The sequence below is a fragment of the Flavobacterium sp. 103 genome (assembly GCF_003096795.1).
Classification (GTDB): Bacteria; Bacteroidota; Bacteroidia; order Flavobacteriales; family Flavobacteriaceae; genus Flavobacterium.
Map to the genome: position 1 here is coordinate 3,782,571 of NZ_QENX01000001.1, position 57,671 is coordinate 3,840,241.

General features: G+C 34.4%; 36 protein-coding genes (1 of these 36 only partly in view). 26 read left to right on the forward strand and 10 right to left on the reverse strand.

Annotated elements, in window-relative coordinates; genetic code table 11:
• Together C8C85_RS16060 and C8C85_RS16065 are read right to left on the reverse strand one after the other, a co-directional pair.
• Positions 1-401, reverse strand: partial view of a tRNA dihydrouridine synthase gene (locus C8C85_RS16060; RefSeq protein WP_116797979.1) — the beginning only. 544 nt of this gene lie to the left of the window's left edge; the window shows 401 of its 945 coding nt (coding positions 1-401); its start codon is at positions 399-401; its stop codon lies off the left edge, out of view.
• A 147-nt stretch (positions 402-548) separates the two neighbouring features.
• Positions 549-1,046, reverse strand: a complete 498-nt coding sequence (locus C8C85_RS16065; RefSeq protein WP_116797980.1) for a GNAT family N-acetyltransferase — start codon at positions 1,044-1,046, stop codon at positions 549-551.
• Positions 1,047-1,276: 230 nt separating this feature from the next.
• Here C8C85_RS16065 and menD point away from each other — a divergent pair, with 230 nt between their 5' ends.
• From menD to C8C85_RS16080, 3 genes are all read left to right on the forward strand, one after another.
• A complete protein-coding gene (menD, locus tag C8C85_RS16070; RefSeq protein ID WP_116797981.1) occupies positions 1,277-2,938 on the forward strand; it encodes a 2-succinyl-5-enolpyruvyl-6-hydroxy-3-cyclohexene-1-carboxylic-acid synthase in 1,662 nt (553 codons plus the stop codon).
• A gap of 176 nt (positions 2,939-3,114) precedes the next feature.
• A complete protein-coding gene (locus C8C85_RS16075) occupies positions 3,115-3,456 on the forward strand; it encodes a DUF2853 family protein (RefSeq protein WP_116797982.1) in 342 nt (113 codons plus the stop codon).
• 133 nt (positions 3,457-3,589) lie between these two features.
• Positions 3,590-4,444, forward strand: coding sequence for a S1 RNA-binding domain-containing protein (locus tag C8C85_RS16080; protein ID WP_077377067.1), 855 nt, complete (start codon positions 3,590-3,592; stop codon positions 4,442-4,444).
• 694 nt (positions 4,445-5,138) lie between these two features.
• On the opposite strand, the gene C8C85_RS16085 is transcribed toward C8C85_RS16080, so the two are convergent.
• A complete protein-coding gene (locus tag C8C85_RS16085) occupies positions 5,139-6,002 on the reverse strand; it encodes a DUF3943 domain-containing protein (protein ID WP_116797983.1) in 864 nt (287 codons plus the stop codon).
• Positions 6,003-6,592: 590 nt separating this feature from the next.
• Here C8C85_RS16085 and C8C85_RS16090 point away from each other — a divergent pair.
• The 9 genes from C8C85_RS16090 (at position 6,593) to C8C85_RS16130 (ending at position 24,653) form a co-directional block, all read left to right on the forward strand.
• Positions 6,593-10,777, forward strand: a complete 4,185-nt coding sequence (locus C8C85_RS16090) for a two-component regulator propeller domain-containing protein (RefSeq protein ID WP_116797984.1) — start codon at positions 6,593-6,595, stop codon at positions 10,775-10,777.
• A 208-nt stretch (positions 10,778-10,985) separates the two neighbouring features.
• Positions 10,986-14,072, forward strand: a complete 3,087-nt coding sequence (locus C8C85_RS16095) for a SusC/RagA family TonB-linked outer membrane protein (RefSeq protein WP_116797985.1) — start codon at positions 10,986-10,988, stop codon at positions 14,070-14,072.
• Positions 14,073-14,082: 10 nt separating this feature from the next.
• A complete protein-coding gene (locus tag C8C85_RS16100; protein ID WP_207786940.1) occupies positions 14,083-15,567 on the forward strand; it encodes a RagB/SusD family nutrient uptake outer membrane protein in 1,485 nt (494 codons plus the stop codon).
• Positions 15,568-15,756: 189 nt separating this feature from the next.
• Entirely contained in the window at positions 15,757-18,219 is a 2,463-nt protein-coding gene (locus C8C85_RS16105) for a hypothetical protein (protein WP_207786941.1), read from the forward strand.
• 22 nt (positions 18,220-18,241) lie between these two features.
• The gene (locus C8C85_RS16110; protein ID WP_116797986.1) at positions 18,242-19,303 is read left to right on the forward strand and encodes a glycoside hydrolase family 130 protein; all 1,062 of its coding nucleotides are present in this window, start codon (positions 18,242-18,244) and stop codon (positions 19,301-19,303) included.
• Positions 19,296-20,588, forward strand: coding sequence for an MFS transporter (locus C8C85_RS16115; RefSeq protein ID WP_116797987.1), 1,293 nt, complete (start codon positions 19,296-19,298; stop codon positions 20,586-20,588). The genes C8C85_RS16110 and C8C85_RS16115 overlap by 8 nt, the downstream gene beginning before the upstream one ends.
• A gap of 137 nt (positions 20,589-20,725) precedes the next feature.
• The gene (locus tag C8C85_RS16120; protein WP_243412120.1) at positions 20,726-22,447 is read left to right on the forward strand and encodes a hypothetical protein; all 1,722 of its coding nucleotides are present in this window, start codon (positions 20,726-20,728) and stop codon (positions 22,445-22,447) included.
• A gap of 11 nt (positions 22,448-22,458) precedes the next feature.
• On the forward strand, positions 22,459-24,081 hold the full coding sequence (locus C8C85_RS16125; protein ID WP_243412121.1) for an alpha-amylase family glycosyl hydrolase: 1,623 nt from the start codon (positions 22,459-22,461) through the stop codon (positions 24,079-24,081).
• A 56-nt stretch (positions 24,082-24,137) separates the two neighbouring features.
• The gene (locus C8C85_RS16130) at positions 24,138-24,653 is read left to right on the forward strand and encodes a phosphoheptose isomerase (RefSeq protein ID WP_116797989.1); all 516 of its coding nucleotides are present in this window, start codon (positions 24,138-24,140) and stop codon (positions 24,651-24,653) included.
• A gap of 80 nt (positions 24,654-24,733) precedes the next feature.
• Here C8C85_RS16130 and nagB read toward each other — a convergent pair whose 3' ends face one another.
• The 5 genes from nagB to C8C85_RS16155 form a co-directional block, all read right to left on the reverse strand.
• Positions 24,734-26,662: a glucosamine-6-phosphate deaminase gene (gene nagB / locus C8C85_RS16135; protein WP_116797990.1), complete on the reverse strand. Its 1,929-nt coding sequence runs from the start codon at positions 26,660-26,662 to the stop codon at positions 24,734-24,736.
• Between the two features lie 42 nt (positions 26,663-26,704).
• A complete protein-coding gene (locus C8C85_RS16140) occupies positions 26,705-28,078 on the reverse strand; it encodes a sugar MFS transporter (RefSeq protein ID WP_243412122.1) in 1,374 nt (457 codons plus the stop codon).
• A gap of 85 nt (positions 28,079-28,163) precedes the next feature.
• Positions 28,164-29,093 carry an SDR family NAD(P)-dependent oxidoreductase gene (locus tag C8C85_RS16145; RefSeq protein WP_116797991.1) on the reverse strand — a complete coding sequence of 310 codons (930 nt, stop codon included), beginning with the start codon at positions 29,091-29,093 and terminating at the stop codon, positions 28,164-28,166.
• A gap of 22 nt (positions 29,094-29,115) precedes the next feature.
• On the reverse strand, positions 29,116-29,994 hold the full coding sequence (locus tag C8C85_RS16150; RefSeq protein ID WP_116797992.1) for a sugar phosphate nucleotidyltransferase: 879 nt from the start codon (positions 29,992-29,994) through the stop codon (positions 29,116-29,118).
• A 20-nt stretch (positions 29,995-30,014) separates the two neighbouring features.
• A complete protein-coding gene (locus C8C85_RS16155) occupies positions 30,015-31,091 on the reverse strand; it encodes a mevalonate kinase (RefSeq protein ID WP_116797993.1) in 1,077 nt (358 codons plus the stop codon).
• Between the two features lie 464 nt (positions 31,092-31,555).
• Here C8C85_RS16155 and C8C85_RS16160 point away from each other — a divergent pair, with 464 nt between their 5' ends.
• The 3 genes from C8C85_RS16160 (at position 31,556) to kbl (ending at position 35,339) form a co-directional block, all read left to right on the forward strand.
• On the forward strand, positions 31,556-32,596 hold the full coding sequence (locus C8C85_RS16160) for a substrate-binding domain-containing protein (protein ID WP_116797994.1): 1,041 nt from the start codon (positions 31,556-31,558) through the stop codon (positions 32,594-32,596).
• Between the two features lie 565 nt (positions 32,597-33,161).
• Entirely contained in the window at positions 33,162-34,118 is a 957-nt protein-coding gene (locus tag C8C85_RS16165; RefSeq protein ID WP_207786942.1) for an NAD-dependent epimerase/dehydratase family protein, read from the forward strand.
• 3 nt (positions 34,119-34,121) lie between these two features.
• The gene (gene kbl, locus C8C85_RS16170; RefSeq protein ID WP_116797996.1) at positions 34,122-35,339 is read left to right on the forward strand and encodes a glycine C-acetyltransferase; all 1,218 of its coding nucleotides are present in this window, start codon (positions 34,122-34,124) and stop codon (positions 35,337-35,339) included.
• 99 nt (positions 35,340-35,438) lie between these two features.
• On the opposite strand, the gene C8C85_RS16175 is transcribed toward kbl, so the two are convergent.
• Positions 35,439-36,089: a sugar-binding protein gene (locus tag C8C85_RS16175; RefSeq protein ID WP_116797997.1), complete on the reverse strand. Its 651-nt coding sequence runs from the start codon at positions 36,087-36,089 to the stop codon at positions 35,439-35,441.
• A 711-nt stretch (positions 36,090-36,800) separates the two neighbouring features.
• Here C8C85_RS16175 and C8C85_RS16180 point away from each other — a divergent pair.
• The 11 genes from C8C85_RS16180 to C8C85_RS16230 all read left to right on the forward strand — a co-directional run bounded on the left by C8C85_RS16180 (position 36,801) and on the right by C8C85_RS16230 (position 57,067).
• A complete protein-coding gene (locus tag C8C85_RS16180) occupies positions 36,801-39,890 on the forward strand; it encodes a SusC/RagA family TonB-linked outer membrane protein (RefSeq protein WP_116797998.1) in 3,090 nt (1,029 codons plus the stop codon).
• Between the two features lie 37 nt (positions 39,891-39,927).
• Complete coding sequence (locus tag C8C85_RS16185; RefSeq protein WP_116797999.1) at positions 39,928-41,439, forward strand: RagB/SusD family nutrient uptake outer membrane protein; 1,512 nt, start codon at positions 39,928-39,930, stop codon at positions 41,437-41,439.
• A 121-nt stretch (positions 41,440-41,560) separates the two neighbouring features.
• A complete protein-coding gene (locus C8C85_RS16190; RefSeq protein ID WP_116798000.1) occupies positions 41,561-42,970 on the forward strand; it encodes an aryl-sulfate sulfotransferase in 1,410 nt (469 codons plus the stop codon).
• 161 nt (positions 42,971-43,131) lie between these two features.
• Positions 43,132-44,121: a c-type cytochrome gene (locus tag C8C85_RS16195; RefSeq protein WP_116798001.1), complete on the forward strand. Its 990-nt coding sequence runs from the start codon at positions 43,132-43,134 to the stop codon at positions 44,119-44,121.
• Between the two features lie 56 nt (positions 44,122-44,177).
• Positions 44,178-47,195: a glycoside hydrolase domain-containing protein gene (locus tag C8C85_RS16200; protein ID WP_243412123.1), complete on the forward strand. Its 3,018-nt coding sequence runs from the start codon at positions 44,178-44,180 to the stop codon at positions 47,193-47,195.
• 107 nt (positions 47,196-47,302) lie between these two features.
• Complete coding sequence (locus C8C85_RS16205; RefSeq protein WP_116798002.1) at positions 47,303-50,401, forward strand: DUF5107 domain-containing protein; 3,099 nt, start codon at positions 47,303-47,305, stop codon at positions 50,399-50,401.
• Between the two features lie 119 nt (positions 50,402-50,520).
• A complete protein-coding gene (locus C8C85_RS16210) occupies positions 50,521-52,689 on the forward strand; it encodes a M1 family metallopeptidase (protein WP_116798003.1) in 2,169 nt (722 codons plus the stop codon).
• Between the two features lie 32 nt (positions 52,690-52,721).
• Positions 52,722-54,020: a DUF3472 domain-containing protein gene (locus C8C85_RS16215; protein ID WP_116798004.1), complete on the forward strand. Its 1,299-nt coding sequence runs from the start codon at positions 52,722-52,724 to the stop codon at positions 54,018-54,020.
• A gap of 78 nt (positions 54,021-54,098) precedes the next feature.
• Complete coding sequence (locus C8C85_RS16220) at positions 54,099-55,478, forward strand: Gfo/Idh/MocA family protein (protein WP_116798005.1); 1,380 nt, start codon at positions 54,099-54,101, stop codon at positions 55,476-55,478.
• 671 nt (positions 55,479-56,149) lie between these two features.
• Positions 56,150-56,521, forward strand: a complete 372-nt coding sequence (locus tag C8C85_RS16225) for an NUDIX domain-containing protein (protein ID WP_116798006.1) — start codon at positions 56,150-56,152, stop codon at positions 56,519-56,521.
• A 159-nt stretch (positions 56,522-56,680) separates the two neighbouring features.
• On the forward strand, positions 56,681-57,067 hold the full coding sequence (locus C8C85_RS16230) for a response regulator (protein ID WP_116798007.1): 387 nt from the start codon (positions 56,681-56,683) through the stop codon (positions 57,065-57,067).
• Between the two features lie 189 nt (positions 57,068-57,256).
• Here C8C85_RS16230 and C8C85_RS16235 read toward each other — a convergent pair whose 3' ends face one another.
• Positions 57,257-57,541 (reverse strand): DNA-binding protein, encoded by a 285-nt coding sequence (locus tag C8C85_RS16235; RefSeq protein WP_207786943.1) that lies wholly within the window; start codon positions 57,539-57,541, stop codon positions 57,257-57,259.
• Between the last annotated feature and the right edge of the window lie 130 nt (positions 57,542-57,671).

Sequence of the window (57,671 nt, forward strand, 5' to 3'; positions counted from 1 at the left end):
ATGGACACAATAATGTCGGTTTCGTTATGGGCTCTCTCCAGAATGTGATTGATTTTTTCTGTATTGCTGATAAGCCCGGAACCCATACCGGATTTAGTAACCATTGGATACGGACAGCCCAAATTCCAGTTCAATTCTTTATAACCCAATTGCTGAACATATTTGGAAACAAATAAAAACTCATCCGCATCATTGGTAATAACCTGCGGAATAACCTCCAGACCAACATTGTTTTCAGGAAGAAGGTCTCGTTCGTAAGACGATTTTATGACTAATTTTCCGTTCAAACGGATGTATGGAGAATAATAAGTGTCAATTCCTCCAAAATATTTGTTGATGGCATTTCGAAAACGAAAATCAGTAAATCCTTGTAAAGGTGAAGAAAGCAGGGTAAAGCTCATAGTATTTGTAAAAGTGCAAAGATACTATAAAGTTACAAGTCATAAAGTTTATAAAGTCATAAAGTCAAAAGTTTCCTTATTGCTAACATATCTAATAAAGCAATTTAAAGGCAATGAATTTAATACTTTAAAACATTCGACTTCATATCACTCCAATATTAATTGCATAAAAACCGAATGCAACCAACGATCAAATTTATAGCCTGATTCTTTGATAATTCCAACGGTTTTAAATCCAAATTTCTCATGAAACTCAATACTGCTTTGATTTTCTGCATCGATTACGGCAATCATAGTATGAAGCTTTTGTCCTTTTGCTAATTGAATTAATTCATGTAATAGCAATTTTCCAATCCCTTTGCCTTGATGGTCTTTATCCACATAAACGGAATGTTCTACGGTATATTTATAAGCTTCTCGAAATCGAAATTCACTATACATACCAAAACCAACCACTTTATGATCTTCTATAGCAACAATAACAGGGAAATGCTTGTTTATTTTTTCTTCCAATATTGCTTTTTGCTGTTCGTAACTTCTAATGTTATAATCGTACAAGGCTGTTGAGTTTAGAATATTATAATTTATAATATCCAGTATGGCTTGTGTATCTTCGGTTTTATAAGATCTTAATTTGATTTTCATCTGAAGTTATTTATTGTTTTTTATTGTTCATATGTAATTCGTATACCTTCATTGGAATATGCAACAGATTCAAAGTAATGCTCATTTCATAAAGTCAATATTTGTTGTTCAAAATTAAGAAAAATAGACTCAATTGAAAGGAAAAGCCTTGGTAACTTTGTAACTTTGCAAAACAATTTTTAGAAGTTTTATTTTTAAACTTTTAAACATTAAACTTTTAAACATTTAAAATGACTTACCCCAAAATACCTTTAGCACAAAGCATCCTTCAAATTTTTTTAGCCAAAGAAATCACTAATATTATCATATCTCCCGGTTCAAGAAATGCACCACTTACGATTGGTTTTGCCAGTAATCCTGCATTTCAATGTTACAGCATCGCCGATGAGCGCGCTGCCGCTTTTTTTGCTTTGGGAATAGCCCAGCAAACCGGTAAACCCACTGTGGTAGTTTGTACTTCGGGATCGGCATTGTTGAACTATTATCCGGCTTTTGCGGAAGCGTTCTATAGCCAGATTCCATTGATTGTGGTTTCGGCAGACAGACCACATAGTAAAATTGATATTGGTGACGGACAAACCATTCGTCAGGGAAATGTATTTGCCAATCATTCTTTATACAATGCCAATTTATTGGAAGAAGTCTCAGAAGAAAATGATCGGAAAATAAATGAAGCCATCAATACGGCCATTGCCAAAAAAGGTCCTGTGCACATCAATGCTCCATTTGAAGAGCCTTTGTATGAAACGGTTTCGGAGCTAAGTGTCAATAGTTCCATTTTTGCTTCCGCAAAAGTAAATCGTACGGTAGACATCAAAGATTTACAGGATTCTGCTTCTCTTTGGAATAAAGCTTCCCGAAAATTGATATTGATAGGGGTAAATGAACCCAACTCAATTGCTGAAGAAACAATTGATGCTTTTGCCAATGATGAATCGGTTGCGGTGATGACGGAGAACACTTCGAATGTGTCCCACGAAAGTTTCATAAGTAACATTGATACCATTATAACTCCATTTACAGCTGAAGATTTTGAGGCTTTTCGTCCAGAAATTCTTGTGACTTTTGGCGGAATGGTAGTTTCCAAACGTATTAAAGCTTTCTTAAGAAAATACAAACCCAAGCAACATTGGCATATTGACACGTTAAGAGCCTACGATACTTTTGGTTGTCTAACAAAACATTTTGAGGTTGAACCCAATACTTTTTTCAATGCTTTTTTGCCATTAACCTCAAAAATTGAAAGTGATTATTTTTCTCGATTGAATGCGGTTAAAACCTTACGCAAAGAAAAACACGATATTTATTTATCTAAAATTCCTTTTACGGATTTCAAAGTTTTTGAGAAAGTGATTCAGAGCTTGCCCCAAAACAGTCAATTGCAAATCAGTAATAGCTCTGCTATTCGATATGCGCAATTAATACCGATAGACCCGTCAATCGAAGTATATTGCAATAGAGGAACCAGCGGAATCGATGGAAGTACTTCAACTGCTATCGGTGCGGCTGTCGCCAATGCCAAACCGACGGTTTTTATAACAGGCGATATTGGATTTTTGTACGACAGTAATGCGCTTTGGAATAATTATATACCGAAAAATTTTAAAATCATTTTGATTAATAATGGAGGTGGAGGTATTTTTAGAATTTTGCCGGGACATTCGGAAACACCTGTTTTTAATACTTTTTTTGAAACTTCCCATAACTTGACGGCAGAACATTTGGCAAAAATGTATGGCTTTGATTATACGATTGCAAATGACGAGATGAGTTTGTCCAAAGGTTTAGATTTGCTATATGCTCAAAATGATAAACCAGGTATCTTGGAAGTTTTTACACCAACTTTGGATAACAATACCATCTTATTGCAGTATTTTAAGGAGTTGGTCTAATTGTACTATTTTGTCATAAACAGGCTGAAGAAATAAAAACTGTTATAAAATCAAATTTTAATTTGGTTACCAAAATTTAATGAATAAATATTGAATAAAAATCGCACACTTTAATAATAAATTACTAAATTTGAGGATGTTATAAAATCAAAAGTAAAAACCTTAAATATATTTTTATGAGTGCAAAAGACGTATTAATTGTAAAATATGCAGCCGATTTGAAAGAAAAATGCGGGATTACTCCAGATATGGACTTATTGACCAAAGTGACTACTGGTTGTGGACCGTCCATATATAATCCAGATTCTTCCATTATTGCGGGAACACTACAATCCGAAATTGCGACGGTAAAAAATAATTTTTTAATCAAGAAATTAGGTTTGACTGATGGTCCTGAACTTCAAAAAGGAATCGATGCTGTTTTGGAAAAATATGGAAGGTCTAATAAAAATAAATATAGAGCGGTGGTTTATTATTTATTGGCTCTACATTTTGGACGGGAAAGTGCTTACAATTAAAAACATTATCAATAAAAAAAGCGTCTTTAATGGACGCTTTTTTTATTGATAATGTTTTTATAAATCCCATTTTCAAAGTTCGTACCTTTGCACATTAAACTTAGTTGAAAATACAACTTAGAATCTCAATAAAATGATTGAAATAGGAAAATACAATACGCTTACAATATTGCGTGATACCAAAGTGGGTTTGTTTTTGGGCAACCCAGAAAAAGACCCAGAAGGAATACACGATATACTTTTACCTAATAAATATGTGCCAAATGAATTTGAAATAGGCGAGGAGCTTATTGTTTTTGTGTATTTGGATCACGAGGAACGCCCAGTTGCCACAACATTGGAACCTTATATATTGTTGAATGAGTTCGCTCTTTTACGTGTGAATTATATCAATCAAATAGGTGCTTTTATGGATTGGGGAATGGAGAAGGACATTTTGGTTCCCTTCAAGGAACAGGCACGTCCTATGGAAAAAGGAAAACGCTATTTGGTTTATCTTTATATGGATGAAAAAACCAATCGTTTGGTGGCATCAAGCAAATTGAACCAATTTTTGAAAAATGACCACCTTACCGTTGAAAAAGGGGAAGAAGTGGAGCTTATCGTTTCTCATATTACCGAATTGGGAATCAATGTAATCATCAATGAACAACACAAAGGATTGTTATATAAAGATGAAGTTTATGATGACGCTATACGTACGGGAGATCGTATGCGAGGATATATCAAGAATATTAGACCGGATAACAAGATAGATGTTTCTTTGCAAATTCAAGGCTATCAAAGTATAGAACCAAATGCCGAAAAAATTCTTGACGAACTAAGAGCCAGTAGAGGCTTTTTACGTTTAACGGATAATTCTCATCCCGAAGACATTAAAACGGTTTTAAAGATGAGCAAGAAAACCTTTAAAAAAGCCATTGGAGCTTTGTATAAGGAAAAGTTAATCGAGATTAAAGAAGATGGAATCTATTTGGTTAAGGAATAAAAAAAGGAAGGCTAATCATTTTGATTAGCCTTTCCCTTTTACTTTTGTTTGTACCCTATAGATATAAACAAAAATAAAACATTTTCGAACATTTTAAAAAGTATATTCAAGCACTTTATATACTTAACGTATATGTAATACAAGTAATTACAAAGCGTAAATTACTTCATTAAATGGTTTGTCTATAAATCAAAACATTTACTTAGGTAGTAAAGTATAAATTTCACATTAAAACCATTGGTTGATTATACATTTAAAGATTACCATCTGTTATTGTACTTGTATAAAGTATTTGGATTGTAAATCTTTTACTTAACCCTTAGGTGTTACTTTCTATGAATTACTATTTGGGCAAACGCCTCATTTATTTGCTTGTACTTTAAAATAGTTTTTGTGAAAATTATATAATTTAAAACCATAAAAACACAAGCGACAATAATTTCAAATTCACTCAAAAAAATCATTTTTAAGGTTAATAAATCAGTGAAAAACTCCGTGCTAATCTGAATTAATAACTAACGTTGGTTTTACTATAGAATAATGATTAGCATGAGTTAAAATTAATAATTATTTTTTCTCATCGATGTTAAAATCCAATTTATTTTTAAATTTTAACGCTTCTGTTTGATTTAAATTCTTATTGAAAGAAATGATTTAATAAAATGATTTTCAATGTATTAAAAAATCTTATGTATTAAAATTGCATACTGAAATTTAATCCCCAGATGGCTTTATTGGCTCCTTTATCAAATCCCACAGGAGCGACACTTAATTGTGTTGCTCTTTGATCTTTATATCCAAAACTATCTAGTAATGTATTGAAAGGGTCAATTATAAACAAGGAGGTGTATCCTAAGACTTTTGAGTTTAAGACTTTTTTGTCATGCCTTAAAATACTTTTTTTGGCATAGAAAAAACCTTCACCTACCACAGAACCTAATACTGGTGTAATAATCAAATCTTGCTTCGATGGAATCTCTGCAAACGCTTCAATTCCGTATTCCCAGAAAAAGGTAGACATAAAAGCCGAGTATAAAAAAGATTCAAACATATTAAAACCACTACTTCTGGCAGTCATATAATAAACTCCTCCAGAATAAGGATGTGTAACCCAGTTCAAAACCCAATCATCATCGTCCCAAACAGGGCCTGCTTTTACATTTTGTTTCCATTTATAGGTAATTCCATTTTCTTTCATTGCTTCTTTATCCCAATTGGTTACACTTTCAGGCATGGCATAAAGCACGCCAAATGCGATAACAGTTGCTCCTACGTACATTGCGGTGTCATACCCCAGTCTTCTGTAATCTCTGGTTGCAGGAGGATATGCGATTCCGTTTTGTTGAACCAATGTAGTATCGGCTATAGAAAGCATATTGTAATTGTTTGCATTTTCTATACTTCCCTTTTGAGAATTAGAATACGCAATTGTATTTTGGATAAGTGATGGTGGTAATTGATTTTGATTGTTTATTGACTGTTCTGCCTGTTGAGCAAAAATGGCATTTCCAGAAAGTAAAATTATAAAGGCGTATAAATTAGTTTTAAATGGATTCATTTTTTTGGGGGTAAATGCTGTTAAAAAGGTGGCCAAATAATTATTTGGTTTTAAATTATAAATTGTTTTTGCTCTTATAACTGTTGAATTACAATCGATTCGTGATCGAATTAGTCCAGTTTATAAACGCGGCAAATATAATTAATTAATAAGAATTAAGCAGGCATTTTTACATCTTAATCTTAAATTAATGATAGAAGTATTTCAAGGATTTTGGTATCAATTCTCCGTGATTAAATGAGTGGAGTTTAATTTTTGTAACCGAATGCATTTGATAGAGTAATTCAAATTTTATAATTTAAAAAATATTTATTTATCGGAACCTAATTTACTGTTAAAGATGGGAGTTTTGTATGGAAACTTTACAAACTATTTCACGATTGATTTAAAGAGCTAGGCTTTTTTTGTACATTTGGATAGTGGATAATTACCTCAGTTGCCGTAAAAAAAATCTTCTTTCTGTACTGTTTGTGCTTCCAAAATAATTAGATTGCCTTTTACATCTTATAAAGGAAAGGCAAATAATTTATTGCGACAGCTCTAAATAATCGCATGGTTGGTTTGAAAAAAACTACTAAACATTTATTAAATTGAAAATTAAAATTATACTCATCAGCTTTATTTTTGCAGGGTTTATTTCATGCAATCATAAAGAAAATCCTTCGTCTTTAAATAATAATGGATTGACTAAAAGAACTGAGATTAATGATAATCACAAATCGCTTTTAGATTCATCCAAGACTTCAGATTTAAAATATTCGTTGGAACAATTAGATAATACCAAGGGATTGTCCAACAGTTCTGTTAATTCCATTTTTCAGGATTCTGAGAATCTGCTTTGGATTGGAACCTGGGATGGATTGAACCGATATGACGGAAATAGTTTCAAGATTTTCAGACCAGAGTTGGATAATGAAAACAGCCTGAGTAATCAGGTAATCCTTAAAATAGATGAAGATAATGCTGGTCAGATTTGGATATTGACAATTCACGGTATTAATCGTTATAATAAAAAAACGGATGCATTCCAGCGATTTTACTTTTCCAGAGAAAATAAGCCGCCATTATCAGAATCAGAATTTAACATGGCATTGGATGCTTCCAAAAAAGTGTTTTGCGCTGTAAAAGATTGGGGAATTGGTTATTTTGACGGAACAACTTTTCAATTATTAAATAACAAAAATCTTTCGACTAAAGCAGTTAAAAAAATGGAATTTTCTCCAACGGGAGAATTATTGGTATTGTTTGAGAGCAATGAACTCTATGCTTTGTCTCTTAAATCAGTGAATAATGGAAAAAATATAATTTCAAAGGTCGAATTAATCTCAAAAGGTATTCGAACGTTTGAAGTGATTTCCAATCAAAAAGTCTGCATCATTCCAAGTTCAGGAAATGCTTTTTTACATTCTTTACCCGATAGTAAAAATCAAACGCTGCCTACTCAAAATATTGACAATATCATTGGGCATATTCCAGAGGGAATTGTACTTTCAGGTAAATCTGGTTATTTTATAATGGATAATTCAGGGAATATTGTTTCCAAACCATGGTTGAAATACTTGAAAAGTCAAAAGGTAACCACATTAATAAAAGGAAGTGAAAATGTGCTTTGGACAGGAACGGATGGAGATGGTTTATTTAAAATATATCCACTGAAAAAAGCGTTTAATTTAATTTCAAAAGCACAAGTTCCGGAGTTGGACGGAGGAATTATCAGAACATTTCTGGAGGTGGATGGGAATTCTTTTTTGGTTGGTACAAAAGGGAAGGGATTGTTTCGTTTTCCCTCTAATTTTTATCTAAATCCGGAAAAAGCATTACAATATCAAAACTTCAACGAAAGTAACAGCTCCATAAACAATGCTGTATTTGCTTTGTGTAAAGGTCAAGATAATCTTGTTTTTGTTGGTACAGATGGGGATGGAGTTACGGTTTTTGATCTAAAAAAATCTAAACTTATCAATTGGTCTGCTATTGAAGGGAATGAGAAATGTGATTATTTTAAGTCAACTTACACTATTTCTCAGGATTCGAATGGATTTATTTGGCTTGGAACCAATGGTTATGGAATGATTCGCTGTAAAATTGAGCGTTCTGGTGATAAATTGAAAGTAACGGAATTCAAAAGATATCTTGCCGACAGCAACAAACCAAAATCACTAAGTAGCAATATTGTTTTTTCTATAGTCCCTAGGAATGACAATCAACTTTGGATTGGAACGCGATTGGGTGGCCTTAATCTTTTTGATAAAAAAACGGAAGAATTTCACACTTATAAAAATATTAAAAATGATTCTAAAAGTCTATCCAACAATGATATTTTGTGTTTACGGACAGATGTAAATAACCGACTTTGGATAGGAACAAGTTTTGGTTTGAATGTATTGGAAGATTTAAAGAGTAACGGAAGCGCCATTTTTAAGAGCTATACGGTCAAAGAAGGATTGCCAAATAATACTATTCATGGAATTGTTTCTGATAAAAAGTCCAATCTTTGGATAAGCACGAATTTTGGGTTGTCCAATTTTAATGGTTCTAAGTTCATCAATTACACCAAAAACGAAGGGCTTCAGAATAATGAATTTGCTGATGGGGCATTTTATCAAGATCAGAAGTCGGATTTTATTTTTATGGGAGGAATAAAAGGATTTAATTATTTTTTGCCTCAAAAAATAAAAGAGTCTTCCGTTATTCCTGATATTTTGATAGATAAAATCAGTGGTCAAAATCAGCCTATCCCATATTATCAAGGATTAGTAATATCTCCCGATTCAAAGACAAATCCTTCCATTGTTTTAAATCATAATCAAAACTTTTTTGATATCGAATTGGCAGCTTTGACTTATGTCAACAGTGAAAAATGCCAGTATGCCTATCAATTGAAAAATTTCGATAAGGGTTGGAATACTATTAATAATCGAAGAATTATTTCTTTTACAAACGTTCCTAAGGGTAATTATTCTTTATGGATAAAATGGTCCAATAGTGATGGAGTTTGGAGCAAACCGGTTCACGCCATAGATATTAAGGTAAAGCCTGTGTTTTGGCAATCCAATGTGGCTCTTGTAATTTATTTGATACTAACAACTCTTTTTGTTCTTTTTGTATTGAGTTATTATAAAAAGCGACAATCATTGAGTCAAAACATTCTTTTTAGAAAGAGGGAGGAAGAGCTTCACGAAAACAGGCTTACCTTTTTTACGAATATTGCCCACGAATTTCAGACTCCTTTGACTTTGATCGTTGGTCCTGTCCAAAAACTATCCGAAACGGCAAATCTTAGTGAACGCAATCAAAAATTCCTGCAGATGATTCAACGTAATTCGTCAAGGTTATTGTTTTTGACACAACAATTATTGGAGTTTCGAAAAGCGGAATACGATTACCTGGAAATAAATGCAAGAGAATTTGATCTTGTAAGCTTGGTAGAACAAATAGCTGAATTGTTTGATGAATGGGCATTGGATAAAAAGATTGATTATAATCTTGATATTCCGTCCTCATTACCAGGCTGGTTTGACAAAGATAAGATTGAAAAAATAGTTTTTAATCTGATGTCAAACGCATTCAAATACACTCCGATAAAAGGGAAGATTGATGTTAAGTTTACGCTTCAGGATGATTCCAAAAGATTGAACATTACAATAGTAAATACTGGAAACGGAATTCCGAAAGAGAAATTAGACTCGTTATTTGATCGATTTTTTCTGTCGGATTCAAATAAAGCGCCGGATAATGATTTGTTTAGAACTGGTATTGGGTTGGCCTATATTAAAAAACTGGTCACCGTATTGAGAGGGGAAATTCAGGTTTCGAGTATCGCAAATGAGCAGACTACCTTTACCATTCTAATTCCATGCGGTAAAGAGTTATTTAGTGAAAAAGAATTGGATGTAGAAGTAAGTCCGATTTTGATTTCTCATCATCTTAAAAATATTCTTGAAGAGATTCCGAACAAGTCTGATGATACACCTGATAAAATTGCTTCACTTGAAGATATTCAAGACACCCGCAAAACAATTTTGCTGGTTGAGGACGAGAAGGAAATCCGTTTGTTTCTGGATGATTTATTAGGGGAAAAATATAAAATCATCCCTGCTTATAATGGATTGGAAGCCCTAGAGATTCTTGAGAGAGAAATGCCAGATATTATTATCAGCGATGTCATGATGCCGATGATGGATGGGGTTGAGCTTTGCAAAAAAATCAAACAGGATATTAAGACTTGTCATATTCCGTTTATTATGCTTACCGCAAAAGATTCTGTCATCCATAGAATTGAAGGACTGGAAAGCGGTGCTAATTCCTATATTCCAAAGCCTTTTTATCCGGATCATTTATTAATACGAATACAGAAGCTTCTTGAAGAAAAAGAATTAATACTAAAGCATTTTACACAAGATACGCTTACGGAGAATCTGGCTACGCTGCCAATAAATAATGATGAAAAAGATTTTGTAAAAAAAGTGATTGAACTGATTCGTTCCAATATTGATAATGAAGATCTTCAAAGCTTATTTATTGAAAAAGAATTAGGCATCAGTAATTCGCAATTGTATCGAAAAGTAAAACAGATTTTTGGCTTTACTCCGGGAGATTTAATTCGAACGATACGATTAAAATTTGCAGCAGAACTTTTGCGTAAAAATGTACTTACAGTATCTGAGGTGTGCTACCAATCCGGTTTTAATAACCGTTCCTATTTTTACCGTGAGTTTAATAAGATGTATAATGTGACTCCAAAAAATTATCAATTGAAGTACAAAGGAAAGTAGTAGATAAGTTTTAAAATGCTGAAAATCAACACTTTTGTAAAAGGTGTACACTTTTGATGAAATAGTGTACACCTTTTTTTGTGTCTACAGGATAAATTTACGAAATCGTTTTTTGACTATAAAAAAAACTATTAACGAATTTAATCAACCTAATTTTTATTAACATGAAAAATTTAACTCGAATTAGTAATCAATTTAATAATTCCCTATGATGAGAAAGAAAATTATTTATAATTTGTTCCTGTTTGGAATACTATTATCAGGAAGCATACTGCATGCTCAATCAGTAAAAGGGAATGTTTCGGATAGCAGCGGTCCAATACCGCAGGTGAATGTTGTTGTAAAAGGAACCTCTTTAAGTACTTCAACAGATTTTGATGGAAACTACAGTCTCAATAATGTAAGTGCTGATGCCGTTTTGGTATTTAGTTACATTGGATATAAAAACAGAGAAATTGCAGTTAATGGACAAACTGTGGTGAATGCTAAATTAGAAAGCGACTCACAAAAATTGGACGAAGTAATTGTTGTGGGGTATTCCAGTCAAAAAAAACAATCCATAACAGGTGCCGTAGCGCAAGTAGATATGGGTGAATTGTCTAAAACAAAAGTGGCTGATGTAGGTCAGGCTTTGCAAGGACAAGTTGCCGGTGTTTCAGTTTCTGCTAATACAGGTGCTCCTGGAGACGGACTTAAAATACGTATTAGAGGGGAAGGTACGCTAGGAAACAACGACGTACTTTATGTTGTTGATGGTGTTGCAACCCGCGACATTTCTTTCTTGAACATGTCCGACGTAAAATCGATGACTGTATTAAAAGATGCTGCTGCCACTGCTATTTACGGTTCCAGATCCGCAGGTGGAGTTGTTATTCTTACCACCAAAAGCGGTTCAAAAGGGAAATCGAATATTGATGTAGAATATTACTCTGGAACCAGTTTTGCCACAAACCTTCCTAAAATGCTAAATGCAAATCAGTATTTGACAGTAATGGATCAGGCTTGGCATAATTCTAACAATAATCCAGCAGGTGCAATTAGCCCATACAAAACTGATCAAACTAACGGAAACGTTAATGGGATACCACTATCAGACACCAATTGGTTAGACCAATTATTCACTTCTGGAAGAACTAATAATCTACAGCTTTCGGTTAGCGGAGGTTCAGAGAAAACGCAGTATCTAATATCTGGTGGTTATTTTGGACAGGATGGTATTGTGGTTGGTGACAATGATACCTACAGGCGTATTAATTTTAGAACCAATATTAATACTGAAGTTACAGATCGTTTCAAAGTTGGAACAAATCTTCAAATTACAAGCACTAGACAAGATAAAATGTCTTCAAGCGGAGACGCTCCCGGAGTAATTAGACATGCTTTATTGCGTCCATCGGTTTTAGGAGTGTATAAAGATGTAAATGATCCAACTTATAAATCAAATGATCCTTACACCGATTTGCCTTTTTATTTGAATAACAATTCTAATGGAGGCTGGAGTCAAAATTATGAATTTACGTCAAATCCACTTGCAATAGTTCATTTTACAGATGATGTACGTTCTGCTTTTAAAACTTTTGGAAATGTATATGGTGAATATGCTTTCTTAGCTGATAAATCACTGAAATTCAAAAGTAATTTGGGAGCTGAAATCACTTTTGATCACAACAAAGCTTTTGGAGAAAATTTTGGAGATGATAATGACAATAGTGCAAATGAAACATATCCTGGACAAGGTAGACAAAATAGACCTTCAAGCCTGAATGAAAATAGAGGGGAAGCTACTACGTTTACTTTTGCCAATACCTTGAATTACACAAAAACTATTGCCGACAAACACAGTATTAGTGCATTATTGGGATCTGAAACGGTATCATACGATCAGTCTGCAGTAGGAGGAAGTAGACAAAACTATAATAATACAACTGATCCTTTCCGTTATCTTGATTATGGAAGCGATGTCAATAAACACAGTTCAGGATCTGCAGAAAGTTGGAACCTTATTTCTTTCTTTGGATCTGCCAATTATGGATATGACAATAAATATTTAGTTTCAGGTACTATAAGAGCCGATGGTTCTTCTCGTTTTGGACCGAATAATAAATGGGGTTATTTCCCTTCTGTTTCGGGAGGATGGGTAATGTCTAAAGAAAAATTCATGGAAAAAGCAGATTGGATTTCTAACTTAAAATGGAGAGCCAGTTGGGGACAATCAGGTAATCAAGAAATCCCTAATAATGCGTATGAAACTCTTGTTACTGAAACAGGTGGTATCGTAAATATAGTTCGTTACGGAAATCCAGATTTAAAATGGGAAACTACTACACAAACTAACTTTGGTGCTGATTTGAGTATATTGAATAATAAACTGACTTTCTCAGCAGATTATTTTGATAAAAAGACCGATGATATTTTATTGACTGTAGGCCTACCTTCATCAACCGTTGGTCAAATTAACAGAACCTTCGTTAATGCAGGTGTCGTAACTAATAAAGGATTCGAATTTGGAGCTAATTTTCAAAATAACGACCACGAATTTAAATACGGAATCAATGCAAACATTGCTACACTAAAAAATAATGTAGAACAACTTCAGCAATATGTTACCGAGATTAATGATGACAAAACTCATACTAAAACGGTGGTTGGACAACCTATCAGTTCGTATTATGGATTAAAATTTGATGGTATTTATCAAAATGCTGCCGAAGTGTCTTCTACTTTATTCTCTAATGAAAACGGTGCAAAACCTGGTGATATTAAGTTTAAAGATTTAAATGGAGATGGTCAAATTAACGCTGATGACAGAACATTCATAGGAAGTTCAATACCAAAAGTAACATACGGTTTCTCATTCAATGCTGAATATAAAAGATTTGATATGTCATTCCTTTTCCAAGGAGTTTCTGGTGTAGATCGTTACAACGACTTGAAACAAATTTTGGATTATGATAGCCGTCCTTTCAATTCTACTACTGCAGTTTTAGGAGCATGGAATGGAGAAGGTACAAGTAATACAACGCCACGTAACACACTTAATGATAACGGAGGAAGCCAAGTTTCTAGCGTTTTTGTTGAAGATGCTTCATATTTACGATTAAAAAATCTTGAGATCGGATATACGTTTGATCCAAAAATCATAGGTGATACGTATTTAAGAATGTATGTATCAGGTCAAAATTTATTGACTTTCACGAACTACACTGGTTTGGATCCAGAATCGACTTCTTTCATAGATCAAGGAACTTATCCTCAATCTACTTCAATCCTAATAGGTTTAAAATTTAAAATTTAATAAGCGAACGATGAAATATAAATATATAACAGCGATTATGATTTCGCTAGCGTCATTAACAAGTTGCCAAGATGAACTTACCACAGAACCTGTAGGTGCGTTAACTCTGGAACAGGCAAGTTCAAAACCAACATTGGCTTCTGTAGAAAGTTCAGTAACATCGTCTTATGATATGTTGTCCAATAAGTTGAACCAGCTGGCCGAATGGGATTGGAATGGTGGTTTGGTGTTTCAAAATGATATTGTAATAGATGATATAGCATCCGATGATATGGAAAAAAAATGGTCTCCTGATGGAGATCAACCTTGGATGGATGAGATAAACAACTTTACTTTTACTTCGACAAATGGAGGACCAAATGGGTTATGGAAATATGATTACGAGGGGATAAAAAGAACCAATATTGCATTGAGTTTTCTATTAAATGAAGATATTGAGAAAATTACCGGAATCACAACCGAAAGAAAAAATCAATTAATTGGTGAAGCTTATTTTTTACGCTCTTACTATTATTTTTCATTGGTGACTAATTTTGGAGATGTGCCTTTAATCTTGGCTCCCGTAAAAACATATCAAGAAGCTTTTGATTTTGCTGTAAGAGCACCAAAAGAAACGGTATGGAGTCAAATCAAAACTGATTTGGAAAAAGCTAAATCACTTTTGCCTAATTCAAAATATGGATCTGATACAGAAAAATGGAGAGTTTCTAAAGGAGCTGCCATTGCACTTCTTGCCAAAACGGCTTTATACAACAAAGATTGGGCTAGTGTAACAACATTAGTGTCAGAATTGGAAGCTACAGGTTTTTTTAGTTTGGATGCCAATTATTTTGACAACTTCAACATGAATACTGAATATGCAGACAACGAAGTTATCTTCTCTTATAATCATGTTAAACAAGCTGATCCAAGAAAAGGAAACGGAATTTGCGCACCTCTTGGATGGGGATTCTTTGCTCCAAGTGCTGATTTCTTGGCTTCATTTGAACCTAATGACCCTAGAAAATTATATACTGTGAATGCTCCTCAACAATGGGTTAGTAAACTTTTAGGAACCACAGATGGTGGCAATAAAGGAGATGATGATGCATCAAACAATAAAGTATTCATTCGTTACGCCGATGTTTTGCTTTGGAAAGCTGAAGCACTTAACGAAACTGGAGATTATTCAGGTGCTATTAGCATCATAAATCAAATTAGAACAAGAGCAAGAAACACCGTTACTGCCGATGGTACTCCTGTACCTGCTGGAACACTGCCAAACAGAGCCGCATCTACAGACAAAGCAACTATTAAAAATTGGTTGATTTCTGAAAGAAGAGCCGAACTTGGTTTTGAAAATCAGAGAATGCCTGATTTAAAAAGATGGGGAATTGCCAAACAAGTGATGACAGCCCATGGTAAAAATTTCCAAGACAAACACATGTTGTATCCAATTCCTCAATCAGAAGTGGATGCTTCTGCAGGACTTTTGATACAAAATCCTGGATATTAAAAAAAAGGTAATTGAAATAAGTTTGGTTAATTTAAAATATTGATTACCAGTGAGAAGTAGTAATTGCAATTAAAAAAAATTGCTGCTTCTCTATTTTTTTAAACCATAAAAAATCCAGCAAACGAAAGAAGAATCTAGTAATAAAATTAGAATTCTGATTAACCTGATAAATAATTAAAACATTTTACTATGTGTAAATTTTTAAATACCCTTTCTATTTTACTATTCTGTTTTGTCGGAGCGATTTCGTCAAGCCAGAATATTAATTTAAAAGTTGTAGGAGATGATACACAAGGTTATAATGTTGCTATTTATAATGGGAATCAGCTTTTGGTTAAAAATACAGAAGAGTTTTCGCTTGATCTGGCAAATACTGATTTTAGTGAAAAAACCAGTATAAAAAATTGGACAGGAGCTGAGTGGAAAGGCGATTCAAACAATATGGAACTAACCCGAAAAACCTATCTTAAGGACTTTGATTTGAATATTTCGGTTACTGTTTCGTATGAAGTTATCAATAAAAATATTGTAAAAAAGAAAATTGATATTACCCAAACGGGGATGCCAATTATATATTACACTTTGACCGAAACGTCAAAACCCGCACAAACACCTTCAAAATATTTAACCTTTGAATATGATAATTTTCCTGGAGGTTTTGCACATGAAATGTTTCCTTCAGCAGGATTTGTAACGCCAAATAATTTGGTAGTTGGTTTCTTGATGGACGCAGGTTATAAAAATCATTATACAAGAACCACCCGAAGACGTTTTAATGGTCATGGTGGTGGATTTGTCGGTATGAGAAAACTTCCAGATCCTAATTTAGTATCGGTGGCAACTTTAGAGGAAAGAGCTAAAAATCAAAATTACATCAAACAAACCTTTGGTGAACTTTATAATTTAGATTCGGGAAAAGAACTAAAATTACAACTCAATAATCAATATAAGAAAGTTGGTTCCGTTGAAATTAGTAAAAATGACAGTATCTATAAATTAAATATAAAATCAAATTTGCAGTCTGGTTTTGAAATGATCGCACCTTTCAAAGATCAAAAAGTGTACACCGTTTCATTCCTCTGTAAAGGATCTTCACCGCTTGCATTAAAATTGTTCAGAATTAAAAATGGTAAGAAAACTGTTGAATTAGAAAACGGAATAAAATACATCGATAAGTTTCCTACTCAAGAAAAGGAGTGGACACTTTTCAAAGGAAGCATTCTGGTTCCTTATATTGAAAACGACAGCGTTTCGTTGTTTATTGGAGCAAGCGATGCAAAAGATTGTTCACTTCAGATAAAAAATCTTCAAATTGTAGCACATGAACCGGTCATAGAACCTTATAATAAAATAGCTATGGGCGAAACGGTGACAAAAACAACATACATTTTTGTTGAGCCTTTTACCAATCATCATGATTTTGTTATATCTTCTCAGACTCGTTTGGCGGAAGCCAAAAAATTTGAAGGATCTCAAATAGAAAAAATGATGTATGCCAATTTTAATATGCTTACCTGGATTACTTCGATTGACGATTTTTCGCCTTTCAATGTTCCGAATATGAACTATTCGCCTGATATGTATAATAGAGATTCTTTTTTTTCGATAGTATCAAGTTATAATAAGGAACTGAATCTGTCTATTTGGAATAAATGGGCTCAAACCCAAAATCAAAAAGGAGCAGTTGGTACCATCATCACGCCTTATATGGGTTCGATTGAAGTAAAGGACAATGAAGCTACTATTCAATTTCTGATTTGGGCCATGATGAACAAAAGACGTTTTGGTGTTGAGTTGCCAAAAGATAAAATTGAGAAAGCTGTCGATTTTGTATTAAATGAATTTGATGATGACAAAGACGGAAAGTGTAAATCACATTTCCCTTTGTGCCAAGTAGACGTTCTTGATTTTAATCCAAAAACGGATAGACTTGCCGTTAATCAAGGTATGCTAGCGATTACTTTGCGAACCATAAAGGAATTGGGTTATGAAATATCTGATTCCTATATTGAAAAAGCTGAAGCGGAATACCGTAATTTTTATGATGCAAAAAGAAAACATTTGTTATACGACAAGCAATTCCCCGACATTATAGCACTAACTGATTTAGAACCTGAATTTTATTCTCTTTGGCTGTTCAAACGTCCTATTTTGACAGATGAAATGGTTGTAAATCATTTGAATCAAATTCCATTGCTTAATAAAGTAGCTAATTCTCCACATCCGGAATATGGAACAACCGCACCTTTAATTATTCAACTGACTAAAGACAAGAATGGATATTCGTTTATGAATACCGATTACCAACCTTTTGGAGAATTTGGAAAATCAAATTATGTTGGTGGAGCTAATGATGGAATATATTACAATGGAGGCAGTTGGTTCCGTGCAGAATATTGTGCTTATGTGGTGGGAGCAAAACATGGATGGAAGAATGCTCAAAACATGATGGAGAATAGAGCTTGGGCCGAAATTAACCTCAATCCGGAGTGGCCTTACAGCAAAGAATTTATACCAACAAAATGGACAACAACCGATTCATGGTGGCCTTCAACGAGAGGTTTGTGTTGGAATGTTTTTATTCTGATGGCAGATGAAGTAGCAGGGAGCAGAACATCAAAAATGGATCCCGATTTTGAAAATAAAAACTAAAATAAGATTAAAATATATAATTATGAAAGACATAGCAAAACGATTCGAACAAAACCCATTATTATCACCAAAGGATTTACCGGCGAGTACCGATGGTTTGCAAATTACCTGTTTGTTAAATCCAGGTGTTTTTCAATACGAAGGTAAAACTTGGCTACTAGTAAGAGTTGCCGAAAGACCAGAACAAAAGGAAGGAGTGATTTCTTTTCCTATCCTTACCGAAACCGGTACCGAAATTATTGAAATTCCTACCAACGATCCCGAGTTAATCGCCACCGATGCAAGGGTGATTAACTATAAAGGCGTTGATTATCTAACGACACTTTCTCATTTAAGATTGCTGTGCAGTGAAGATGGAATCAACTTTTACGAACCAAAAGATTATCCACTTTTAGTTGGTGAGGGAATGCTTGAAACTTTTGGAATAGAAGATTGTAGAGTGGCACTAATCGACGGGAAATACTATTTAACTTTTACATCAGTTTCAGACAATGGGGTTGGAGTGGGGTTACGCACGACCACAGATTGGAAAACATTTGAGAAACACGGTATGATTTTGCCAGCTCACAATAAAGATTGCGCCATTTTTGAAGAAAAAATAAACGGTCTGTTCTATGCGCTTCACCGCCCTAGCAGTGTGGATATTGGAGGGAATTATATCTGGATTGCCTCATCTCCTGATGGTGTACATTGGGGAAATCACAAATGCATTATCAAAACCAGAAAAGGACTTTGGGACAGCAAAAGAGTTGGTGCTGGTGCTGCTCCAATAAAAACAGAAAAAGGGTGGCTGTCCATTTATCATGGTGCCAACGAAAATCATCAGTATTGTTTGGGGGCTTTTTTAATGGATTTAGAAGATCCTTCAAAAGTAATTGCACAAACTGAATTGCCAATTATGGTTCCTTCCGCAGAATATGAATTAACTGGTTTCTTTGGAAATGTAGTGTTTACAAACGGTCACATTGTAGAACCGGACAGAGATACTGTTACTATTTATTACGGTGCTTCTGACGAATTTGTATGCGGGGCTAAATTTTCTATCAAAGAAATCTATTCACTTTTAAAATTTAACAATGTTTAAAAAAATCCAAACCGAAATTGATCATTTTCAAAGTCAGACCCGTAATTTTCGGATCTTAATTTTTACCAATTTGGTGTATGCTTTGGTGTTGCCAGTAATTGATATTTTCGTGGCGGCCTACATCATGAGAAATTCCAATGATACTTCCAAAGTTGTTATTTACCAATTGGCTATTTATACCGGGATTCCGCTTACTTTTTTATTAAATGGTTTTTTGTTGAAACATTTTAACATTCGGAAATTATATTCAACAGGAATGATGCTCAGTGGTGTTGCCATGATTATCATGATGTCGTTCAAGATATTGGATTTAACAGGAATCGGAATCGCGGGAATCATCATGGGAATGTCGTTCGGTTTGTATTGGTCCAATAGAGATTATCTGGCATTAGCGATTACAAATGACAAAAATCGTAACTACTATTATGGTTTAGAGACTTTTTTCTATACCATAATTGCCATTGTAATCCCAGCCACTATAGGTTGGTTTATTCAATCCAAAACTGGAGAAGCAGAAAAACATAGTGCCTATATTATCATTACGGGAGTTGTTTTTCTTATTACAATTGTGGCTTCAATTGTTTGTTTTAGAGGTAAATTTGAAAACCCGGCACAAAAACAATATATCTTTTTCAAGTTTCATCCGTTATGGTATAAACTATTATCTTTAGCTACATTCAAAGGTTTGGCACAAGGATTCTTGGTAACTGCTCCGGCGATGCTTATTTTTAAATTATTGGGAGAAGAAGGCGCATTGGGGAATGCACAATCGATAGGAGCTGTATTGGCGGCCATCGTTATTTACTTGATAGGCCGTTTTTCCAAACCATCTGATCGGATAAAAATATTTACGGCAGGACTTGTACTTTTTGCCTTAGGAGCTTGTTTGAACGGATTTTTCTATAATAAAACAGGGGTGATTATATTTTTGTTGCTATTATTGATAGCAAAACCATTAATGGATTTAGCTTATTTTCCGATTCAGTTGAGAGTTATTGATATTGTTTCCCATATCGAAAAAAGAGGTGAATTCACTTATATATTAAATCATGAAGCGGGATTGTATGTTGGAAGACTTTGCGGAGCCGGAACATTTTTGGTTTTGTATTATACGCTTTCCGAAGATTTTGCCTTGCGTTATGCCATTGGTATTATTGCGCTTTTGCAATTATGTTCAATTTATATCAGTAAAAAAATCATTGCCGAAGGGAATATTCTTTCTCCAGAAAAAGAGGAACCTATCGACCTTAAAGTTCTGGATCACGTGGCAGAACATATTGTGTAAAAAATGATTTAAGATTTTTGATTTATGATTAACGATTTAAGATGTAGTTGGATGTGATTTAAAAGCATCTATTTTTTTTCTACTTCTAAAGTCAAAAATCTAAAGTCAAAAATCGTTAATCTTCAATCTAAAATCTAATGATGAAAACTTATTTCAAACTTACCATCGCAGGCTTGCTGTTTTTAAGTATAAGCATAGAAGCACAAACAGTACAAAAAAAGATAGCTCGTGTAGAACAAATGCCCAATGTTCCTGCTCAGTTAGAGATTATTGATTATAAAAAACTGGCACTTGATTTTGATAAAACAGTCTTCGATTTTAATGCTAAAGGCAAATATTGGCCATTAGTTTGGAAGGACAATAGCCAAAAAAATTACCCGCAAGAAGTTGTGGGATTATATACTGCTATGGCCGATGTGCGTCAAGGGACTAACAATAAAGGGATGTTTCATGAGGCTCTAGCTACTATGGGCGCTACATTGGGCGCTAGTTTGGTAGGAATTGACAAAAGAAATCAACAGAAACTGAATTATGTTGGGATGACCAAAAATTATTTCAACAGCGAAACCACTTGGGATATTATGATGAATAACACTTGCCCCGAAGTAGCTTTACTTGGAGGTGGTTATGGACGTGACTGGTGGTATGATGTGTATCCTAATTTATTGTTTTATGCAATATTTGACAAGTACCCAAATGAACCCGGATTGGAAAAAATGGCTAAAAAAATTGCCGATAAATTTTATGAAGCCGATGTTGTTTTAAATGGGAATTATGACTATTCCTATTTTGATTATGCCAAAATGAAACCCATGAAAAATACCATCTGTGCACAACCGGATGCTGCAGCTGGACATGCTTGGGTTTTATACTCAGCCTATAAAAAATTTAGAGACCCAAAATATTTAAAAGGAGCAAAAAGTGCTTTGACAGCATTAGAATCGCAAAAAATAAATCCAACCTATGAATTATTAATGCCATTTGGAGCTTACTTATCTGCAAAAATTAATGCCGAAGAAGGAACTCATTATGATACCGACAAAATGTTGGGTTGGACTTTTGACGGAACCGCTGTATGCCGCGAAGGTTGGGGGGTATTGGTCGGAAACTGGAATGGAATCGATATCTCAGGTATTGTAGGAAGTACCATTGATCATGGAGGTTATGGTTTCTTGATGAATACCTATGATATGGCTTGGCCATTGGTGCCAATGGTACGATACAATCAATCGTATGCCTCCGCTATTGGAAAATGGATGTTGAACGCAGCAAATGCATCTCGTTTTTTTTATCCAAAATATATGCCAGATGAGCACGAAACAATTCCACAATTAGCTGATGCCGGAAAAGGGGTAATAGCTTATGAAGGAATGATTAAAAAATCGAATTACGATAAATATGATTATGTGCCAGCTCCCGTTGCGCAAGGAGATGGGCCGCTTTGGGTTCCAGGGAAGAATCCCGAAGAATCGCAATTAAGTGTCTATGGTAGTGCTCATGTGGGAATCTTTGGCAGTATTATCAAGACAACCAATGTAGAAGGAATTTTGCAATTGAATTTACTGGCGACCGATTTTTTCCATGACAAAGCCTATCCTTCGTTCTTGTATTACAACCCATATACCACCGACAAAACGGTTTCATTAAAAATTGGAAAAGCTAAAAAAGTGAATTTGTATGATACTGTTGCAGGCAGTTTTGTTGCGAAAAATGTTTCCGCTTCCGCAAATATTAAAATCACGGGATTAAATTCGGCTGTAATTGTTATCGTTCCTTCTAATGGGAAAATAACCTATTCGGGCTCAAAAATGTTGGTAAATGATGTTGTGGTGGATTATAATTTTCAACTGAAAAATTAAAAGTTTTGCCTATGCCATCTAAATTCATAATTATCGTAATCCTTTCTTTTTTTATGTTTGAGAAGGGTTCTATAAAAGCACAGAACACTGAAAAGAAATGGTGGAAAGAATCTGTTTTTTACCAAATCTATATGCCGAGTTATGCTGATAGCAACGGCGATGGATATGGTGATTTTAAAGGAATGACCGCCAAGTTAGATTATCTGCAATCGCTGGGTATAAAGGGAATTTGGCTGACTCCTTTCCTGACTTCTCCCAAGGTTGACAATGGATATGACATTGCCAATTATTACGAGGTAGATCCTACTTATGGAAGTAAAGCTGATTTTGATATTTTCCTAAAGGAAGCCCATAAAAGGGGAATCAAAGTCATTATGGACATGGTTTTGAATCACACTTCCACCGATTGCAAATGGTTTCAAGAATCTCGAAAATCAAAAGACAATCCTTATCGTGATTATTATATCTGGAAAGATAAACCCAATAATTGGGAATCTTTTTTTGGAGGAACTGCTTGGCAAAAAGACACTTTGACGGATCAATTTTACTATCATAAGTTTGATGTAAGAATGGCTGATCTCAATTGGGCAAATCCAAAAGTGGTGGCTGAGGTTCAGAAAGTACTCCGATTTTGGTTGGATATCGCTGTGGATGGATTTCGATTGGATGTCATTAATTTTTTAAACACTGACGGAATTACAAATGACAATCCTTTTAAAGATGATCAACAACAACACATAAATGATATTGATCAAGCTAGTGTTAAAAATGCTATGAGAATCATAAAATCGACTGTGAACGAGTATAGTAATCGTTTTATTGTTGGAGAAATTGGAAGCGATAAAATTGAAGTATTGAAACAATACCAATCACAGGATTTATTGGATGTGGTTTTTAATTTCAACTTTGGAAGTATAAAAATATTTTCTTCACAACGCATTTTTGATGAGTTGCAAAGCATGGAAAAAAACATGAGCAATTATCCAACATTGTTTTTTGGAAGCCATGATATGCCTCGAATGATTGACCGATTGGCAGATGGAAATCCAGATAGAACTTTGGCATTAGCAGCTTTGATGCTTACCGCGAAAGGAGTTCCTTTTGTGTACTATGGCGAAGAAATCGGGATGCACAATATCACCGCTAATACCTTGGAAGAAATGGTAGATATTCAGGGAAAAACGCATTATCAATTGGCTCTTGCCAAAGGTAAAAATCCTGTTGAAGCACTTTTGGAAGGAAATGAACACAATCGTGATAAATCCCGTAGTCCAATGCAGTGGAATGGGAATGCTTTTGCAGGATTTTCAAACGAGAAAACATGGATTAAAATTAATTCTGATTATCAAAAAAATAATGTACAAGAGTTATTGAACAGTGAAAATTCAATTCTTAATAGCTATAAAAAGTTGATTGCTTTAAGAAATAATGAAAAAGTCTTACAATACGGTACTTACACTAGACTTGAGCATAAAGACGACCAAATTTTGTTCACTCGATCTTTTGAAGGAGATCAAATTACAGTCGTTATTAATTTTGGTTCGGAAAAGAAAATAAGCCTTCCAAAAGGAGGTGAAATTTTAATGGGCAGTACCAAATTAAAAACCAACGATTTTATTATTTACAGAAATTAGAATTAACAAACTTTGATTTCAAGCAGAACATTTATATTAAAAATGAAACTAAAAAAATGAATTTAAAAATCTCAAATAATTTAGATAAAAGTGCTGTTTTTGAGCAAATTGCTGCTGAATTAAAAAAAGATAACTTCACAGTTGTTCAAGAAGACCAGACTAGACCATGGGGAGGTTTTTTTGTAATTGATGAAAGTCAGGCTGGTGCTTTTGCAGCCAAATTTTTTCCACATCTTGAGATGGAAGCAATTGCAATTGCCAATAAGCTAAGTCCAAAGATTTTGGTTGTGGCTCCCCATAAACGTTTGTCATGGCAATATCATTTTCGAAGAGCGGAAATTTGGGTGATATTGTCTAGTGTAGTAGGAGTGAAGACCAGTATGACAGATGAAGAAGGAGAAATTCAAGAGCTTGGACCTAGCACTTTTATACAAATCGATAAAGGGGAACGTCATCGCTTAATCGGATTAGAATCTTGGGGAGTTGTAGCCGAGATTTGGGAACATACAGACCCAGAAAATCCTTCAGATGAAGAAGATATCGTTCGTTTGCAGGATGACTTTGGTAGATAAATAATAAAAATGGGGCAATTTGCCCCATTTTTTATTGCAGTCATAATAATTAAAGCATTAGTTTTTTATTGGAAATGGATTTAATATTCCCATCTAACAAAAGCTTCCATAGCGGCATAAGTGGCAAGTCCAAGCTGTTGATAAAACATGGCGGTCTCTCTGTTTCTGTCTTCGGCTCTTTGCCAGAATTCCCTGGCATCTGATCCTTGGAAAACCACACCATCTTTTTGGGATTGGTGTTTGAATATTCCCTGTCTTTTTTCCAACACTTGATCCGGGCTCATCGGCACAGCCATCTCGATCTCATCGATTCCCCATTCCTGCCAAGCGCCTCTGTATAGCCAAACCCAGCAATCTTTCATGAAATCTTTTGGTTTGAGGCGTCTGGTGGCTTCAAAAATGGCGTCCAAACACACTTTGTGGGTGCCATGCGGATCCGCCAAATCACCGGCCGCATAGATTTGATGCGGTTTTATCTTTTCGATAAGTGCCATCGTCAACTGAATGTCCTCTTCTCCCAAAGGTTTTTTCTCGATGGTTCCCGTTTCATAGAAAGGAAGTTCCATAAAATGAATCTGTTCGTCTGGCAAACCTACAAAGTGAGCCGTTGCTCGGGCTTCTCCTTTTCTGATTAGCCCTTTCAAGTATCGAACTTCCGGAATGTCTATTTTACTGACTTTTTTGTTTTTAAGAAAGGCTTCGGCCTTTTTATAGATGTTCTCCGCTTCAGCACTTTGTATTCCAAATTTTTCATTGTAATCACAAACAAAACGTGCAAATCGCAAGGCTTCATCATCGGCAACGGCAATATTTCCAGAGGTTTGATAAGCTACATGCACTTCATGTCCTTGCTGTTGCAGCCTCATGAAAGTACCTCCCATACTGATGATGTCATCATCGGGATGGGGACTGAAAATAAGCACTCTCTTTCTGGATGGTTCGGCTCTTTCGGGTCTGTTGGAGTCATCTGCATTGGGTTTTCCTCCGGGCCATCCGGTAATCGTATTTTGTAATTTATTGAATATCTTAATGTTAATATCGTAAGCCGGACCTGAATCGGCCAATAAATCGCTCATTCCATTTTCGATATAATCCGCATCGGTAAGCATTAAAATTGGTTTTTTCAAATGAAGCGCCAATCCTAAAACTGCTTTTCGAATCAATTTGTCGGTCCACACAATTTTTTCGACCAACCAAGGAGTGTTGATTCTGGTCAATTTTGAAGAAGCTTCTTTGTCCAAAACAAACAGGGCACTTTTGTGTTCCTGCAAAAAGGAAGCCGGTATTTGATTGGTCACCGTGCCTTCGACAGAGGCTTTTATGATGTTCGATTTTCCTTCGCCCCAAGCCATTAAAATAACTTGTTTGGCTTCCATTATTTTTTTAACACCTAATGTGATTGCTGTTCTTGGAGTATTGCTTAACCCTTTGAAATCGCCACTTGCTGCCACTCTTGTGATATGGTCCAATGCGACCAATCTCGTTTTGGAATTCTGCAACGAACCCGATTCATTGAATCCGATATGACCGTTACCGCCAATTCCCAGAATCTGTAGATCAATGCCTCCCAAAGCCTCGATTTTGGCTTCATAATTGGCGCAATAATCTGCGATTTCCTCTTTTGATAAAGTTCCGTCTGGAATATAGATGTTTTCCGGTAAGATGTCAACCTGGTCAAACAGCAATTCTTTCATAAATCGCACATAGCTGTTTATGGAATCCGGTTCCATCGGGTAATACTCATCGAGATTGAATGAAATCACATTTTTGAAACTCAAGCCTTCTTCTTTGTGCAAACGCACCAATTCGGCGTATAGCCCTTTTGGAGAAGAACCAGTTGCCAGTCCCAATATACAAGCTTCATTATTTCCTTGCTTTGTTTGGATAAGACTTGCTATTTCTTTTGCAACAGCTACCGAAGCCGAAGTTGAGTTATCAAAAACTACGGTGTTGATGTTCTCAAATCTTTTTTCAAATCCTGTTGACTTATCTATATTGCTCTTTAACATTTTTTGATTTATTATGTTACTGTTTTTTTCTGTGCTATTATTTTAGGCTCTGGACCAGCTTCTGTATTTGTGCCCTTTTATTGCAAAAAACAGAATCATAAGATAAGAGGGCAATAATATTAAGTACGCAATTTGATTTCCGCTTTTTGCCGTTTTCGTGATGGCTTGAGTTTCGTTTGCAATGTTAATTGAATCGGCGAAAGCTCCATACATTAGCGGAAAAATAGCACCTCCAATGATCGCCATAATAAGTAAAGCACCGCCAATTTTAGTATAACCACCCAAGTCTTGAAGTGCCATAGGCCAAATTGCAGGCCAGCATAATGCATTTGAAAGCCCCATGAGCGCCACCAAAAGAATAACTAGCGGTAATGCTGGAATTCCAGGTAAAGCAATCATTATTTTGGGAGAAATGAGGACAGTAAGTAATACTAGGACAATCCCAAGTAAACCAGAAATTTTTAAAGCAGTCACTTGAGAAACATATTTTGGAATTAAAGTTATTCCAAGAATGTATCCTATAACCATTGCGGTCATCGTGAAAGAAGTTAGCTTCAGATAAAAATCTCCATTATCACCATATACCCCTAAATGTTTTCCAAAACTGCCTATTGAATCCCCTGCTAAAACTTCTGCGGCTATATATAACATCAAAGTTATCACACCCAAAACTAATTGAGGACGTTGTAATACATTTTTAATTTGTTGAAAAATGCTTAGATGTTCTACATTTCCATCTTCATCAAGGCTTATTTCAGGAAGTGGTGAGAATTTAACCAATACCGCCAAAACGAGTATGATTAATCCCATATAAATATAAGGCGCTTGTAGTTGTAGTGCAAGAGAATCTAAAGCAGCAGCTTTGGCAGTAGCGTTTAAAGCTGCAATTTTATCGGCTGTATAATCGGCCATGTTTGACAATACCATGGTTGTCAATACAAGTGGCGCTATAAATCCTGCCAGTTTATTGGCGGTACCTAAAATGCTTATGCGCGCAGCAGCACTTTCACGAGGACCAATTACCACAACATATGGGTTGGAGGCCGTTTGCAAAACTGCCAAACCTGTTCCCATCACAAATAATGCTCCTAAGAATAAACCAAATGTTCTTGTTTCTGCTGCTGGATAGAACATAAATGCTCCAACTGCAATTATTATCAGTCCTATTGACAAGCCATTTTTATAACCTACTTTTTCAATCAACCAAGAAGAGGGGATTGCCATAACAAAATAGGCAATATAAAAGGCAAAAGTCACGAAATAAGCCTGTGATTCGGATAGTTCACATGCTAATTTAAAAAACGGAATTAAAGGCCCGTTTAACCAAGTTACGAATCCAAAAATAAAAAACATAAAGGTTAAAATAGCCATTGGTACCAATGTGCTATTTTGCTTGTTTGCAAGGGAATTATTCATTTCGTTCATACTATTTTCATTACTATTTATAATTTTAAATCAAGGTTTTTTGGTAGGTAATTGTGTTTTTTTTTGTGTGGAATAACTATTTAATTTTTAATAATTCATTTTCATAAAAATTAATAGTTTCCTGTAATGCCCTATCAATCGTATAGTCAGGTTTAAATCCTAATTGATTAAATTTAGTTGGATTTGCAATTGAATGTTTAATATCCCCAGGTCTTTCTTCTAAAAATTGAATTTGTGACTTTGAGTTGGTAATTTCAATTATTTTTTGGGCTAACTCCAAAATAGAAGTGCTATATCCCAAAGCAACGTTATACGTTTCTCCACCCATTTTTGAAGCTAAAATATTTGCCTTCACAACATCCTTCACATAAATAAAGTCTCTTGTTTGCGAACCATCTCCATAAATAGTTATAGGTTGATTTTGAAGTGCTTTATTTATAAAAATAGGCACAGCGGCTGCATATGCTGATTGCGGATTTTGGCGAGGTCCAAAAACGTTGAAATATCTTAATGACGCAGTAGGAACTTTCCATTGATCTTGGTACATTTTCAAATAAAACTCGCCATCTAGTTTTGTTACAGCATATGGAGTCATTGGCTCGGGAGACATTGTTTCAATTTTGGGTAATATAGGATTATCTCCATAATTTGCCGCAGAAGACGACAGCACCACTTTACAGCTGTCGTTCTTCTTTGCAGCCTCCAAAATATTTATTGTTCCCAATGTATTTATTTCAATACATTCCTTGATGTTCAACAGTGATTCAGGTACACTAACCAAAGCCGCTAAGTGAAATATTCCGCTGGCTCCTTGCACTAGTTCATCTACAAGATCTTTATCCCGAATATCTCCTTTTATGAATTTAACATTCAAGTCATTAATATTCTTTTCAAATCCAGTTCTTAAACTATCCAATATGATAACTTCGTGTCCTTTTCCTGATAAATATTCGGCAATATGACTTCCTATAAAGCCAGCTCCTCCTGTAATTACATATTTATTCATGATTTCCTTTTTTGTTTTTCTGCTAGTTTTCGTGCCAGTTTATTTCAGGGTAATATTTTTTCAAATATTCTTTTACCTCGAGTATGTCTTCTTTTGCTGTTAAGTCCGGAACGTGTTCAGAAAATGGAATTCCAACAGTCATATTAGGATGATCTTTTATGGCGTTTAAAAGAGCGGTTGGGAGTTCTTTTTCGTCTCTTTCTGGATGAGCGGGACAGTTTTTGAGATAAGGATATAAAAGTGCTCCGTCAAATTTGAAGGCATTCATACTTACTCTTAATTTACCTTCCGAATCTTTATAATTCTCAATACTATCAGCCGATGGTTTTTCGAGTATATCCAAGAGTTGATTATCTGTACCTAATTTAGCAATGGCAAAACGCGAAATTCGCTCTGAAGGAAATTCCATAGCATCCCGATCATAACTTATGAAAGCATTTGGGCTATTCGTTTCTCTAAGTGCCAAAAGGGCTTTGGTTGAATATAAATTATCACTATTACACACCGAATATAATTGAGTATTCAGTTCAGGATACTGTTCTACCGCCTGAAATAAAGCATCTGCTGTACCAAATGGTTTTATTCTGCCTTCAGGAATATATTGAACAGCAAATGAAATATTTAATCCATGAAAATCATTGTTTTTATTTTTACTTCCGTAAAATTCTTTGAATAATTCTCCCTGTTCACCAATGATAATATATATGTTTTTGTATCCGGCTTTTTTAGCATTTAGCAAAAGGTAATCTAATAAAGGTCTACCATTTGGACCTACACCAATAAGTCCTTTACTTCTCTCATTGGCTTGTTGGATTTCTTCATTGCTCAAATTTTCCAATGAAGCTTGCTTTTTCATTCTTGAAGAAGCTCCTCCAGCCAAAATAATTAAATTGTTATGCATGTTTTTTATATTTAATTCTATTATACTATTCTTGCTCCAGGATCTACACCCACAGCATAAGCCTCTTTTGCACCTGCATCCAAAATAGATTGTACAACTCGCTCTTGATTTTTAGGATCAGCAATTGCTACTATACAGCCGCCTCCGCCTGACCCAACAATTTTTGCTCCGTAGGCACCTGAGTTTAAGGCGGCATTTATCATAGCATCAATTTTTGGCACTGTAATTTTTAGTAAATCTCTCAAAACGGCATGATGTCCATTCATTAATTCACCAATCTTTTTTAAATCAAGTGTCGGCTTCTGAAATTCTTTCAAAGCAAGTTTAGTGTACTGATGATTTTTTATCGCCGCTTCGAAATATGGAATCAATCGATCTGGTAAAAAGTTGCAATACTTCTTTAAATCTTCATTTTCGGCAGTATTTAAATCAAAATCCTTATAATTCTGTTTTACAATATCTATCGCCAATAATGCATTGTTTTTTAATTCACCAATTAGCCCGATGGTTTCTTTTGGGACACCCGATACACCTATAATTAAGCCTTTTAAATCAGTACCAATAATAGAACAACGAAACGGCTCATTTGTGTTAATATGCACAATATTGCCCATACTAATGCTATAATGATCCATCATTCCGCCTGGTTCTCCATGTTCTAATACCTCAGAAACATAACCCATTTGTGCAATAAATTCAGGTGTTACTTCCTCATCCACACCAAATGCGGTTATCAAAAAGTTGATCCATGCGATTAATAGGGCCGATGAACTTGATGTACCAGAATTGATTGGAATATTTCCGGTTACGGTAATGTCATATCCAACAGTTGGAATGCAACCATGTCTTCTTAATACTCTTAATGAAGATGCAAAATAATCGCGTGGTTTTAATTCGGGGAAAGTCTCATTGATGTTAATAATTCTTATTTCATTAATATCAATCATATTTAGTTTAAATACGTTGGTAGTATTCTGTACTGCGGTTAATTTTATATCCCTGTCAATTGCGCATGCTATAACAGGTAATCCAAGATAATCTTGATGGTCTCCAAAGAGACAAGTTCGACCTGGGGCTAAGGATGTAATTTTCTTCACTTATAAAATATATTAAGTTACTGTAGATTAGTTATTTATGTGTTAAACGATTGAGGTTGACTACTCTCTAGTTTCTTTTCAACGAGACGAAATTATAGATTAACTTTTAATAAAACAAGTAAAAACCAATAAAATGTGCTCGAACACACTAAATTTATGTTTTCGAGCACACAATATTTGTGTTTTCGAGCACATTATATGTAAAGTATCCTTAAATTAGCAAAATTATGTGCCGGATTTACTGATGTTAATTTTAAAAATAGATTAGCATTCTATTGTGCTTAAAGCTGCCTTTTTGAACAGTTTGTTTGTAAGCGGAAAAGAATGATTATTGTAAAAGTAGCAGAATTAAAGGATGATAATTCAATTAAAATTTGATTTATTTATTTCGGTAGATTAGGAAAAATAATTAACGATTAAATCTTAGGTGTAAAACTTAATGAAAAACTTATATATTTGTGATTATGGATAAGAAATATACAATAAAAGATATTGCTCAATTAGCTGGAGTTTCGAAAGGAACTGTAGATAGAGTTCTGCATAAAAGAGGGAAGGTTTCTGATGATGCTTTAAAAAAAATCAACGAAGTTTTAAATGTTATAAACTACGAACCGAATCTTATTGCCAGGAATTTAAAGAACAATAAAGTGTATCGCATTTGTATATTGCTTCCTGATCCTGAAATTGACCCCTATTGGCTGCCTTGTATAAAAGGTATTGAAGATGCTGTGCAAGAATTTAGAGCCTACAATTTTGCAATTGAAACTTTTTTCTTTAACCCGGAAGGGAAAAAATCTTTTTTGAAAATTAATGAAGCCGTTTTGGAAAAATCTCCAGATGCTGTTTTGTTACCACCTTTATTCCATAAAGAAACATTGGAAGTTATCAAGAAATATGAGGAGTTAAATATTATTGTAAATACCTTTAACAACCAAGTTCAATCAGATTCAATAAAGAGTTTTGTTGGACAGGATTTATTTCATAGTGGGAGAGTGGCCGCTAAATTATTGGATTTACTTTTGAAAAAAGGACAGATTGCCATAATCCATATTGACGAATCCATTAAGAACGCCATTCACATGCAGGAGAAGGAGAGGGGTTTCCGAAATTATTTTAGTGAAAAAGAAAATCAGGATTATAATATCACAACCTTAAAATTAAAAAATCCGAATGTTGAAATCAATTTCACTAACTTCCTAAATGAAAATCCAGATTTGTCAGGAATTTTTATTTCTACTTCAAAAGCCTATCAAATTGCTAAAGTAATTAGTGAAACAAAGCATAAAAAAATTGCTATCATCGGATATGATTTGATTGAGAATAATGTGAATTATTTGAATCAAGGAGTGATCGATTTTTTAATACATCAAAATCAAAAAAGGCAAACTTATCTTGGCGTTACCTCTATAATAGAATTTTTCCTTTTTGACAAAGAAATTCCAAACACAATCCTTTTGCCTATTGATATAGTCAATTCTGAAAACGCTTCATTCTATATTGAATAGTTTTTCTTTTAATAATAATATTCAAAAAAATACAGAAAGTTTAGGTGGCTTCTGTATTTTTTTTTTGCTTAACTATTTAGGTATAAATATCCGTTTTGTTCTAGAAATATCTTGGCTTAAAATCCCTTTAATCATTTTTATTGCTTTTAATTAATTTAACTCGTTGACATAATTAATTTGTTTAACGCTTTTGCTTGGTTTTTGTGTGCTCGAGAACATTATTTTAATGTGTTCGAGCACATTTTGTTGATTTTTACTTGTTTTATAAAAATCTAATCTATAATTTCGTCACGTAATAAAGAAAAAAGATTTCACCTTTTTAAGAATAATATCTTTTTAAAGTTTATTTTAATAATTGTAATTAATTGAAAATAAGTATCTTGTATTTATTTAGATTGACTTTTGTCCTTAATGAATTTATGATGTATAGGACTTTTAGTCATTAGTTTTTGAATATCAACATTGAAATAAAAAGCAATCTTTTAGTTGTAAATAAACCCAACTGCTTTTTAACCCAATTATTACAATTTGAAGAACTGCTAACAAATAAATTAATTTTATAAAAATGATAAAAATATTGATAGTTGGAGCTAGTGGACAACTAGGTTCTGTTTTGACCGAAAAACTGCAGGAAAAGTATGGAACTGATAATGTAATTGCTTCCGATTTACGTATGAACCATTCGTTTAATGGTTGTTTTGAAGTTCTTGATGCTACAGATTTCGATGCCTTAAAAGAAATAGTTTTAAAATTTGAAATTACCCAAATATACCATCTGGCAGCAATTTTATCCGCAAATGGGGAAAAAGCGCCACTAAGTACTTGGGATATAAATATGAAATCTCTTTTTAATGTTTTGGAGGTTTCAAGATTGACTAATATGGACAAAGTATTTTTCCCAAGCTCTATTGCTGTTTATGGAAATGATGCTCCAAAAAATCGTACACCACAAGATTATGTTTTGGCTCCTTCAACGGTATATGGTATTAGTAAAGTAGCTGGAGAAAATTGGGCCAAATATTATTATGAAAAGTATGGTCTTGACATTCGTTCCATAAGATATCCAGGTGTAATTGGGCATCAGTCATTACCGGGTGGTGGCACAACAGACTATGCAATTGATATTTTTCACAAAGCAGTTAAGAATGAGGTTTTTGAATGTTTCTTGGAACCTACATCAGTATTGCCAATGATTTATATGGAGGATACCATCAGGGCAACCATCGAGTTAATGGAAGCTCCCAAAGAAAACATTACTGTAAGAACGTCTTATAACTTGTCGGGGATGAGTTTCTCGCCTGAAGAGTTAACAAAATCCATTCAAAAGATTTATCCGGAATTTGAGATAGTCTATAAACCGGATTTTAGACAAAAAATCGCCGAAAGTTGGCCGTCAAGTATTGATGATTCTACAGCTAGAGCTGATTGGAATTGGAAACCACAATTTGATATTGATGCGATGACAAGCATAATGATTGAAGAATTGAAACTAAAATATACTACCGAACTTAATATTAGTTAGATCATGTACGGGACAGCAAAAAATGAATTGATTAGCGAGTTGGAAAACATAAAATCTAACGGGCTTTATAAAAATGAACGAATTATTACTTCAAAACAAGGAGCCGAAATTAACACAACGACTCAAAATAATGTATTAAATTTTTGTGCAAATAACTATTTGGGACTAGCGTCGAATAGGGAAGTGATTGAGGCAGGAATTGAAGCACTTTCAAATTACGGTTTTGGACTTTCTTCTGTTCGATTTATATGTGGGACACAAGATATCCACAAAGAATTAGAACAAAAAACAGCTGCATTTCTAGGAATGGAAGACTGTATTTTATATGCTTCTGCATTTGATGCCAATGGAGGTATTTTCGAACCATTACTTTCCTCAGAAGATGCCGTAATATCAGATGAGTTTAATCATGCTTCTATAATTGATGGTATTCGTCTTTGTAAAGCCAATCGATTTCGATACAGGCATAATGACATGGCTGATTTAGAAATGCAATTAAAAGCGGCTAGCTCTGCGAGGCGAAAATTAATCGTTACGGATGGTTCATTTTCTATGGATGGGACAATTGCCCAGTTGGATAAAATATGTGACTTGGCAGATGAATATGGCGCTTTGGTCATGATCGATGAGTGCCATTCGACGGGCTTTATTGGGAAAAAGGGGAGAGGTGTGCATGAATATCACGATGTAATGGATCGTGTAGATATCATCACAGGAACTTTTGGGAAAGCATTGGGAGGCGCTTCGGGTGGTTTTATAGCTGCAAGAAAGGAAATCGTTGAATTATTGCGACAAGTTTCCAGACCTTATTTATTTTCAAATACAATAGCTCCATCTATTGTTGGCGCTACTTTAAAAGTGCTTGAAATCTTAACTGATTCCACTCATTTAAGAGATAAATTGGAAGAAAATACAAAGCATTTTCGTCAGGAAATGACTGCTGCAGGATTTGATATTGTTCCCGGTGCGCATCCGATAGTGCCTATTATGTTATATGATGCTCAACTAGCCCAAGATTTCGCAAGGAAACTACTGGAAGAGGGGATTTATGTAATTGGTTTTTTCTATCCGGTTGTGCCAAAAGGAAAAGCCAGAATACGAGTTCAGCTTTCTGCGGGACATGAATTAGGTCAAATAAAAAAAGCTATCAAGGCTTTTGTTAAAGTTGGGAAAGATTTGAAAGTAATTGAAGGTAATAATGCTTTATTAAGTTATAGCTAAAATTTAATCAATCAAAAAGCAGAAATAGTTGATATAAAAAAACGGATAGTATTAGATTCTAATACTATCCGTTTTTATTTGATTCATAGAATGCTTTAATTATTCTTTTAAAATTAAGGTTCCGAAAGAAGAAGCTATATGAAAATTTGGTGTTTCTGTATTTGGGTTTACCCATGTTATCCAGGTGGGCTCAAAACTACCGTTTTTGTTTTGGGAATATTTTGCTCGAAAAATTCCTGTTTCGATTTTGTTGTTTTTAATTAAATTAAAATGATTTAAGGATTGAATAGAAATTGAGCCTTCAACGGTGAAAGAATCCTCTTTTATGGATGATTTTACTACTATATCATCTTTTGGCCAACTCCAACTAAAATCCAAATTCTTATTTGGATAAGCGATAAAATCCATTAATCGTGCTTCGGAATCTATTTCCAAACAGTAATAAGGATTCAGGGAATCGTCAGGTCTAAAAAAAAGTTCGACTCTATCCGAATTATTTATACTATCAAAAGTATCATCCTGTTTTTCTATGTGAATTGATGAATCTAGGACAGTGAAGTTGAAATATAATTTTTCAGAATCCCAAAGTGCCCTAAATGTAATTTTTGATGGTTTTTCACTATCCCATGGAGAGCAAAAATCGGTTAGCTTCATGGCATTATTCCACAAATTGTCATCACCTTTTCCTGAGATAATCAACTGTCCTTTTTCGATTAAATTAACTGTGTATTTTTTTATTTCGTGATCCATTTTATGCCGATTTTATTTTTTGGATAAAGCTCAGTCCGAACTATTTTTTGTAAAAAATAATTAAAAATAATTTCAATTTATTTCTTTATAAAATCACCATTTCGGTAGTCTTATTAACAGTGCTTTTTCAGTGCTAATTTTTAACCACAAATAAAGCAAATAAAACTCTAAAAAAGGGTAATTATAACGTTAGAGAATAATTATTTAATTTTCAATGATACTATTTATTTTCAACAAATTAATATCATTTAATCAGTATTCCAATCATTTGTCAGAAAATAAAATTCTAAATCTGTCAAATACCTTTTTTAAATGATTGGAATTGTATTACAAAAAATGAGTGATTATCTAGTTTTTTGTGCTCGAGAACACAAATTTAATGTGTTCGAGCACATTTTTTGTGTTTTTCCTTGTTTAATAAAAATATAATATATAGTTTCGTAATTGAATTGTAGATTTTATTGTTTGAATTTTAATTTTTAAGGATCAAAAAAATGGCTTTTCTATCATTTTAACTTTAAAAATGAATATGTATTTATTAAACATTTTCTTTTTTAAAAACACTTTAAAAATTTAAAAATCAGAATAAATGAGACAAAGTAAATTCTTCTTTTTTTATGAAATTAAAATAGACGTGTTTGATTTCATAGTGCAAAAAAGAGGAGTGAATTAAAAAATGATTAAGTATACCAACCAAAAAAAACTACAAGTATGAATGAAATAACCAAAAACAAGCAGGAACACTTTCGGCTTAACATTATCTCGGGGAGAATGGTCAAAATTACCACAGTTTTACTATTCAACTGGACTTTGCAAGCTTCAGCATCAGAAAGTTTTAAGACAAATCTTCCTATTGAAGTTAATGTTCAAAATATACAAAACCAAATTAAAGGGAAGGTTACCGATGAAAATGGTCTACCTATACCAGGAGTAAATATTCAGGTAAAGGGGAGTAAAGAATCTGTTCAATCAGAATTTGACGGGTCTTTTACAATTAATGCAGATGAAGCTTCAGTTACTTTAGTTTTTTCTTTTATTGGAAAGGAAACTAAAGAAATTAAAGCCGGCTCAGGTTTCATAAATGTCGTTTTAAAAGAAGAGGGACAAAAAATGAACGAGGTAATTGTTGTTGGGTATGGTAAACAAAAGAAAGGTGACGTTACCGGTTCTGTGAGTTCTATTGGTAAAGACAACTTAAACTTAGGTGGTACTGTTGCTAATGTTGGTCAAGCTTTGCAAGGACGTGCATCTGGAATTCAAGTGCAACAAAATAACTTTGCTCCGGGAAGTACACCTTCGGTTGTTATTAGAGGTGGTAACTCAATCAATACTTCTAATTCACCATTGTATGTGGTAGATGGATTTATTACAAGCACTGGTGCATCGATTAGCCCAAATGATATTGAAAATATTCAGGTTTTAAAAGATGCTTCTTCTACAGCTATTTATGGTGCCAGAGGAGGAAATGGGGTAATATTAATTACCACTAAAAAAGGGAAATTAGGGAAAATGCAAGTTGAGGCTGAAATCTCCGATGGTTTTCAAAATATAATTAAGGAACCTTCTTTGTTGAATGGACAACAATATGCCGATTTTCAAAATGCTCTTGCAGCCGAAAATGGTAAACCACCTGTTTTTCCTTCTAGTTTTCCAATTGCAAATACCAATTGGTTTGATGAAGCAACACGTCAAGGAAGCGTAATCAACAGAAGTCTTACTTTTAGCGGAAGCGATAAAGTGTCTAAATTTTTCCTTTCAGGAAACTATATAAAACAAAAAGGAGCTTTAGAAAACACCGATTATGAGAGATACAGTGTTAGAATGGGTGCCGAGAAAAAATTTAATGATAAATTAAATATGGGTACCAATGTTTATGGTGCTGTTAGCGAAGGAAATAACAGTGATTTTGGGGACAATATTTTATCTCCAATGTATTCTCTTCAAACTGCACCTCCAACTCTTCCGGTGTACAATCCTGATGGGTCTTATTATAAATACCAAGGAAAAGATAATGCATTGGCTCTTTTATTGGAACCTACAAATCATGTTATCAATAGATTGGTAAACGGAAGTATGTTTTTGGACTATGAAGTTATCAAAAACTTAACCTATCATTTCGGTGCAGGAGCAGAGTGGCAAGAGAGCATACAAGGGAATTATACCCCTAGTACTCTTGTTGCGGGAGCAGCCTTAAAAGGTTCTGGTTCTGAGGAAAATAAAACATATTTCAGATGGAGTACAGAGCAATATTTGACTTACAAGTTTAATATCGAGGAACATGCTATTACAGCAATGGTCGGTACTTCAAATCAAAAAGATACTTACGAACGACTAAGAGCTGCAGGTACTGGTTTTAGTAATGATTTGCTAACGTATTACAATCTTCAAGGAGCCGCTGTTTATTCGAAACCGGAAACTGAGAAAACAGAGACAAAGCTTACTTCGTATTTTGGTCGATTGAATTATTCATTTGCTGATAAATATTTAGCTTCTTTCACGATAAGAAAAGATGGTTCATCTCGTTTTGGTCCAAACAATAAATTTGGAATATTCCCATCAGGGGCTATTGCATGGAAACTTTCGAATGAATCTTTTATACAGGACCTAAATACTTTTTCTGATTTAAAATTAAGAGCCAGTTATGGTATTACAGGGAACGACGGTATTGGGGATTATGCATACATGAGCAGACTTGTTTCTTATGGAGTATCAATTGCTCCTGATGGTTTTGTTGGAGGTACAGAACCGGCTAATTTAGCAAACCCTAATTTGAAATGGGAGGAAACGGCTCAAACCAACTTAGGTTTGGATATGGGATTCTTTAACGGAAGACTTAGCGCCACTATTGATGTTTATAAAAAAACAACGAGTGATGCACTTTTGAATGTTCCAGTAGGTGGATGGTGGGGTTTTGGTACCCAAAGAGTAAATTCGGGTATTATTGAAAATAAAGGATTTGAACTTGGTATAAGCAGCGAAAACTTTAGAACAGATAATTTTTCATGGAGAACATCTTTAAACTTTGCATACAATAAACAAAAGATTGTTGAACTTGCTGACAATGTTAAAATCATTAGTACCAATACATCCAACCCAAGCGGTGTAGTTTCGGGGCAAGAGTTTACAAGATTGGAGCCAGGAAAAGAAATGGGAGTATTATTTGGTTATGAATATGCAGGAGTTGTAAAAACAGGAGAAGTTTATGCGCCACAACCATTGTCCAAACCTGGAGACCCAAAATATGTGGACGTAAATGGAGATGGAAAAATTACTGCCGATGACAGAACTTATTTAGGAAATTCTATACCACATTATCTTGCAGGATTTAATAATGATTTTAGATATAAAAACTTTGATTTGAATATCTTTTTTCAAGGAGCTTTTGATTATTCTGTATACAATATGACAGCAATGGTTGGGGAATCATCTACGAGTACAGACGCTTTGGATCGTTGGGTTGCCGGTACAAATGAAGATACCAATATTCCAAGAAACGGATATTACGCAAGTAAATATGGTAGTTATGTTAATTCAAAATTTGTTGAAGAGGCATCTTATATTCGTTTGAAAAATGTTTCTCTTGGATACTCTATTCCAGAGAGTGCATTGAAACAAGTTAAATTTATAGATAGTATCAGATTGTATGCTATTGGTCAGAATTTGGTAACTTTTACAGATTACTCTGGAAACGATCCTGAGGTAAATGGGCATTCAGGTAACAACTTGGGTGGAGGAATTGATTTCAACTCGTTCCCAGCTTCCAGAACTTTTATTTTGGGTTTAAAAGTTACAATTCATTAGTCTAAAAAGCTTTTTTACTAACACTAAATTTATTAAAATGAAAAAATATACAATACTATTACTTTTACTTACCGCAGGAGTACAATTTTCGTGTAATAACGATCTTGATCCCACGGTATACAGTAATTTGACCAATACAAATGGGTATCAAACAAAGTCGGATGCCATTGCAGCCGTCAATTCAATCTATGGTCGACTTAAAGGACCAGTTGTGGGGGATAACTTTTCGTATTGGGCAACGAGACATTTCGCTTTGACAGATCTTGCAACAGATTTAGGACATTGCCAGTACGGTGGTGATCCAGGGCAATTGTCTTTGGGAACTTGGAATGCTGCCAATGGACTACTTAAAGAAGATTGGAATGCAATGTATAAGTTGATTGCCAATGCCAACAGTGCGATTTACAACATCGCGCCTATGACGGGAATTTCAGATGCTGAAAAAGCGCAATTTATAGCTGAAGCTAAGTTTTTAAGAGCTTCTGCCTATATGGACTTGACAGATTCTTGGGGGCCGGTAATTTTAATTACAGAAGCCAATTTAGGAAACCCGGGGTATTTAGATCAAACACCTCCAACATCAGTTGAGGACATTGATGCTTTCTTGATTAAAGAACTTAATGAAGCTGCAGCGGTATTACCGGTTAACTATAAAAAAAGTACTATTTATGATAGCAATGATGTGGGGCGTGCTACCAAAGGTGCTGCATTAACGTTATTGGCAAAATTATATTTGCGTAGCCACAGCTGGCAACAAGTAGTGAGCATTACCAAACAGGTAATGGATCTTAATGAATACAGCCTTTACCCTTCTTATAATGGGTTGTTCAAAGAAAGCAACAAATGGTGCAGTGAAAATATTTTCTCTTCTCTTAGTGATGCCAATACGAATGGAACAGAATTGTTGAATCACTTTGGACCGGTAGATCACCCGGTTGTTCAAAACAGATGGCAGTATTATACTGTAAATTGGGATTTCTATAATACTTTTGGTGATGAAGATGACAGAAAGCAATGTTTCTTCCCTGAATTTATGGGTGTTGATGGTTTGTTGCACAAACAAGCTCCTACATTGGGTGCTGAACCACCTGCTGGTGAATTCTACATGCCGGATGTATCTACAAGGAAATATGCAGATGATGAAACTACTACTTATTATGATGGTCACAGTGTAGATATTTTACGTTATGCTGATGTATTGTTAAGTAGAGCAGAAGCAATAAATGAACTTAGTGGACCTACTGCCGAAGCAATAGATCTTATCAATCAAGTTAAAGCAAGATCACATGCTAAACTTTTGGTTATGGCAGATTACAATCAAACTACCCTAAGAGATGCTATTTTGCAAGAAAGAGGATGGGAGTTTTTCTTTGAAGGAAAACGTCGTTCCGATTTAATTAGAATGAACAAATATGATGTTCTTGTAAATGCTTACCACCTTAGAGTAGGTGAAGCGGCTCAAATCAAGATGCCTCAAAATAAATTTTATACGTACCCTCAAAGTCAAGTTGATCTTAACCCTAAGTTAAGTAATGCCGACAGACAGTAAGCAGTAATTTGGTTGTTTAAATTTAAAGACCAAGGATATAAAACATAATAGATCGGGAGGCTATTATATCCTTGGTTTTTATAAAAAAAAGGACTAGCATTTTTTTAAAACATACATAAAAATGATCAAGAGATTTTTATCAAAAGGACTTTTTGTTTTTTCGCTATTAATGCTGATGAGTTGTTCTAATAAAGGCAACTGTATCAAAAACATCACCGTAGGAACTCATGGTAACAACGAATTGAAGATTCAAATCGATGTTACTACAAGTACTGATGCAAAGGTATATGTAGAGTATTGGCGTGAGGCAACTGGAAATAAAGGTAAAATGAATTCTTTGACAACATCTAATGGAACAAAACATTCTTTGGTACTTTGTTCTATCACTCCAGACACTAAATACAACTATCAGGTTGTGACGATTCAGGATGATGTAAAAAACACTAGTAAAGTTTATGCTTTCAAATCCAGACAATTGCCGGAATGGTTTCAAAAGCAATTCAAAGCCAATTGTCCAAAACCTAATTTGTTGCCAGAGAATTTCAAAAAGGGTTTTATGCTTATGAGCAAAAGGGAAACTCCGGGTGTAGCTTATATAGTAGATTATAAAGGAAATTTGAGATGGTATCATACTGTAGAAGGTACTGGTTTCAAAGTTTCCTGTTTTACCGATGACCAAAGCATTATTTCTATACTTGGAAAAAATGATGAGCCAACGAGTTATGGTAGTGAGATTTTAGAAATTAATTTGGAAGGCGATACGCTAACACATATCAAAAAAGGTCAAGGAGATTTTAAGTATGTCATTCATCATGAAATTATAAAAAAATCGACCAACGAAATCGTGACTTTGTTTGTTGATGAAAGAATAACCGACTTATCCTCGATAGGCGGTAAAAAGAAAGATACCATTAACGGTGACGGAATTATTATCATGGATAAAAAAGGAAAGCAACTTTGGAAATGGAGTGTTTTTGATGATTTAGATCCAATGAAAGATAAAGCATTGTTGAAAACCAAAAAGGATTGGATGCATGCCAACAGCTTTAATTATGATAAAGACGGCAATTTTATTATTTCATTTTATAATAACGGTCAAATTTGGAAAGTAGATGCTAAAACCGGAAAAGTAATCTGGAAAATAGGAAAGGGCGGAACAATGACAATGCCAGCCAATTGTAATTTCTCGCAAGCCCACGCTGCACATATTAACCAAGAAGGTAGTTTAATGTTTTTTGATAATGGTGTCGATAAAAAACAGTCTGCTGTTTTTGCAATGAAAGTAGATGAAAAAGGCAATGCCATAAAACTGGATTATCAAGTGAAATTACCAAAGGAAATCTATAATGACAGAATGGGAAGTGCCTATATGATTGACAAAGAAACCATTTTATGTTGCTGTTCTAAAAGACACATAACTGTTCTGACTAATAAAAAAGGAGTATTACTTTGGGCCTTAGAGTCTGAAATTCCTCCTTATCGTGTTAAGTTTATCCCGGAAGATAAACTCAAACCGTTTCTTTTTAACTAAAAATAACCAAAAGGTAGTAGCTGTTTCAATTGGGATAACTTTTAATTACCTGGATTTAATATCTTATCAGTATGAAATGAGCATGAACGTAAATTTGTCGCAAGCAAAAATGAAGATATGCGAATTACATATGACATATAAAAAATAAATAGTATCTACATATGAAAAAAATAGTTGTTATAGGAATCCTTTTTGCTTTGCCAATAATGATTTTTAATTCTTGTAATTCTTCTTCGGCTAATACTGTCGCGAAAGAAGATGTAAAAGATGAATCTTATATTACAATCGATACTTCAAAAATCCCAAATGATAAGTTTGGCGAATCGGTGCGTTATGGAAGAGAATTGATGCTAAGAACGGCATATTATATTGGTCCAAACGGAATTAAAGGAAAATATTTGGGTAATAAAATGAATTGCACTAATTGCCATCAAGATGCGGGAACTAAACCTTATGCTTTCAATTTGATGTCATCGCATGACAATTACCCACAATACCGTGGGCGTGAAGACAAAGTACTCACGCTTGCAGAACGTGTAAACAACTGTGTTATGCGTCCGCATTCCGGTAAACCATTGCCATTGGACAGTGACGAAATGGTTGCTTTCTTATCTTATTTTAAATGGATTAGCAAGTTTGTACCAAAAGACAGTTTGTTTAAAGGATCTAAAAATCTAAAAATTGAATTTCCGGAAGTAGCTGCAAGTCCTGAAAGAGGAAAAGTACTTTTCACCGAAAACTGCGCTCGTTGTCACGGAAATGATGGGGAAGGGAAATTCAACGATGACAAATCGGGATATGTTTACCCGCCTTTATGGGGAAAATATGCTTACCAACCCGGTTCAAGCATGCACAGAGTTATTAAACAAGCACAATGGTTAAAAGGAAATATGCCTTTTGATAAAGTAACTGTTGGTAAACCATATTTGACAGATGCACAAGCGCTAGACATTGCGGCTTATGTGAATGACGATTCTGTTCATACCAGACCAAATCCCAAAACATTGGATTATCCAGACCCGAAGGCAAAGGCAATAGATTATGCTCATGCTCCTTTTATTGATCCTTTTACTGAAAAGCAACATAGACTAGGACCTTATAAACCAATTATTGAATATTGGAAAAAACAAGGTTGGGAAGCTATTTATTAAAGCTTCATTAAACAATCTATTACTATTCTACACATTCTTTTGAAAAAAATACAATCATGAAAAACAACTCAAAACAGAGATTTTTTATAAGTAGCTTATTTGCATTTTGTCTTTTTATAACTACTGGAGCTTTACGTGCACAAGAGTTAAAGTACACTGATGGGAATAACAGTTGGAATCCAAGTTTGCTCGGAAATCATCGTGCAGTAGTGCAATTTACAGGTAATGGAACAGTTGCCAAAACTACAATCAACTGGAGAAGAAGAGACGAAAACCCAGATCAAAAACAGATCATAGTTCAGGATGCTAAAACAGGTAAAGACATTCTTAATGTGAAGCCTGAAAATATAAATAGAGAATCGGGAACTATTTTTTTTGAACCTGTTTCCGGTAAAGGAACCTATTATGTGTATTATTTGCCATACATAGATGAAGGACCAAATGTGTATTATCCAAAAGGGGTTTATGTTAAAGCAAAAAACACTGCCGATGCCGCATGGTTGTCTACAGTAAAAACCGATTTAAAGACTAATTGTAATGTTTCGGAAATTCAAAGTATCAATGCTTTCAATAGTTTTTATCCTATGGAAGTAATAGCTACGGCTACTGAAACACAAAACCTAATTGCGCAAAACAAAGGAAAAGCATTCTTGGTTTTCCCTGAAGACCGAATGAATTCTATCCGAATGCAAAAAGATTTACCAAAACGCTGGATTGATAAAGGTGTTCAAAATACGTTCACTGATACTGCATTAAAGGGAGAATATTTGGCTTTTCAGTTGGGAGTTTATGCTTTGCAAGATTTAAGCAACGTGAAAATTACTTTTTCAGATTTAAAAAACAAGGAAGGAAAAACAATTTCAGCAAAAAATATAAGCTGTATCAATACAGATGGAATAAAATATGATGGTTCTGTTTTTTCAAACAGTGTAAATGTTCCAAAAGGCAGAATACAAGCGATGTGGTGCGGAATTGATGTTCCGGAAAGCACTACGGCTGGAGATTATTTAGGTGAGGTTTTGGTTAGTTCGGGTGGTGCCACCCAAGCAGTTTCTCTTCATTTGGTGGTTAATGAAGATGTTACTAAGAATGGTGGCATTGACCACCCCGAGAAAATGACCCGATTAAAATGGTTGAATTCTACAATGGCGCAAGAAAACACCGTTATTGCACCATATACACCATTGGAAGTAAAGGAAACAGAGATTTCATTATTAGGAAGAAAAGTGCTTTTGAATAAAAATGGATTGCCAACTCAGATTCAAACTTTTTTCACACCCGAAATGACTTCAATTGGTACTAAAGCCAATGATATATTAGCCGCTCCTGCACAATTTCATTTAGTGGATAATGCCGGAAAAGAAATTAGTAATTGGAAAAATACCAGTTTCAAATTCACAAAAAAAGAAGCAGGAACAGTAGCATGGGAAAGCACCAACACAGATACTGCTGTTGAGATGCAGGTAAACGGAACCCTTGAATTTGATGGGTTTTTATCATACACTGTTAAAATTACGGCTCTTGAAGATGTTACTTTCAATGATATTAATTTTCAAATGCCTTTGCAACCTACATCAGCTAAATATTTGATGGGATTAGGTCAAAAAGGAGGAGAACGCCCAGAATCGCTTAAATGGAAATGGGATGTGGCGAATAAAAATCAGGATGGTGCATGGATTGGAAATGTGAATTCTGGATTGCAGTTTTCTTTGAGAGATGAAAAATACAGCCGTCCTTTAAACACTAATTTCTATTTGCAGAAACCATTAATCTTGCCAGCTTCTTGGGGGAATGGAAACAAAGGGGGAATTGATATTATTCCTAGTGGGAAAACGGTTTTGGTTAATGCTTACAGCGGAAACCGAACCATGAAAAAAGGCGATGTTTTGTACTATAATTTCAATTTGTTGATTACACCTTTTCACGCAATCAATACAGATTTCCAGTGGGATAGTAGATTTTACCACAGATACAATAATTTGGATACCATTGCAAAAACAGGTGCTACAATAGTGAATATTCATCATGCAACTCCTATAAATCCATATATCAATTATCCTTTTATCGAACATGAAAAGATGAAAAACTATATTGATGAGGCACATAGCAAGGGATTAAAAGTGAAAATTTACAATACTATTAGAGAGCTTAGTAACAAAAGTTACGAGATACATGCTTTGCGTAGTTTTGGGCATGAAATTTTTACTCCAGGTAAAGGAGGAGGTTTTAATTGGTTGCAAGAACATATTGGAGAAGATTATATTGCAGCATGGTTTGTTCCCGAAATTAAGGATGCAGCTATTGTAAACAGTGGTATGAACCGTTGGCACAATTATTACGTGGAAGGAATGAATTGGCTGGTTCAAAACGTAGGTATAGACGGTGTTTACCTTGATGATGTTGCTTTTGATAGAGTTACGATGAAGAGAGTTAAAAGAGTATTGACTAAAGACGGGCATCCTGGAATAATTGATTTGCACAGCGCTAACCAATACAACAAAAGCGATGGATTTAATAACAGCGCCAATTTATACATGGAGCATTTTCCATATCTAAATAAACTTTGGTTTGGTGAATATTTTGATTATGAAAAAAATCAACCAGACTTTTTCTTGACTGAAGTAAGCGGAATTCCTTTTGGACTTATGGGTGAAATGTTGCAAGATGGTGGTAACGCTTGGCGTGGTATGATTTACGGTATGACCAACAGAATGCCTTGGAGTGATAATGCAGACCCGCGTCCAATCTGGAAAGTATGGAATGATTTCGGTATCAAAGGTTCAGAAATGGTAGGGTATTGGAGTGATAATTGTCCAGTAAGAACTACCAATACCAAGGTATTGTCAACAGTTTATAAAAAGAAAGGTTCAGCGTTAATCTCTATTGCAAGTTGGGCCGATGAGGATGTAAAAGTAAAACTGAACATTGACTGGAAAAAATTAGGAATTGACCCTGCTAAGGCTAAAATAACAATTCCTGAAGTAAAGAATTTTCAATCAGCGCAGCAATTTTCGGCTAGTTCAGAGCTTTCTGTTGCAAAAGGAAAAGGCTTTCTGTTGATTGTAAATCAATAAGTAAGTTTTGAAAAAATAATGAGCTGAGTTCTATAATTGTTTTATGGGCTGGCTCGTGATGTTCTAAAACATGCCGAGAAAGCCCGTAAAAAAAATCAATATCAAAAATGAAATTAAAATCAGCAGTTTTCCTTTTATATCTTGTTAGTCAGTTTGTTGTTGGACAGAATAATGCAGCAACAATCAAAGTGTATAAAAAAGTTTTTACTACCTATCCTTTTTCAGACCCGGATCCTATCCCAAAGCCAGACTCAAAAATCTATCCATATTATCGATTTGATGGCTTTACAGATAAGCCTGTACAAAAGGAATGGAAAGTGATAGAATTGGAGAACGATTACATCAAACTAACGATATTACCAGAAGTTGGCGGTAAAGTTTGGTCAGCTATTGAGAAATCAACAGGAAAAGATTTTATTTACAACAACCATGTGATTAAATTTCGAGACATTGCTATGCGCGGACCTTGGACCAGCGGTGGTGTTGAAGGAAATTATGGAATTATTGGGCATACGCCAAATTGTGCCACACCAGTAGATTATATAACCATTACCAGAGAAGACGGTAGTGTGAGTTGTGTGATTGGAGTTCTGGATTTACTTACTCGAACTTCTTGGAAATTAGACATCAATTTGCCAAAGGATAAGGCATATTTTACCACCAATTCTTTTTGGTTTAATGACACTGCATTTGAGCAACCTTATTATACTTGGATGAATACAGGGATTAAGGCTGCTGGGAATTTGCAATTTATTTATCCAGGCAAAAATTATCTTGGACACGACGGGGAATATAATTCATGGCCTATCAACAAGAGTAACGGAAAGGATCTTTCTTTTTACAATAATAACAATTTTGGAGGTTACAAATCATACCATGTATTTGGAAAATACAGTGATTTTTTTGGAGGATACTGGCATGATGAGGATTTCGGAATGGCCAGATATAGCAATCACGATGATAAACCCGGAAAGAAAATATGGATTTGGGGTTTATCGCAACAAGGGATGATTTGGGAAAAATTATTAACGGACACAGACGGACAGTACGTAGAAGTTCAAAGCGGAAGATTGTTCAATCAATCTGCTGAAAACAGTATGTACACCCCTTTTAAACACCGTTCTTTTTCACCTTATCAAACGGATTCCTGGACTGAGTACTGGTTTCCAGTTAAACAAACCAAAGGCTTCGTAAAAGCAAATAATTATGGTTCCGTAAATGTGAAAAACGAGGATGGCTGGTTGAAGATTTATTTTTCGCCATTGCAAAAGTTGAACGAAAAACTGGTTGTTTTTGATAATGGAAAAGTGGTTTATTCCAAAGATATTTTCGTTAAGCCGATGGAATTATTCAAAGACTCAATCCGTGTTTCGGTTGATGAAAATAAATTAAAACTAGCAATCGGAGAGAATAAACTGGTTTGGAATTCGGCACCAGAAGATGGGAATCTAAGTCGTCCATTAGAAATTCCAAAAGATTTCGACAATAATTCAGTTTATGGTTTATATCTGCAAGGGAAAAATTACATCAGTTTTAGGGATTATATAAAAGCAGAGGAAAAGTTAACCGAATGTTTGAAAAAAGATCCAAATTATGCTCCGGCATTATCGGATATGGCATCTTTACAAATTAGAAAAGCACAATATACCGAGGCAGTTTTATCGGCTAGTAAGGCTTTGGCAATCAATACATATGATCCAGCTGCCAATTATTATTATGCGATGGCCAACTTATATTTACGAAACACTACGGATGCAAAAGATGGTTTTGATCTTGCCGCTTCGAGTGTTGAATATCGCAGTGTTGCATATACGGAATTAGCTAAACTTTACTTTTGTGAAAACGAAACAACCAAAGCAATTGAGTATGCCGAGAAAAGTTTATTGAACAATCAAAATAATTTGGAAAGCTTGCAATTGTTGGCAGTTATATACCGTTTGCAAAATGATACTCCAAAAGCGACTGAAATGCTAAATAGAATAAACACTGTAGATCCTTTGAATCACTTTGTTCGTTTTGAAAAATTTCTTTTAGAAGGTTCTGAAGCCTCAAAGCAACGTTTTACTTCGTTGATACAAAATGAAATGCCACAACAAACTTATCTGGAATTAGGAATGTGGTATTATCGATTAAATCGTAAGGAAGAGGCATCAAAAGCTTTTTCACTTGCAGTTCCAAATGCAGAGCTATTGTATTGGAAAGCATTTTTGGAAAACAAAGCAGTAGATTTAAGTCAGATTCAACCTGGAATCAGTTTTCCATTTCGTGCTGAAACCGCCAATGTGTTAGAAAAATTGATTCCAACAAATAATCAATGGCAATTAAAATACCATTTGGCATTGATTGAATGGAACCGAAATAATATAGCAAAGGCAAAAGAGTTGTTTCAGCAATGTGGCTCTAAACCAATGGATCCAGCTTTTTATGCGGCAAGAGCAGCATTGATGAAAGAGAATCCAGAATTAGCTTTGATTGATCTTCAACAAGCCATTAAACTGGATAAACAAGGATGGAGATACTCTAAATTATTGACGGAACATTTTATCGTGCAAAAACAGTATGATAAAGCATTAGCTGTTGTAGAACCTTTTTACAAAGGACATAAGGAGAATTATATCATAGGAATGTTATATGCAAAAACACTGCTGCTTACCAAAAAATATGCAGTTGCAGATGTATTTTTAACCCAATTGAAAATTCTTCCTTTTGAAGGAGCCACCATTGGCAGACAATTGTATCATGAAGCCAAACTAATGCAGGCGGTAACAGAAATGAAAAACAAACAATACAAAAAAGCATTACAGTTTATTGCAGAGGCTAAATTATGGCCTGAAAATTTAGGCGTTGGGAAACCGTATGACGAAAACATAGACGAAAGATTGGAAAACTGGCTGAATTATTTGTGTTACACAAACCTTGGAGATCAGACAACAGCTAATGAATCGTTGCAAAAAATCATTGCTTTCAGTCCAAAAGTGGATAATACGGTTATGAACTTTTTACCGGCAAATCAATTGGTTTCAGCATGGGCTATTGAAAAAACGTCTAATGCAAAAAAAGCGGAAGAATGGTTACAGGCTCAGGCAAAGATATATCCTTCCAATAAAATTATTCAGTGGTGTCTTCATACTTATACCAAAAAAAAATCCGTTGGCTTAACAGAGGATGAAAAAGATGGTGAAGTCAGAATTTTGGAAAAACTTTAAAAAAATAAATTAGCACAAAATCCCAGTTTTAACTAACATAAAAAAGGGTGATAGAATTACATCAATGTATGATTTAGCGTAATTTTATCATCAAAACAACCATCATAAACAAAATAAAAATGAACAAGCTTTTTTTAAAATCTACAGTTTTTAGCTTCATCGCGCTGGTATCGGTAGAAATGAGCGCACAGAACGCTAATAAAAATACAGACGAGCTAGCCGCTTATAGAGTTACTGCGCAAAAGGTTAATGATCTCGTAAATACAAAACTGGAAGTGTCATTTGATTATGGCAAGCGATATTTATACGGAAAAGAATGGCTTACTTTAACGCCCCATTTTTACGAAACGGATACGCTTACTTTGGACGCCAAAGGAATGGATTTTAAAGAAATTGCAATAATGGAAGGGACAAAAAAAGTTCCTTTAAAATATACGTATGATACAGAGCAACTCTTTATCACTCTAAACAGAAAATATAAAAACACGGAGAAATACACCATTTATATTGATTATACTGCAAAACCAAATGAGTTAAAAGCAAAAGGAAGCGCTGCAATTACTGATGCAAAAGGATTGTATTTTATCAACCCAGACGGAAAAGAAGATAAACCCATAGAAATATGGACACAAGGTGAAACAGAGGCGTCATCTGCTTGGTTTCCTACTATTGATAAGCCAAATCAAAAAACGACATCTGAGATTTCGATGACAGTGGATGCTAAATATGTGACATTGTCAAATGGAAAATTAGTTGCGCAAAAAGCTAATAAAAATGGAACTCGCACAGATACATGGAAGATGGATGTGCCTAATGCTCCTTACTTGTTTATGATGGCTGTTGGAGATTTTAAAATATTTAAAGATTCTTATAATGGTAAGGAAGTTAGTTATTACTTAGAACCAAAGTATGCGCCGTATGCCAAACAAATATTTGGCAAGACACCGGATATGATGAATTTTTACAGCAAAATGTTAGGAGTTGAATATCCGTGGGTTAAATATGCTCAGATTGTTGCTAGAGATTACGTTTCTGGCGCAATGGAAAACACATCGGCTACTTTGCATGGTGAATATGTTCAAAAAACAGAAAGAGAATTATTGGATGACAATGGAGAAAGTACTATTGCACACGAACTTTTTCATCAGTGGTTTGGGGATTATGTAACAGCCGAATCTTGGTCTAATTTAACGATGAATGAATCTTTTGCAACTTTTGGAGAAGTACTTTGGCATGGACATGATGCCGGACAAGATGCAGAAGACAGATCACGTTATGAAAAACTGCAAAATTATTTAGGTTCCAGCAAAAATGGAATGAGTCCAGTTTTGGCCCGTTTTCATTACAATGATAAAGAAGATTTGTTTGATAATATTAGCTATTCAAAAGGATCTATAATATTGTACGCTATAAAAAATCAGATGGGTGATGAAGCTTTCTTTAAATCTTTAAATCGTTATTTGACAGCTAATGCTTTTGGGAGTGGAGAAACACATCAGTTGCGGTTGGCAATGGAAGATGTGACTGGAATAGATTGGAGTCCTTATTTTAACCAATGGTACTATCAAGGAGGTAATCCGATTTTGGAAATTAAATACGGTTATACAAATGGAAAAGCTACTGTTTCTGTAAAACAAACGCAGGATAGTTCTGTACAATTGTTTAGCCTGCCACTAAAAGTTGATTTTTATGTAAACGGAAATAAAATTAGAAAGAATATTTTAATTGAAAACAGAGAGCAAAATTTCAGTTTTGATGTTCCATCCAAACCAGATTTTGTAGATATGGATGCTGATAAAATTTTGGTTGGTCAAATTATTGAAAACAAGAAGGCTGAAGATTATTTATACCAATACAAAAATGCTCCATCGTATTTTAACAGAATTGAAGCAATAAAATTTGCTACTAAAGACAGAAGCGATACTTCTCAATTTATATTATTAGCAGGATTAGCAGATAAGCAGGATGATTTGAGAACACTTAGTGTAAAAGGATTGGATTTAGGCAATTCTCAAACAAATACGGCTGCCTTGAAATTTTTGTCTTTATTGGCTAAAAATGATAAAAATACAACTGTTCGAGCAGCAGCAATTTTGAAATTGGCATCAACTGGTGACACTGCTTATAAAGAATTAATGAATGAAAGTATTAAAGAGCAGTCTTATAAAGTGATTGCTGCAGGTATATCTGGATTGTTTAAATTCTCAGCTGAAGAAGGAAATAAAGCATTGGCATCATTGGACGACGACACCAAAAAACATGTAACTCCTTTGATGAAAAAAATGTAAAATCAAAAATAGTTTGCAAAAACCTAATCAAAATGAAATATCCAAAAGTTGCTTTTTCTTTCTTTTTTACAATTCTTATTAGTGTTATATCGACAGCACAGAATTCAAAAATTGAATTGTCATTGCCTCTTGGAGGAAATGCATTTAGCTCTTTGCATCATGAAGAAAATCCAACAATTACGAATAACGGAATAGAAAATTGGGCGAATCCGAAAGAGTATTTTACAGCCTACTTCCGAATTTCTAAACCTGGAATATTTACAATTGCTACAGATGAATCGGTTGTTGTTTTTGGAAAATCAGTTTTAGAATTTAGTATCAATAATTCATCGAAAAGAGTTACATACGATGAAATTAAAAAGCAATCGTTAGTTGTTGGAAATTGGAAAATCTCGGATACAGGTTATGTTGCCATAAAAATAAAAGGAATAAGCAAGACAGCAAATGCTTTTCCTTCTATTCCGGCATTAACAATTAGTAGTTCTGATTTCAATGGAAAAATTGCACTAGTTCCCAATAACGAAGGAAACTTTTATCATTGGGGAAGACGTGGACCTTCAGTTCATTTAAATTACCAAGTCCCTGAAAATGTAAATGCCGAATGGTATTATAATGAAATAACTGTGCCAGTAGGTCAGGATATTATTGGTTCTTATTATATGGCAAACGGTTTTGGCGAAGGTTATTTTGGAATTCAGGTTAATTCGGATCACGAGCGTAGAATTCTGTTTTCTGTTTGGAGTCCTTTTGAAACTGATAATCCGGAAAGTATTCCAGACTCTCAAAAAATTAAGTTATTAAAAAAAGGGAAAAACGTAACAACTGGGGAGTTCGGCAATGAAGGTTCTGGAGGACAAAGCTATTTGAAATACAATTGGATTGCGGGTAATACTTATAAATTTCTATTACATGGTGCGCCCCAAAAAGATAATACAACTATTTATAGCGCCTATTTCTTTGCTCCAGAATTGAATCAATGGCAGTTAATTGCGAGTTTTAATCGCCCGCAAACAACTACATATTTGAAACGATTTCATTCTTTTTTAGAAAATTTTATTCCAGAGCAGGGGGATATATCTCGCAAAGTATTATTTAGTAATCAATGGGTTTACGATAATTTAGGAAATTGGATTGAAGTAAACTCTGCAAAATTCACAATTGATAATACTGGGAATAAAGGGTATCGTATGGATTATTCAGGAGGTCTGGATGAGAAATCATTCTATTTAAAAAACGGAGGTTTCTTTAATAATTACACTAAGAAGCAAATTATTTTCACAAGACCTTTGACTAACAATAAGCCAAATATTGATTTTAAAAATTTACCATAGCAGTTTAAGTCAATTTTTGAATAATTTAAATCAAGAAATATATTGTTGTACCTATTTTTTAAACTAATTAATATAATAATGAAAACTACTTTTTTAAAAAACATTCTGATTATTTTTTGTCTATTGGGATGGATAGGGGCGTTTGCCCAAATGATAAAGACTGACACGCCAAAACGTGCCAAAGGACAAACGGATGTTTTGCGCATGGCTTGTGCACCAATACCAACGGTTCGTATTGCTTTTATTGGCTTAGGAATGCGTGGGCCAGGGGCGGTTAAACGAATGACAAATATTCCTGGAGTACAGGTTGTTGCACTTTGTGATATGCTGGAAAAAAACACGAAATCGGCAAATCAGATTTTAGAAAAGGCAGGACTTCCTAAAGCGCAAGAATTTTTCGGTGATGAAAATGCGTGGCGTAAAGTAACTGCACTTCCTAATGTTGATCTTGTTTACGTGGCCACTGACTGGAAACATCATGCTCAAATTGGTGTTCAAGCAATGAAAGATGGAAAACACGTGGCTATAGAAGTACCTTCAGCAATGACAATGGATGAAATATGGGAACTAATCAATACTTCCGAAAAAACCAGAAAGCATTGTATGCAATTGGAGAACTGTGTTTACGACTTCTTTGAATTGACAACGCTGAATATGGCGCAGCAAGGATTGTTTGGAGAAATTCTTCATGCCGAAGGTTCCTATATTCATAATCTTGAACCGTATTGGATGGATTACTGGAATAATTGGCGTTTGGATTACAACATAAAACATCGTGGAGACATTTATGCAACTCATGGAATGGGACCTGCTTGCCTGGCCTTGAACATCCACCGTGGTGATAAGATGAATTATTTGGTTTCAATGGATACCAAAAGCGTTGGTATTCCTGCTTTTATCAAAGAGAAAAAAGGGGAAGATTTAAAAGATTTTAGAAATGGAGACCACACTATGACAATGATTCGTACCGAGAACGGAAAAACGATTCAGATACAGCATGATGTGGCTAATCCGCGTCCGTACACTCGAATGTACCAATTAACTGGAACAAAAGGATTTGCCAATAAATATCCAGTAGAAGGATATGCTTTGGGAGCTGCAGCGGTTGGTCAAGATATTACTCCGGATTACCAAAAAATGGATGCTGAGGAGTATGTGTCTGAAGAGGTGAAAAAAGCATTAATGATTAAATATAAACATCCTATAGTAAAGGGTATCGAAGAAAAAGCCAAGCAAGTTGGAGGACATGGAGGAATGGATTTTATAATGGATTACCGTTTGATTTATTGTCTTCAAAACGGACTTCCATTGGATATGGACGTATATGATTTGGCCGAATGGTCTTGTCTTGGTCCATTGACGGAAATCTCTCTTGACAATGGTTCTACTCCTGTACAAATCCCTGATTTTACCCGTGGCGGATGGAATAAATTAAAAACAGTGGAGTTTTCGAAATAAAGAAATGAATTTTAAAGCAATAAGCTTTAATTATTAGACTACCAATGAACAGTATAATTTATAGATAATTATATTGTTCATTGGTCGTTTAATTTTATAGAGTAAAATTTGAAGATAGCTGTAATAACCTTAGAAAGGTATTGCTTCTTTGTATTTAACTTAAGTGAATGTCCTGTGTACTTGAAACGGGAAACAATTTTGAACAGGTTTATCTTTATTATTGATAAAATGTACCTAATAAAAGATAAAAAATTAGGTAATTATCTACTTTAATAGACCGAGAAAAAAAATGCAGTAGCGGATAGTCTAAAAAAATTAAAGTACAGTCCATCATTATTTGTTAGAATGCTCCTTTTTTTTTAAAGATTAGCAATGTAGTTTGGATACAATTTGTATGAATTATTTAAGTTGCTTAAAATTAGTAATTTATGATTTGTGAATATAAAGAATAGAATAGAAATATCACTTGTTGAATTTTAGAATGAATACTTATATGCAGAAAATTTTTGTAAATAGATGAAGCGGAAAGAGTATTGCAAGGTCCTACTATGTTTTGATTTTTTATAAATGAAATATCACCGAAAGTGGGTATTGTGATGGCCACTTATAAAGATTAAATTACAGAAAATCCTAATCCTACAAGTGAGACTCATTAGTAAGACCTTTTAAAAATGAAGCTTAAGAAAAGTGCTGGAATCCTTTTGTATAAAAGAGTTCGCAATCAATTGTTTGTCTTGCTAGTACATCCCAGTGGCCCTTTCTGGAAAAATAAAGACAGGGGACATTGGTCAATACCAAAAGGGGAATTTAATGATGAAGAAAATGCATTTGACTCCGCAATCAGAGAATTTGAGGAAGAAACTGGAACGCGATTAGAAGGAAGTTTCGTGGAACTTTCTCCTGTAAAATTAAAATTGGGTAAAATAGTTCATGCATGGGCTCTGGAAAAGGATATGGATACAAATACAATAGAGAGTAATACTTTTGAAATGGAATGGCCACCAAAGTCGGGAACAATACACAGTTTCCTTGAAATTGACTAAGGGCAATGGTTTACAGTGGACGAAGCATTGGAGAAAATCAATAAAAAATGGGAGGTTTTATTTTGCAACTACTTAGAAAGTTTGGTTTTGATTATTAATCAAACTAAAAGGCCCGATTGAAAAACAAATTTGTAAATGAACTTTATAAGCTCTTTTAAAATGAATAAAAATTTTATTGTCGTTGATGATGACTCCGTTAACAACCTTATATGCCGAAAAGTAATTAAGCTCGTTTTTCCTGAAGCAGATGTGTTAACATTTACCAATCCGGAGAAAGCACTCTTATTTATCAAGTCTATTTATACCTATTCCCCTGGAAAGACAACAATAGTACTTCTTGATATTAACATGCCTATACTTTCAGGTTGGGATTTCCTGGAAGAATTTGAGGGTTTTGATACTGATGTAAAAGAGCGACTAAAAATTTATATGCTTTCATCTTCGACTGACCAGCTCGATAAAGATCGTGCAAATGAAAACAAAAATGTACGGGGTTACATTGAAAAGCCTCTATGCAAGGATAGTATTGCGAAGATAGTATTTTAGATTTCTAATGTCTAGCTGCAAAGATTAAACAGAGTATTTGTGAAAGGGTATTATTAAAAGTTAGAGTGTAAGTAGGGGAGAGCGGAGAATTTATACGAGAAATGAAACGTTTTATCGGCTGCCAAAAGATTTCTGAACTGCCCAGTTCTCAATACTATTAAATTAGCCTGCATAAGAAGTTTGCTAGTGTTATACTCCTCTGTAAAAGATTCTGTAAATTATTTTTCTACTAATTCCAAACAAAAGACTGGCATGATTCACGCTAATGAAATCTTTTGTTTTCACTATTTCAAGATTAGGATTTTGGGCGATTTCAGTCTGTTTATTGCTTTCTGTAATTTTGGACTGCCTTGTTCTTGCCTTGCAGGCTTTGCTACTGCGATTTAGCGAACAATACTGCGTTTTTGTTGTTTTGGCTGTGAATTCATTTCTGCAGAATTCCCAGATGCGGGCAATCCTAATGTTTGTACTCATAGAAATGTGACTTTATGTGTCCCACTGTGACTATGTGTTTCTCTATGTGCCATAATTTGGCCAAAAAAAATATTTTTTGTACCTCAAATTCTCAAGGTACAATTGACGTACAAATTTAAGCAAAATATCG

Bases quoted from the DNA above. Each gene is read 5' to 3' on its own strand.
- C8C85_RS16065 (WP_116797980.1), bottom strand. From the start codon at position 1,046: ATGAAAATCAAATTAAGATCTTATAAAACCGAAGATACACAAGCCATA.
- menD (WP_116797981.1), top strand. From the start codon at position 1,277: ATGACTTACCCCAAAATACCTTTAGCACAAAGCATCCTTCAAATTTTT.
- C8C85_RS16075 (WP_116797982.1), top strand. From the start codon at position 3,115: ATGAGTGCAAAAGACGTATTAATTGTAAAATATGCAGCCGATTTGAAA.
- C8C85_RS16080 (WP_077377067.1), top strand. From the start codon at position 3,590: ATGATTGAAATAGGAAAATACAATACGCTTACAATATTGCGTGATACC.
- C8C85_RS16085 (WP_116797983.1), bottom strand. From the start codon at position 6,002: ATGAATCCATTTAAAACTAATTTATACGCCTTTATAATTTTACTTTCT.
- C8C85_RS16095 (WP_116797985.1), top strand. From the start codon at position 10,986: ATGATGAGAAAGAAAATTATTTATAATTTGTTCCTGTTTGGAATACTA.
- C8C85_RS16100 (WP_207786940.1), top strand. From the start codon at position 14,083: ATGAAATATAAATATATAACAGCGATTATGATTTCGCTAGCGTCATTA.
- C8C85_RS16105 (WP_207786941.1), top strand. From the start codon at position 15,757: ATGTGTAAATTTTTAAATACCCTTTCTATTTTACTATTCTGTTTTGTC.
- C8C85_RS16110 (WP_116797986.1), top strand. From the start codon at position 18,242: ATGAAAGACATAGCAAAACGATTCGAACAAAACCCATTATTATCACCA.
- C8C85_RS16115 (WP_116797987.1), top strand. From the start codon at position 19,296: ATGTTTAAAAAAATCCAAACCGAAATTGATCATTTTCAAAGTCAGACC.
- C8C85_RS16120 (WP_243412120.1), top strand. From the start codon at position 20,726: ATGATGAAAACTTATTTCAAACTTACCATCGCAGGCTTGCTGTTTTTA.
- C8C85_RS16125 (WP_243412121.1), top strand. From the start codon at position 22,459: ATGCCATCTAAATTCATAATTATCGTAATCCTTTCTTTTTTTATGTTT.
- C8C85_RS16130 (WP_116797989.1), top strand. From the start codon at position 24,138: ATGAATTTAAAAATCTCAAATAATTTAGATAAAAGTGCTGTTTTTGAG.
- nagB (WP_116797990.1), bottom strand. From the start codon at position 26,662: ATGTTAAAGAGCAATATAGATAAGTCAACAGGATTTGAAAAAAGATTT.
- C8C85_RS16140 (WP_243412122.1), bottom strand. From the start codon at position 28,078: ATGAATAATTCCCTTGCAAACAAGCAAAATAGCACATTGGTACCAATG.
- C8C85_RS16145 (WP_116797991.1), bottom strand. From the start codon at position 29,093: ATGAATAAATATGTAATTACAGGAGGAGCTGGCTTTATAGGAAGTCAT.
- C8C85_RS16150 (WP_116797992.1), bottom strand. From the start codon at position 29,994: ATGCATAACAATTTAATTATTTTGGCTGGAGGAGCTTCTTCAAGAATG.
- C8C85_RS16160 (WP_116797994.1), top strand. From the start codon at position 31,556: ATGGATAAGAAATATACAATAAAAGATATTGCTCAATTAGCTGGAGTT.
- C8C85_RS16165 (WP_207786942.1), top strand. From the start codon at position 33,162: ATGATAAAAATATTGATAGTTGGAGCTAGTGGACAACTAGGTTCTGTT.
- kbl (WP_116797996.1), top strand. From the start codon at position 34,122: ATGTACGGGACAGCAAAAAATGAATTGATTAGCGAGTTGGAAAACATA.
- C8C85_RS16175 (WP_116797997.1), bottom strand. From the start codon at position 36,089: ATGGATCACGAAATAAAAAAATACACAGTTAATTTAATCGAAAAAGGA.
- C8C85_RS16180 (WP_116797998.1), top strand. From the start codon at position 36,801: ATGAATGAAATAACCAAAAACAAGCAGGAACACTTTCGGCTTAACATT.
- C8C85_RS16185 (WP_116797999.1), top strand. From the start codon at position 39,928: ATGAAAAAATATACAATACTATTACTTTTACTTACCGCAGGAGTACAA.
- C8C85_RS16190 (WP_116798000.1), top strand. From the start codon at position 41,561: ATGATCAAGAGATTTTTATCAAAAGGACTTTTTGTTTTTTCGCTATTA.
- C8C85_RS16195 (WP_116798001.1), top strand. From the start codon at position 43,132: ATGAAAAAAATAGTTGTTATAGGAATCCTTTTTGCTTTGCCAATAATG.
- C8C85_RS16200 (WP_243412123.1), top strand. From the start codon at position 44,178: ATGAAAAACAACTCAAAACAGAGATTTTTTATAAGTAGCTTATTTGCA.
- C8C85_RS16205 (WP_116798002.1), top strand. From the start codon at position 47,303: ATGAAATTAAAATCAGCAGTTTTCCTTTTATATCTTGTTAGTCAGTTT.
- C8C85_RS16210 (WP_116798003.1), top strand. From the start codon at position 50,521: ATGAACAAGCTTTTTTTAAAATCTACAGTTTTTAGCTTCATCGCGCTG.
- C8C85_RS16215 (WP_116798004.1), top strand. From the start codon at position 52,722: ATGAAATATCCAAAAGTTGCTTTTTCTTTCTTTTTTACAATTCTTATT.
- C8C85_RS16220 (WP_116798005.1), top strand. From the start codon at position 54,099: ATGAAAACTACTTTTTTAAAAAACATTCTGATTATTTTTTGTCTATTG.
- C8C85_RS16225 (WP_116798006.1), top strand. From the start codon at position 56,150: ATGAAGCTTAAGAAAAGTGCTGGAATCCTTTTGTATAAAAGAGTTCGC.
- C8C85_RS16230 (WP_116798007.1), top strand. From the start codon at position 56,681: ATGAATAAAAATTTTATTGTCGTTGATGATGACTCCGTTAACAACCTT.
- C8C85_RS16235 (WP_207786943.1), bottom strand. From the start codon at position 57,541: ATGAGTACAAACATTAGGATTGCCCGCATCTGGGAATTCTGCAGAAAT.